The sequence below is a fragment of the Mycobacterium sp. genome, assembly GCF_035623875.1.
Lineage (GTDB): Bacteria > Actinomycetota > Actinomycetes > Mycobacteriales > Mycobacteriaceae > Mycobacterium.
Genome location: NZ_DASPSP010000016.1, coordinates 1 through 57,671, shown reverse-complemented (window position 1 = coordinate 57,671; position 57,671 = coordinate 1). Strand labels below are relative to the sequence as shown.

Genomic DNA, 57,671 nt, shown 5'->3' with positions numbered 1-57,671 from the left:
GCTGCACTTCGCTAAAAAGCTTGCCGCCCTGGCAGTTTAGCCGGTAGCGGCCGTGGCGACGACGACGATTCCGTCGTCGTCGCTGTAGGCGATGTCGCCCGGCACGAATTCCACCCCGCCAAAGCCCACCGTGACGTCGCGCTCACCGTCACCGGTCTTGCTGCTCTTGCGGGGATTGGTGCCGAGCGCCTTGATGCCGAGGTCGATGCCACGCAGAGCGGCGGCATCCCGAACGGCACCATGCACGATCAGCCCGGTCCAGCCGTTGGAGTGGGCCAAATCGGCGATGACGTCACCGACCAGCGCTGTGTGCAACGAGCCTTCGCCGTCGATCACCAGCACACCGCCGTCGCCCGGCGTGGCCAGCACCGACTTCAGCAGTGCATTGTCTTGTAAGCAGCGCACCGTGGTGATCGGACCGGCGAATTGTGTTCGCGCGCCGAACTGACGGAATTGAACGTCACAGCTACGTACGTCGGGCCCGATCTCGTCGACCAGGTCAGCCGTGGGCCGGAAAATCACGCTCACCGGGACATGCTAGCTACCCCGTCTAGCCCCGTCGACGGAGCCGGCGGACCAGCAGCAACGCCAGCACACTGATCGCGATGGCCACCGCCAAGGGCAGCGGTGAGCGGCCGGCCGACGCCAGGCCGGCTTCCCCCGGCACCGGGCTTCTCGCCGCGTCCACAGTTGACTTCGCTTGTGCCGCAGCGTCTTTGGCTGCAGCGGCAAGTTGGCCGTTGGTGTCGATCCGTGGTGGCGTTGCGGGCCGGGTTGGTGGCTTGGCGGCGCCGGACTCAGTGGTTTTGGCGGGCGCCTTCTTTGCCGGCGCTTTCTTGGTGGCTTTCTTAGCGGGTGCCTTCCCGGCGACCTTTTTAGCCGCTGCCTTCTTTGGTGCGGCCTGTTGGCTCTTTTTCGCTGCCTTGGCGGGCGCTTTTTTAGCAGGGGCTTTCTTGGCCGGTTGATCCGGCGCCTTGGCCGGTGGCGTTGACATTTCGGCGGCGTGCTCCGGCGGTTGCGGAGGTGCGGTGTCGGCGGGTGGGGAGGGCGGACTGGGCGGTGTGGGTGCGGCGCCCCACGCGTGTTCAGGTGTGTCGTTCGGTCGATCCTGCGGGTCTGCCATGCGGCTGCTCCTTTGCAGTTGCTCGTCGGGTACACCGGCCACGTACACCAGCAGTTGAATCCATCATGCCAGGGCCGTCGGGCGGGTCGTCCGGGGTTAGCCCGCGACAGCCGAACCGTCAGGGTCGGTTCCGCACCTGCCAGAGCACCGCGCCGCCGACCAGCACCAGCGCGCCGACAATGAACGGCCAGACGGGGATGTCGCCGTTGTCGGTATCCGAGGTGTCCGCCGTCGGCCCGGGTGTGCCGGTGCCGGGTGCCGTCAGCCGAAACGACCATGACCCGGACACCACGTGCCCGTCGGCCGACGTCACGCGGTAGTTCGCCGTGTAATTTCCGGTCGGTCCCAGGGGCCGTAGGCCGACGCTGACGACCGGGCCGCGCACCTGCGGCTGTCCGGAAGACCACAGGTTGCCGTCCGGACCGACAACCGTCATCGCGACGAACGTGGTTTGCAGATCCTCGTTGAAGGTCGCGCTGACGCGGGCCGGACCGGTGCTGATAGCGGCATTCTCGGCGGGGTCGGCCGATACCCGGGCGGCGTGCGCACTGGCGGCCCCCGCGGTCAAGGTGGTGCCGATGGCGACTGCTGCCAGCAGCAGACTCACCGCAACGATACGTGCTCGCCGGGTCATGTCCGTCGACCGACCAGCGCGATACCAATACCCAGGGCGCCGAACAGGAGCGCGGCTCCACCGAGTATCCGGGCGGTGTTGTCGGATGCAGCCCTCGGCTTTTGGGTCGGCGCCGTCTCGACGGCGGTGGGCGCGGCGGTGCTGGTTGGGTGTGGGTGATGCGCGGGCGGCGCCGCCGGCCCTCCGGTGAGTGTCAGCATCGGCGCCGGATTAGACGGCTCGACCCCGCCGGGCTGCGGCGCCTGATCCCACTTGACCGCCGAACCGTCGGCGTAGGTCTGGATAGCCGGGAAGCTGACGGTGTCGGCGTCGGGAAGCTTCGCCGAGATCCTGAACAGCCCGAACTGATTGACCGGGATGCCGCCGTTCGGTGCTGCCGTCCAGGTGACCGAGCGAACGGTGCCGGACGCGGCGTCGCGGTCGAGCTTGGCCGTCCAACCGGGCTGCGATTCGGTCTGCACGGCCGTGACATTGGACAGGTCGATGGTGAGAGCGGTAGTGGATGCGCCTTTGGTGGACTCGTTGGGCACCTGGAAGGTGACCAGCGCCATGCCGCCGCGGACGGCGTCGTCGCTGCTGGCCTGGACATGGGCTGACGCCGGGGCGATGGCGGCGGCCGATCCCAGGTAGAGCGTGGTGGTGGCGGCAGCTGAGATCAGCGCTCGCCAAACCAAACTGTGGTGCCATGACATCCGATTGCTATTCCTTTGTCGAAGGGGCAGGTTCGGGCCGCGTGGGCAGGCGGCCGCGGAATCAGGTCAATCCGAGCCGCGCCATCAGGTCGGCGTCGATCTCGTCGAGTTGTCGGGAGATCGCGGCGTGGGCGGCACGGCGGCGTGCGGCGGGCATGTTCTCGGCGGCGGTGACGGCAGCCGACAGGTCGGTGAGCCGTTCAGAAATAGCGGTGACGAATTGCGTGGTCTCGATGTCCTTGGGCTTCTTCTCCTGCACCGTGCGCAACGATTGCTCGGCGCCGGCGATGCGGGCCGACAACCGGCCACCGTTTCCGGAGAACTGCCCGATCTGGGCCAACGGAACCCCAAGCTGGTCGGCGCGCCGCTGGTCGATCAACCCGCGGGCGGCGATGGCGACCCGATAGGCCAGCGGCACCGCGATCGGCGCGAGCAGCCGAGACACCGTCAGGATCCGGCGAATTCGCGTCGGTGACAGCAACTTGCCCTCACGCATCGCCTTGAGCTCGGTCTCGGCAACCTTCAGCGCCGTGAGGTCGCTGTCGCGCTGCGCCTTCAACTGGTCCTTGAACGCCTTCGATTCGGCACGCTGCGTGGCTTTGAACCGGCGGGCCTCGTTTTTCGCAGACAGCTTTGCCTCAAGTTTGGCCCGGGCTTTGATGGCGCGGGCCTCGGCACGACGCGTCGCGCGGGTTTTTCGTTTGCCGAATAGTCCCATTCGCGGCCGCCTCCCCGGTATCTCGTCGACTATCGGGGTGCATGTGCCCCATCGATGGGCCAACCCTAACCGGGCGGGCCACCAGGCTAGGCGTCCAGGTGTTCTTTGCGGCGCAACTCGTCAACGCGCTCCACGATGTCGTGTTGCGCCTCTGCAGACAAACCGCTGGCGCGAACCGCGATACGCCGAATGCCCTCATCGCGCATGGTTATCAGCCACGACAACTCTTTGTCGAGCTTTTCGTAGTATTCGTCGTCAGTGAAGTAGGCGGGCTTGATGCGGAAGAAGTTCGCCAGCGCGGCCATGGTGGCAGACGACGGGTTTGTGCGGTTGCCGGAGCGTAGCTGCGACAGGTAGGGAGCAGACATCGTGACGCCCTCCGCCTTGAGCGCCGCGATCACCTCAGCGGAGGTATGCGGCCCCCGTCCGGGCGGATAAACCGTGTCGAACAGGCGGTTCAGGCGGGCAGAAAACGTCGTGCTCATCGATATGACCTCCACCAGGCCGGTAGAACAAATAAATCCAACTAGGTATTTGCTGACCATCGTAGCGAGTGTTATCGCCGCAACCAAGTGCAAACTTGGCGCGAATTGCTGCCGATGGCCGTGCCGTTCGTTGGCGACGGCGTCACTGCGCGGCACGCACGGTATTCAGCGAATTCACAAGATGTAGCAAGCGAATTGTGGCATGCTTCGTGGGCTCAGCGCCGAGAGTTCCGCAGCGCGCGGCTTTGTCAGTTGACCGCATCCGACGCTACGGCAACCGGCGCGCGGCGACGACCCCTCGAAAAGCCAATTTGCTGGCCTGTCGCCCGCCGATGCATGAACCGCACGGTTGCCGCCGAGTTCCGCGCGGAGAACCGCATTACGGCCTGGCGCGCGTCGTCGAATTCCGCTCTCGTTCGGTCTGGTCGATGGAGACCCTCAGGCAGCGAGCAGCATCGCCAGGATCGCGGTGTCGGGATGGCTGATCGGGTCGACACCGACGCGACTGACCATCGAGGTGATGGTGCCGTCGGCTTCTGCCTCCACCCAGGCCGCACGGTGCTCGAGCCCCAGATACGGCAGCCCGGGCAGCAGCACGCATCCCGACGCCGCGCCGTTGCATTCGGGTAACGACGGAGTGGTCTCCGAGGGTGGATGTAGCATCAACAGTGCCGGCGGCTGATGGTCGGCGAAATAGCCTGGCCGGATAGCGGATTCGCCAACCACCGGACCCTCTGCCAGCACCAGGCCGACGGTGCCCGGCACGGGAGCGTCCGGCAGTTCCTCGCGAGCACCGAATACCGTTGTGGTATCGAGCAATCCAGGCAACGACGCTACCCTGACCGCAACCATCAACAGTTGAGCCCACTCTTTCGTCGAGTCAGGCCAACGCCCGGAAATGACAAACCCTTTCAGGGCACCACGGGAATGAAATGGGGCCACCTCGATGGCCCGGCCTGACCCGTTTTCCATTTCGCCCTCCGCCATGCTTCGGTTCGGGTACCCAGCGATACGCCGGTGGGTCGATCAGCTCAGCATGCGTCAGCCCGGGAATACCCGCAAGCTGACACGAGCAACCAACGCCCAACTTGGGCAAAAAGAAACACGGCCGAAATAGCAAACGGGGCGTCGCGCGCATCGCGCGACGCCCCGAACAGGCGAATTCATCTGGAATCAGCCGGCGATCAGCCCCTTGGCCTTCGAAGTCGCCGCCGCGTAACGTGATTGCACGTCTTCCCAGTTCACGACGTTCCAGAATGCCTTGGCGAAGTCGGCTTTGACGTTCTTGTACTGCAAATAGAAAGCGTGCTCCCACATGTCGAGCACCAGCAACGGAACGATACCGAGCGGGAAATTGGTCTGGTGGTCGTACACCTGGAATACCAAGAGCTTCTGGCCGAGGCTGTCCCAGCCGAGCGCCGCCCAGCCCGATCCCTGCACGGTGGTGGCAGCCGAGGTGAACTGACCACGGAACTTGTCGAATGATCCGAAGGCGCCATCAATGGCAGCCGCGAGCTCGCCGGTCGGCTTGTCACCACCGTTGGGAGACAGGTTCTTCCACCACAGACTGTGGTTGACGTGGCCGGCCAGGTTGAACGCCAAGTTCTTCTCGTACAGCAGAATGGCCGAGAAATCTTCTTTGGCGCGCGCCTCTTCGAGTTTCGCAAGGGCATCGTTGGCGCCCTTGACGTAGGTGGCGTGGTGCTTGTCGTGGTGAAGCTCGTTGATTTGACCCGAGATATGCGGCTCCAGTGCTCCGTAGTCCCAGTCGAGGTCGGGCAAAGTGTATTCAGCCACGGGATTCCTTCCTTCGATGATCGTTGCCGATCTAATTCTGACGCTCCACTCGCAGGCTGTTAGCGGCGCGGCGGCTTGGGTTGGTCAACCATGTCAACCCTGCTCCATCACCGCGCGCACCGCAAGAACGAGTGCGATGGGTGGATACCCGGCGGCGGGACTTCAGAACCAAACGATGACCGCGAGGACCGCCAGCAAAACCATGGCGATCAGGCCGGCGCGCAAAGCGGCCAGCAAGTAGGAACGGTTGCACGTGGGCGAACTGGTGTACCAGCGCGACGACGATCCCGCCGGCTGCGGTCCGATCGGTTGCGTTGTCATCAGATGACCCCGGTCTCCACGTCCAACTCTCTCCCAGTGAGAAGAGTCACAAACATTCTCAGTGGTCGCGATCATAGCCCCTTATGTAGCAGCCGGAAAATCGAACCGAAAGTGGCCAGCTGATCAGCATCTTTTTGCTGGCCGACAATGGCGGGCACGCGACGATTCGCGCCGTCCGGGTAAGCCGGGCCAGTGGTCGGCCGGGGTGGACTCGATGTGACATCCCCCATACGGGGGTGCAGCGGGTGTGCTCAGCCGTGCTGAGAATTCGCTCAGCGTCGTGCAGGACTGTCGATCGCGACGCGGAATCCGCCAGGTGTTATCCACAGCTGTCGACTCGGCCGGTCTATTGACCCCGCGTCAACGCAGCCGGCGTCGGATCGCCTGTTGTGGATAAACCTGTGGAAACTGTGGATACCTGTTGGTAGCTGGATGGGGCCTCCTGCGCCGCCGGTTTCCGCGTGCCAAGATCAAGGCCATGGATGGTGAACCCGTGGTCGCCCAGGCAGCTGCCGCCGAGCTGCCCGCCGAATTCGGGCCGGGGACGGTGTTGCTAGATGTACGTGAAGACGACGAGTGGCAGCGCGGTCACGCCGCCGACGCCCGGCACATCCCGATGGGTGAGGTGCCGGCCCGGGTCAACGAGATCGATCCGCAGGCGAAGCTGTACGTCATCTGCAAGGCCGGAGGGCGGTCGCTGAAAGTGGCGCAATATCTGGCCGGCAACGGATATGAACCCGTCAACGTCGCTGGCGGGATGCTGGCGTGGGCAAACGCCGGACGCCCGGTGGTCACCGATGATGGCGGCCCGGGCAGCATCTGACCGGGCCGTCGCAAGAGCTCCATCGCCGAGCAGCCGGTTTTGACGGTTAGGCTAATGCGGTGATCCGCGCTGGCGACGAATTGATAGCGAGCGACGAGGTGGGGGCACCACCCGTTCGCGGGGGAGAGCGGCGCCGATGATCCAAGTGTGCTCCCAGTGCGGCACACGCTGGAATGTCCGTGACCGCCAGCGTGAGTGGTGTCCGCGCTGCCGCGGGACGCTGCTGGCGCCGTCGTCGGAAACGGCCGACGTCGATCCGCGCTGGAGTGCCGGTTCACGGACACCGCCGCGGTTACCACCGGGCTACCGGTGGATCGCTGTGCGTCCCGGTCCGCCGCCACCGCCACGACGACGGCGCCGGCCGCTCGGCCCGACGCCGCGATACCCGGTGATACCGCGCTGGGGTCTGCAGGACCGCGTCCTGCTGGATGGTGCCGGGCAGGGTTCGGCGGTGCGACAAGCGCCCCCGGCGAGCCGGGTGCATGCGGCGTTCTTCGCGACCGCGGTAACGCTGGCCGTTGCGGCCCTGGTTCATCTGGTGCGCTATCTGTTGTTGATCATCAACCGCAATATGCTGCTGAATTGGCTAGTCGCTGATGTAGCTGCGCTGCTCAGTGTGTTAGCCAGCCTGGCCGCGATCGCGGCTGTGATCACCTACGCCGTGGTGCTGACACAATGGTTGATCGCGCGCCGTGCCGCGGCTTTCGCGCATTGTGGAAGGTCGGAGACCCGTACGCCGTGGGCGCTGCGGGCCGGCTGTCTGCTTCCGCCGTCGGTCGCGATGGCCCTGGCCATCACCTTCGCCGTGGTCCGGGTCGCTTCCGGTCATTCAGCCAGCTGGGCGTTGATGGCCGGCTGCGTGGTGATGTGTTGTGTACCGCTGCTCGCCGCGGTGTGGTCGCTGGTCTACGTCATCGAGCTGGCGAAAACGGAGGACAACTACGCCCGGCTGCGCGGGCCGATCTGGGGATGGTGGCTGCTCTGGCTGCTCAGCAGCGCGACATCGATCTTCGCATCGGTTACCAGCGGCGCGCTGGACGCCCAGGGCATCGCGAACAACACCGTGGCCATGATCGTCGCCTACTTGCTGGCATTGGCCGCAGCGGTTGCGACCGCGAGGCTCTACGAGGGATTCGAGCGCAAACCGGTGCAGCGGCCTGCGCATCGCTGGGTGGTGGTCGCCGACAATGGAGCCGGCTCGCCGGGATCGGCTCCTGCAGTTGAGTTGTCGGGTGAGGAACCGGCAGCATAGTGGCATGACGCGGGCCGATGAGGTGGTCTCTCGGCACCCGTTCGTGGTGGCCCATCGCGGTGCGTCGGGCGCCCTGCCGGAACACACCTTGGCCGCATACGATCTCGCCCTCAGGGAGGGCGCCGACGGCGTGGAATGCGATGTCCGGCTCACCCGCGACGGCCACCTGGTCTGTGTGCACGATCGCCGGCTCGATCGGACGTCGACCGGCGCCGGTCTGGTCAGCACGATGACGCTGGCTGAGCTACACGAGCTGGAATACGGGGCGTGGCACGGCGGTTGGCGCGCCGACGGCACGCACGGCGACACCGGCCTGTTGACGTTGGACGCCCTTGTCGCGCTGGTGCTGGACTGGAAGCGGCCCGTGAAGATCTTCGTCGAGACCAAGCATCCCGTCCGGTACGGCGCACTGGTGGAAAGCAAGTTGTTGGCGCTGCTGCATCGCTTCGGCATCGCCGCGCCGGCGTCCGCGGACCGGTCCCGCGCGGTGGTGATGTCGTTTTCCGCGTCCGCGCTGTGGCGGGTCCGGCGGGCGGCGCCGCTGCTGCCCACGGTGCTGCTTGGCAGGAGCCATCGATACCTCAGCAGCGGTGCGGCGAGCACCGTAGGGGCCACTGCGGTCGGGCCGGCGCTGGCCACCCTTCGGGAACATCCCGAGCTCGTCGACCGGGCGGCGGCGCAAGGCCGGGCGCTGTACTGCTGGAGCGCCGACGACTACGACGACGTCATCTTCTGCCGCGACGTGGGGGTAGCGTGGCTGGCCACCAACCACCCCGGTCGCGTCAAAGCCTGGCTCGACGGACCTGATCAAGGCCTGACCGGCGCCGACCTCAACTAGTCGTCCGCTAAAGGCGGCCGCCGGCCGCGGCCGGCGCGTCGGGAGTACTCTGCGGCGAGTCGATTTCCCGTGCGACGAAGTTCTCCAGGTCGAACAAGTTCGCTCCGGCGCGGTCGGCGACCCGCACCAGCGAGGACATCAGCGCCATCTCCTCGACCTGCTCCTTGAGGAACCACTGCATGAATTGTTCGCCGAGGTAGTCGCCTTCGTCGCGGGCGACGGCCGCCAGCCGGCTGACCTGTTCGGTGACCGCTCGCTCCTGATCCAGCGCCAGCGCCAGCGCATCCCGTGGGGTGTCGAAATGATTGCGGACCCCATCCACCCCAGGGATCTCGACGTGAACGTCGCGGTCGAGCAGATACTGCACCAGCATCATCGCGTGATTGCGTTCCTCGACGGCCTGAGCGTAAAAATGTTTCGCCAGCTGACGCAGGTCGGCACCGTCGAAGTAAACGGCCATCGCAATATACTGCTGAGCATTGGTGAATTCGCTGTAGATCTGCTCATGCAATAACGCATTGAATTTTGTTTTATGGGCGTCCCGATCATTCATGACAGCCACGCTACCGCAGCCCAAAAGGCCTGTCATCCAAGGCAATACTTACTCAGGCCAGCTTTGCCTAAGTAAAGAAAGGCTAGGCTGAAGTAATTTCGCCAAGAGCATTTCAGGCATTTTTCTCGACGAATCTGACAACTAGCCGGAATGCGGGTAATGGCCCGTGAATCGCTGCGCTACGGCGGGTCGCCGATAACGGCCGACGGTACCGGCTGGTCGGCAGCCAGCGCGTCGAACAGCTGGGCGGCCTTCTTGTGGTCCCACACCACGACCGAGCCGACGTCGCTGCCGGTGAACTCGCCGACCGGGACGGTCAACGCGGTGGTGGATCCGTGCAGCGCCCAGCCCAGCCGGGCCATATCCCAGGCATGGTCGCCCTTGTCGACGGTCAGGGCGCTGGTCGCCGCATGTGCCACCGAATACCACCGCCATGGGTTCAGCCACACCGCCGGGCTTGCGGCGCGGTGCAACACCGCGAACATGAACTGCCGCTGGTCGACCATCCGGTCGAGGTCGGCGCGCGGAGTGTCCCGGGAGCGGACATAGCCAAGCGCGTCGCGGCCGTTCAGTTTCTGGCACCCCGCGGGTAGGTCGATGCCCGCGAGTGGGTCGTTCATCGGCGCCGCCGGACACACGGTGACCCCGCCGAGCGCGTCGACCAGGACGGCGAACCCGCTGAATCCGACCTCGGCGTAGTGGTCGAGGCGGAGTCCGGTGGCTTGTTCGGCCGTCTGCGCCAATAACGGCGCCCCGCCCATCGCGAACGCCGCGTTGATCTTGTCGCGACCGTAGCCGGGAATCGGCACGTAGGAGTCGCGCGGTATGGACACCATCGTCGTCGGCGTGCGTGATCCGAACACCGGCACATGAACCAGCAGCATGGTGTCGGTTCGGCCGTTGCCGGTGTCACCGCCGGTCGCCAGCGCCTGCTGCTGCTCGACGGTGAGGCCTTGCCGACTGTCGGAGCCGACTAGCAGCCAGTTGGTACCCCGCCCGGACGCCGGCCGGCCGGGGTAGTCCGTCAGCACCGGCTGGCGGTGCAGCGCCGTCTCCATCCACAGCGTGCCGCCCAGGATGCCAGCACTGACCAGCAGAACGACGATCACCAAACTCAGCGAAATCAGTTGGCCCCACGCCCGTTTACGTCGCGGCCGCGGCTTGCGTGGTCGCGGGGGTGGCGGGCCGGCCCGACGCTGTCGCACGGTTCGGGCTTCGGGCGGGGCCGGCTTGGGTGGTGGCGACTTGGCCGGCGGCGGGTAGCGGGGGTCGCGCCGGATGACCTGCGACGGCTCCGGTGACTGGGGATCGTTCACGTTCATGTCAGTGCAGCCAGCGCAGATGGCCGGCCAGAAGCGCGTACCCGACAAAAGTCACGGCGTCGATGATCCCGTGTGCGATCACCAGCGGCCAGAGCCGGCCGGTGCGCTGCCAGGCATACCCGAACACCAGGCCCATCGCGGCGTTGCCCAGCCCGGCGCCGAAGCCTTGGTAAAGGTGATACGTCCCGCGCAGCAGGCTCGACCACACCAGCGCCGCCCGCGAGCCGACGCCGAGCTGCTCCAACCGGGTGAGCAGATAACCGACAACGATGATCTCTTCGGCCCAGCCATTGGCGAAGGCGACCAGCAGCAGCATCGGCACCCGCCACCAGGTGTCGCCCAAGCTGGACGGGATGACCGAGGCATTGAGGTGCATTGCCCGCGCCACCAGGTAGAGCGCCAGCCCGGGCACGCCGATCAACGCGGCCAGGCCGATGCCGCCGCCCAGATCGGCACGCCAATCGAAGCGCGCCAGCCCGATCCGGGCGGGGCTTAATCCGCTGCGCCACAACAGGTACAGGCCAAGAGCGCCCCACGCGATCAGTTGCACCACGAAGGTCGCATTCAGCCCGAGGTCGATCAGGTCGAAGTAGGACCGCCGTGGGTTGAGCGGGATCCGCTGAGCGCTGAGGTTGCGCAAGACCGAGTCGGCAAGTTGCAAGGCCGCAGTGACGGCGCTGAGGCCGAACGTCACGGCCAACACGATGACGACCTCGATGCGCAACGCGCGGCGCTGCGTCAGCTCCGAGTCGGCGTCACTGCGGGGCCAGGTCACCTCGACACGGTAACCGGGGCCGGCTGCCGCTCAGTCCCGGCGGGCCCGCAAGCCGTTCACGAACGGGCAGCCCATCAACACCCGGATGGCCTGGCCCAGACCGGTGACGTCGTCGACCGGGCGGCGGAACGGCAGCCGGACGTCGCGGTCGCCATCGGCGCTTTCGACGCGTAACTGGACGCCGTAGCGGTCCACCCCGAGCGGGCGGACGTCGCCGCGCCGCAGTCGCGCGGGCAGCAGGGCCGCCAGTCGGGCGACCACGTCTCGATGGCCGGTGTCCAGATGCCGAATCCAGCACGATTCGAACGCGCAGAACGGGTCGGGACGCGCGGCCAGCAGGGTCGCCGCGTCGACCGCCTCAGCCCCGGTGGAGTCGGTCACCACCACCGACTCGATCTCCAACCGGGCCAACAGGTAGCGGGTGTCGTCGGCCCACTCATCAGCCACCGGGGCGGATCCGGGGGTCTGCACTTGCAGCAGCGCCGGGTTGGGATGTTCGGCGGCGATCCTGTCGAGTACCCAATGCACGGTCGGCGGCGGCACCGAGTGCAGCCGGCCACGGATCCAGACCAGCGAGCGCACCGGTTCGCGCAATGGCAGCGGCGCGTAGTCGGCCAACTCCAGTACGGCCGGTACTCCACCGGCCGGGCAGTCGACCAGATGTGTGGCTACCGCCCCGCCGACCGGAACAGTCACAGCGAACGAACCGTCGGCCAGCAGATGGTGCAGGGGGGTGCTGATCGCCTCGGCGTCGTCGACGGCGAGCAGCGCTCCACCCGCCCGGACGCAGGTGCTGCGGATCCGCTCGGCCGTCGTGGGCGCCGGGTAGTCGGCAAGTGGCATCGTTGACCGTCCTTGAAGTAAGGTAAGGCTAACTTAACTAGAGATGATCAGACGGCGCAAGACGTACGACCCGATAGGGTTTTGGTCGTGGCAAGCATCGCGTATCTCGGTCCGGAGGGGACCTTCACCGAGGCGGCGCTGCTGCAGATGATCGACGCCGGCATGGTTCCGCAGCGCGGCCCGGCGAGCGTGCGGCGGCTGCCGGTCGACAGCACGACCGCTGCTCTTGATGCGGTCCGCGACGGCGCGGCCGGTTACGCCTGTGTGCCGATCGAGAACTCGATCGACGGTTCGATCACGCCCACCCTGGACAGCCTGGCGATCGGGACGCCGCTGCAGGTGTTCGCCGAGCTGACGCTGGATGTGGCGTTCAGCATCGTCGTCAAACCGGGTCGTACCGCCGCCGACGTGCGCACGCTGGCCGCCTTCCCGGTCGCCGCGGCGCAGGTGCGGCGCTGGCTGGCCGCCCAGCTGCCGGCCGCCGAACTGCGGCCGGCCAACTCCAATGCCGACGCCGCGCAGCAAGTCGCCGACGGCCACGTCGACGCCGCGGTGACTTCACCGCTGGCGGGCAGCCAGCGCGGGTTGTCGACGCTGGCCGACGGCGTGGTCGACGAAGCCAATGCGTGCACCCGCTTCGTGCTGGTCGGTCCGCCGGGGCCACCGCCGGCGCGTACCGGTGCCGATCGCACGTCGGTGGTGCTGTGGATCGCCAATGCGCCGAGCGCACTGGTCTCAGCGCTCACGGAGTTCGGCAGCCGCGGTATCGACCTGACCCGTATCGAATCCCGTCCCACCCGAACCGAATTGGGTACCTACGTGTTCTTCATAGACTGCGTCGGCCACATTGACGACGACGCTGTCGCCGAGGCACTCAAGGCGCTGCACCGGCGTTGTACCGATGTGCGCTACCTGGGTTCTTGGCCAACCGGAGTGCTTGCCGGAGCGCCGCCGCCACAGTTGGACGAGGCGTCGCACTGGCTCGCGCGACTACGCGACGGCTCGACCGGCGAAGGGCAGGGGCGATGAGCGGTCGTCTGGTGTTGGTGCGCCACGGCCAATCCTTCGGCAACGTCGACCGCCGGTTGGACACCCGCCCGCCGGGCAGCGAATTGACGCCGTTGGGCCGCGATCAGGCGCGGGCATTCGCGCGAGACGGGTTGAGCCGGCCCGGGCTGTTGCTGCATTCGGTGGCCACCCGCGCAGCGCAGACCGCGGCCGAAATCAGCGGCGAGGTCGACGTCCCGGCCAGCGAGGTGACCGGCATCCACGAAGTGCAGGTCGGCGAGCTGGAAAACCGCAGCGACGACGACGCGGTCGCCGAATTCAACGCCATCTACCAGCGCTGGCACGAAGGCGAGCGGGATGTGCCGCTGCCGGGCGGGGAGACCGCCAACCAGGTGTTGGACCGCTATCTGCCGGTGTTGACCGACCTGCGGATCCGCTACCTCGACGACGACGAGTGGACCAGCGACATCGTCGTCGTCAGCCACGGGGCAGCGATCCGGCTGACGGCCGCCGTGTTGGCCGGCGTCGAAAGCAGCTTCGTACTCGATCATCACCTCAACAACACCGAGGCGGTGGTCTTGGCGCCGGTCACCGACGGCCGCTGGAGCTGCGTGCAGTGGGGGACTTTGATGCCGCCGTTCTACCCGGAGCCAGATGTCACTCCGGTGAGTGACGCGGTGGAGTCGGGCGCCGACCCGATGGGCTGACCGCGTCGCGGGGCAACCAGGTTCAGATCGCCAACGCGGACGGTGCGCCCACCTCAGCGCAGCCGCAGCCGACCGCGTCGCAGTCGACGACAAAGGCGTGCGGCATCAGCTCCGGGCTGGTGCACCCTTCTTCGGTGCACTCCGACCGGCGCAACCAATGGCGAATGATCGTGCCGTGGCAGTGCTCCAACCCTGCCCGGCAGTCGCGACAGTCTGTGCTTACGTTCATGACCCGTTCTTAACACCGATCGCCGACAGATCTGCGACGCCGCGCCCGTCAGGTGTGGGGTTAAGTTACTCAGGCCCAGCCGAGTTCGTGCAACCGGTCATCGTCGATGCCGAAGTGGTGGGCGATCTCGTGAACCACGGTGATCTTCACCTCCTCGACGACCTGGTCCTCACGGTCGCAGGCGTTCAACAACGCGTCGCGGTAGATCGTGATGGTGTCCGGCAACGAACCGGCGTAACTGGAATCACGTTCGGTCAACGCCACGCCCTCATACAGGCCGAGCAGGTCGGCTTCTTGCGCGTTACTGTCGGCGACCAGCACCACCACGTTGTCCATCACGGCGGCCAGCTGCGGCGGGATCAGGTCAAGCGCATCTGACACCAGCTCGTCGAACCGTTGCGGATCCATCCGCACGGCCACCTGGCTATCCCCCCGGAGCGGGCGGTGGTGGCGGGGCCTCCGGCGCGGGCGGCGGAGGTGGCGGTAGAGGTGGCAGTAGAGGTGGCGCTAGAGGTGGCGGTGGTGGCGCCTCGGGAGCCGGCGGTGGCGGTGCTTGGGGCCCCGGCGCGCCGGGGGCCGGCTGAGCCGGCGCGGGCTGCTCCGGCGGGGCCGGTTGCTGCCCGGGAAGGTGTTGGTTGCCCTGCCGTTGGCTGCTCGATCCGTTCGATCCGTTCGATCCGTTCGACGAAGATCCGGCGGACGACGTGGATGGTCCGCTGCCGGTGTCCGGAGTGATCGGGATCGGCGGCAGGTTGAGCCGCTCCTGGGGGATGTCCGGTGGTGGAATCGGGGGCTGACCGTTGATCCGCAGCGGCCCCTTGGCGCTGTTGAGCAACGTCGCCCAGCCACCGTTACCCAGGGTCGCCCCGACGCTGCAGGCTACCTGGCGGCTGCCGGCCGACCAGCTCGGCAACGACAGCGTGCTGTAGATCAGCGTCAGCGTGGTGCTGCGCAACTGAACCGGTGCGAGGTAGGCATCCGTCAGCCGGGTGCAGGAGTCCTTGATGAAGCCGTCCTGTTCGGGCTCGGGAGGCAGCGCGTCGGGGAACTTGGCGAGCAAGTTGACCGTGCCGGTGACCTCCATCGCGTGCGGGGCGGCGCAATCGATCGGAACGTCAGTGGGCTGGTTGGTCGACGGGTCGATACCCAGGCAGGTGCCGTCCGGCCAGACCTTGGACTGGTCGACGTCGGCGACTTTGCCCTTGAAGGCGACCTGTTCGTTCCCCGCGCCCGGCAGCTGCAAGCCGCACAGCATCCGCCGCGCTCCGGATTGCCGCCAGGCTTTGTCGCCTGACCACAACATGCTGATGATGAACTTGCTGTTGGGGTCGAACTTGGCGCCTAAGTAGCGGCGCACCGCCGACTCGCACTGCTCCTGGCTGATCTGCTCGATACGGGTGGCCGACGGCGGTGGGGCGTCGGCGCCGTACTCCGAACCGGGGAACGTGCGCATGTCGATAGACTCGGCGACCTCGAAGCGGTGCTCGTCTTTGCAGTCGACGATGGTCGCGGCTTCGGGCATCCGGTCCGGCCACATCAGGCAGTTGCCGCTGGCGGCGTGGTTGAAAGCGTCGTTACCCTTCGATCCAGTGCTAGGCACCGGGTCGATGTAGCCGGTCAGCCTACCTGGACCACCCCCGATCGGCAGGGCGGTGACGAGCCCGGCGATCAGCAGACCGCCAAGTGCGGTCAGCAGCAGCGCACGCCGGGTGGTCGTGGCCTGCAGAGCATTCAGCCACTCGGCTCGCGGCAGCCGAAGGCCCAGCCGGCCGGCCCTCGACTTGTGCTGCTCGGTTACGTTGGACATCGGCTCCATTCTGACAGGCCCACCGGCCCCCGTGACAGCTGTTGCAGAAGTAGCGTCATGTGGTTGTCGTAGCCGGGTGCGTCACGCGTAGGGTTCTAGGCCGTGATCGACCTGAAGTTGCTCCGCGAAAACCCGGACGCCGTGCGCCAATCCCAGACCAGCCGCGGCGAGGACCCGGCTTTGGTCGACACGCTGCTGGCAGCCGATGCCGCCCGGCGGACCGCGATTTCGACAGCCGATTCGCTGCGCGCCGAACAGAAGGCCGCCAGTAAGCAGGTGGGCGCGGCCTCCGCTGACGAGCGTCCGGCGTTGCTGCAACGGGCCAAGGAGCTCGCCGAGCAGGTCAAGGCGGCGGAGGCCGAGCAGTCCGAAGCCGAGGCGGCATTCATCGCTGCCCACATGGCGATCTCGAACGTCATCATCGACGGTGTGCCTGCCGGCGGGGCGGATGACTACACCATCCTCGATGTCATCGGAGAGCCGGCCGCGATCGACAATCCCAAAGATCACCTGGAACTCGGTGAGGTGTTGGGCCTGATCGACATGGAGCGCGGTGCCAAGGTGTCCGGTTCGCGGTTCTACTTCCTGACCGGTCGGGGGGCATTACTGCAGCTGGGGCTGTTGCAACTGGCGATCCGGCTGGCGGCGGACAACGGTTTCATCCCGGTCATTCCGCCGGTGCTGGTGCGTCCGGAGATGATGTCGGGCACCGGTTTCCTCGGTGCGCACGCCGACGAGGTGTACCGGGTGGAGGCCGACGACCTCTATCTCGTCGGCACCTCCGAGGTGCCGCTGGCCGGCTACCACGCCGACGAGATCCTCGACCTGTCCGGCGGGCCGCTGCGCTACGTCGGCTGGTCGTCGTGCTTCCGCCGCGAAGCCGGCAGTTACGGCAAGGACACCCGCGGCATCATCCGGGTGCACCAGTTCGACAAGGTCGAAGGTTTCGTCTACTGCACGCCGGCCGAGGCCGAGGCCGAGCATCAGCGGCTGCTGGGCTGGCAGCGAGAAATGCTGGCCCGCATCGAGGTGCCCTATCGGGTAATCGACGTGGCCGCAGGCGATCTGGGCTCGTCAGCGGCCCGCAAGTTCGACTGCGAGGCTTGGGTGCCGACGCAGCGCGCCTACCGAGAGCTGACTTCGACGTCGAACTGCACCACTTTCCAGGCCCGCCGGCTGGCCACCCGCTACCGCGATACCGGCGGCAAGCCGCAGATTGCCGCGACGCTCAATGGCACGCTGGCCACCACCCGCTGGCTGGTCGCCATCCTGGAAAACCATCAACGGCCCGACGGCAGTGTGCGGGTTCCCGACGCGCTGGTGCCGTTGGTCGGCACCGAATTGCTGGAGCCGGTGTCGTGAGGCTTAGGCGTCCACCGTCTCGCGGGCTTGTTCGTGACGCCGTTGCCGTTCGATGGTGGCGAAATAGAAGGCGAACGCGAACGCGAAACTGGTGAACAGGCTGGACACGAAGTACAGCCACGGACGCCGCAGCCCACGGCGATAGCCGTCGACAATGGTGAACAGCGGCAACAGAATGACGTTGGCGATCGTGTAGTCCTGGCTCGCCGAGCTGGCGGCCGGGTTGGTGAACATCAGCCGGATGTAATCCGACCAGCTGCCCGGTCCCCAGATCGGGTTCGTAGACCCGTGCGTGTACTGCTGCACGAAGTGGATGTTGAACCACCAGCCAAGTACCACGGACGCGATGCCAACGATGTAGTACACCGCTTCCAGCCGAGAGAACCACGCTCCGCCCGCTGGTTTGGCGTAGATCTTGGGATTCGAGGCGACGATCCAGCCGATGACCGAAAGCCCGAGAACTGCATGCACGAGAAGCGACACCATGGGCGAAGTTTCGCCTTGCCGGTAAGTTTTGTCAATAATGACATAACAAAAACTGAGGTACCTTACTGCCATGGTTCGGCCGGCACAGACAGCGCGCAGCGAGCGCACGCGGGAGGCGCTGCGGCAGGCTGCGCTGGTGCGATTCCTGGCTCAGGGTGTCGAAGAGACCTCCGCCGAGCAGATCGCCGCCGACGCTGGAGTGTCGCTGCGGACGTTCTATCGACACTTCCGGTCCAAACACGATTTGCTGTTCGCCGATTACACCGGGCTGCACTGGTTTCGCGCAGCATTGGACGACCGGCCGACCGATGAACCGATTATCGATTCGGTGCAATCGGCCATCTTCTCGTTCCCCTATGACGTTGACGCAGTGACGAAAATCGCCACGCTGCGAGGTGGCGAGCTAGACCCGGGCCGAATCGTCCGCCACACCCAGGACGTCCAGGCCGACTTCGCCCAGGCCATTCAGGCGCAGCTGCAACGCCGTAGCTGTGCAGCGGACCCGACCCCCGATGCACGGCTGCGAATGGCGGTGACGGCGCGGTGTATCGCGGCGGCGGTTTTCGGCGCGATGGAGGTCTGGATGCTGGGCGACAACCGGTCACTGGGCGAGCTGGCGCGGGTGTGCCATGTGGCGTTGGAATCGCTGCGCGCCGGCATCACCGACGTCTGGGCGACGGACCCAGTTTCGTCATAATTGACAAAACTGCCCATCCGTGCCAGCCTGCGCAGCAGAGCGGAAGGGCGCAGCAGATGAGCGATTACGACACGATCGTCATTGGTGCCGGACACAACGGGCTGGCTGCCGCCGTGCTGCTACAGCGCGCCGGGCTGCACACACTGTGCCTGGAATCGAAGCTCTACGCCGGCGGAATGGCCTCTACCGTGGAGCTTTTCGACGGCTACCAGTTCGAGATCGCGGGCTCGGTGCAGTTCCCCACCGCGCCGGTGGTCCGCCACGAGCTCGGCCTGGACACACTGCCGACCATCGACCTGGACGTGATGTCGGTGGCGCTGCGCGGTGTGGGCGACGACCCGATGATCCAGTACAGCGACCCGATCAAGCTGTTCACCCACCTCAACGAGGTGCACGGGGCGGACGCCGTCAACGGAATGGCCGGGCTGATGGCTTGGGCCCAGGCGCCGACCCGGGCGCTCGGCCGGTTCGAGGCCGGCACGCCGCCCAAGACGTTCGACGAGATGTACGCCTGTGCCACAAACGAATTCGAACGTTCGGCGATCGACGACATGTTGTTCGGCTCGGTCACCGACGTGCTGGATCGCTATCTTCCGGACCACGAGAAGCACGCTGCGTTGCGCGGCTCGATGACTGTGCTGGCCGTCAACACCCTCTACCGCGGGCCGGCCACGCCAGGCAGCGCAGCCGCGCTGGCCTTCGGGCTCGGCATTCCCGACGGCGACACCATGCAGATGAAGAAGCTGCGCGGTGGGATCGGCGCGCTTACCGCACACCTGGCCGACTCGCTGGTCGACAGCGGCGGTGAGGTTCGGCTGCGCACAAAGGTGACCGAGATCCTGGTCAGCGACGCCCATGTGGGCGGGGTGCGCACCGAGGCGGGGGAGACGCTGACCGCCCCGATCGTGATCTCCGCGATCGCGCCCGACCTGACAGTCAACGAGCTGATCGACCCCGCGGTGCTGCCCGCGGGCATCCGCGAACGCTACGCGCGGATCGACCACCGCGGCAGCTACATCCAGATGCACTTCGCGCTGGACGAAGCCCCCGAGTTCGCCGCGCCCTACCAGGCGCTCAACGACCCCAGCATGCAGGCGTCGATCGGCATCTTCAGCACGCCGGAGGAGGTCCAGCAGCAGTGGGAGGACTGCCGGCGCGGGATCGTGCCCGCCGACCCGACGGTCGTCTTCCAGATCCCCTCGCAGAATGATCCCGACCTAGCGCCGGCGGGCAAACACGCCGCATCGGCGTTCGCGCTGTGGTTCCCGATCGAGGGCGAGGTGGACTACGGCGCGGCGAAGGTCGAGATGGGTCAACGGGTGATCGACAAGATCACCCGGTTGGCGCCCAACTTCGAGGGCAGCATCAGCCGGCACACCACCTTCACGCCCAAGCACATGGGGGTGATGTTCGGCGCGCCCGGCGGCGACTACTGCCACGGTCTGTTCCACGCGCAGCAGGTCGGACCGAACCGGCCCGGGCCGAAAGGCTTTATCGGGCAGCCGATTCCGCTCGACGGGCTTTACCTGGCCAGTACTGGATGCCACGGCGGGCCAGGGATCACGTTCATCCCCGGATATAACGCGGCCCATCAAGCGCTGGCCGACGCCGGGCGCTGACCGCCGCGCTGCTAGTCCCGCTCGTCCAATAGCCGGTCCAGCAGCGCGGTGAACTCTTCCGGATCCGCCGGTGTGAACGCCGGGCGAGGCCTGGTCCCCGGCACATCCAGAGTGATCAGCGTCGACCGCAGCGGCCGGCGGACGTCCAGCGGCAGCCAGCGGCGCAGGTCCGAGCTGCCCCAGATACGAAACCGATGCACCAACAGCCCCAGCGGTTCGGCGCGGTAGCCGCGGATCCTATTCAGGGCGATGATCTTCGAGGTGCCGGACGGAAAATGGTAGCGGCGCAACGTGATCGCCTCCCGATCCAGCTGGATCAGGCCATCATCGTAGGAGCTGGATCCAGCCGCGCTCATAGCCGGGAGCTCCGAAGCTCGTGGCCTCGCGCGGTGAGGCACCGGCCGTTCTCCAGGTTCCACTGCCACCCGTGCAGGTTGCAGGTCAGCGTGGTGCCCTCGACCACGCCGAACTTGGACAGGTCGGCTTTCAGATGTGGGCACCGACGCTGAATCTCCCAGCCGTCCATTGTGATCGATGTGGTGTCGTCGTGCGCCTCGCCGAACCACCCGTCGGCGTAGGCGATCCGCTCATCGGTCAGGCATTTGAAAAACGTGTACAGGTATTCGTTGTAGCCACCGACTCGCCACGCCGTGAACCGGGTGGACAGGAAGATGGTGTTGACCCAGTCGGGCTCGTTGTCACGCAGCACGGTGCGCACCAGCTCCGCTGGGATGGCAAACCCGTAGCGGAACTTCTCGTCAGGAATCGCTTCCCGCACGGTGCGTTTGGGAAAGTCGAGCACAATTCTTTCTTGACGTGCCGCGGACCGCATTACTAGTTCGACCGGGTAGCCGATGCCGTCGCAGATCTCGTTGCCGGCCAGCATGATCGGCTCGAACACCGCTCGCAGCGGATCCAGCAGCGACTCACCCGTAGCGGGCTCCCAGCTTGCCTTCTCCGCCGCCAACACCGGTTGCATGCGGGCGGCGTAGTCAGCGATGTAGGCTGCCTTACCGGTGGTGAAGATGGCCTCGACCTGGTCGGCGGGCAGCGGGTGGCATAGCGAGTTCAGTTGTGCGCCGCAGAATTCGGCTGTCGACCGGGGAATCATCAGTAGGCCCCGATCGTGTCCGTGCGCGCGCATCTGGTCGAGGAACACCATCTGGTCGGGGAAGATATTGGCCGGATCGCCGTGGTCGTCGTTAAGGTCGCGCAGCTCGGGGTCCAAAAAGCACGGCGGGCCCGCCGACGGGATCACCCACGTTGCCGCGACCTGTGCGATGTACTGACGGGCGCGGTCCATCTGGCGCTGCCGCTTCTGGACGCCGAACGCCTCCTTGGCCCGCGCCGGCATGTCGTAGACCATCGGGTACCAGATCGCGCCGGAGTACTGCAGCATGTGCACGTCGATGTGGCCGAACTCGGAGGCCAACACGTCCAGATCGACCGGACGAGCGTCGTTCATATTGAAAGCAGTAGTGACGCTATCCGAAATCACCAGCGCGGAATCGCCGATCGGGCCGTCGGCGGGCGCCCGCAGCGCGATGACCATGACGTCCAGGTCGCCTTGGGGGCCGCTGATCCGGTGCTTCACCGAATCGGTGGTCTCGAAGAACCGGTGAAACCCCAGCATCTGCAACGCATTCTTCAAGTCGGGTACCGGAAAGTCCGGTAGTAGCACCATGGCGTCTTTGTTGACGTGCTCGGCCAGCAGCTTGGCGTCGAAGTGGTCCTTGTGCAAGTGCGAGACGTATAAGTAGTCGCAGTTGCCCAGGCTGTCCCAGTCCAGCCCGCTGTTGTCCGGGAAGGGGAACCACGACGCGAAGTAGGCTGGATTGACCCAGGGGTCGCACAGGATGCTGCCCGCCCGGGTCTCGATCCGAAAGCCGGCATGGCCGATGCTGGTGACCTGCACTTATGCCCTTCACAACTAGTTTCGCAACGCTGATGCGCCGCCGACCCGAGCTTAACGGGAGGCCGGACCCGGCGTCCCCGCACCAGCAATTCGCTTTCAGCAGGGTTTACTGCGAAACTCGCCGAACACGCGGAGCGCCGACGTGTCGGTGCGATGAGGGTGACGTCCGCGCGAACGCATTGGCATTCGCCGACGTCGCCGTCGACCCCGCCAGCGTCACAACCGATTTGGGCGGCGTGCGCACGGCACTGAAACAGACGCTCAAGACGCTGCGGGAGACGCCGGATGTGTCGCTGCAGCTTCTTCCGTTGACACCGCTGACACCAAAACGCGCGGTTAGACGACTGGCCGAGGTGGCGTTCGGCTACGACGAACTGCCCGTGGGTTGCTCCAATCTCGGTGACATCGACCCAGCGGTGGCTTGTCCGGACGGATCCGAAGCCGACCAGGTGTTTCTACGGTTGGTGGAGCAACACACCACGCGAGCAAGCCTGCAGCGGACCCGCGGCATCCTCTACGTGCGGTCTGGGCGCATCGTCGGCGAGGTCTTCCTGACTGTCGCCGCCTACCAACCCGACGGGAAAAACTCCAAGTCGGATTTGCGCCAGCGGGTAGCGCGCACGCTGGCCGAATTTGAACTGGTCGGCGCGATCGACTGACCGGCCCGGCCCTAGGTGGCTGCCAGCCCGCACCACTAGGCTGGACGACTGTGGAACCGGTGTACGGGACGATCATCCAACTCGTGCGGCTGGCGTGGCGCGTACAGGGTTTGCGTTTCACGGTTGTCGGGGTGGAGAACGTGCCTACCACCGGCGGTGCCATCATCGCGATCAACCACACCAGTTATTTCGACTTCACCCTCGCGGGGCTACCCACTTACAAGCAGGGCCTCGGGCGCAAAGTGCGGTTCATGGCCAAGCAGGAGGTCTTCGACAACAAGATCACCGGGCCGATCATGCGGGGTTGCCGGCACATCCCCGTGGACCGGGCCAGTGGCGCCGCGTCGTTCGAAGCGGCCGTGCAGCGACTCAAGGCCGGTGAACTGGTCGGTGTCTATCCCGAAGCAACGATCAGCCGCAGTTTCGAAATCAAGGAGTTCAAGTCCGGCGCGGCCCGGATGGCGATCGCGGCCGACGTGCCGATCGTTCCGCACATCGTGTGGGGTGCCCAGCGGATCTGGACCAAGGACCATCCCAAGAAGCTGTTCCGTCCGAAAGTCCCGATCGCGATCGCGGTGGGCGAGCCGATCCTGCCGACCCTGCCCGCGCCCGACCTGACGGCGTTGTTGCATTCCCGAATGCAGCATCTGTTGGAGCGGGTGCAGGACTCGTACGGCCCGCATCCGGCCGGCGAGTTCTGGGTGCCGCACCGGCTGGGAGGTGGCGCCCCTACCCTGGCGGAGGCTGCCCGCTTGGACGCCGAGGAGGCCAGCCAGCGCGCCGCCGCCCGGGCAGCTCGCCAGCGAGCGGATTCAGCGGGCGCGTCGGAGTAGCGGTATGGAGCCGGTTTTTCGAACTCTCGAGATCGCGGCCAAGGCTCTGGTCGCGGCAACCGGCACCAAGATCACCTACCAAAACCTGCAGAACATTCCACGCACCGGCGGTGCGGTGATCGCGATCAACCACACCAGCTACGTGGACTGGCTACCGGCCGCGCTTGCCGTGCATTACCGGGGTCGGCGCATCCGCTACATGATCAAGGCCGAGATGCAGCAGGTGAAGATCGTCAACTTCTTGATCAAGCACACCAAGACGGTCCCGGTCAACCGGGGAGCCGGATCCGAGGCCTACGCCGGGGCTGTCCGCTTGCTACAGGCGGGCGAGGTGGTCGGCCTGATGCCCGAGGCGACGATCAGCCGCAGCTTCGAGCTCAAGGACTTCAAGACCGGGGCGGCCCGGATGGCGCTGGAGGCCGGCGTACCGACGATTCCGCTGATCGTGTGGGGCGCACAACGGATTTGGACGAAAGACCAGCCGCGAAACGTCGGCCGAAAAAGGATCCCGGTCATCGTGGCGGCGGGCCGGCCGCTTGCCCCGAACGCGGATGTCGAGCATCTCGATGCGGCGCTGCGCGACGAAATGACAGCCGTGTTGCACCGCGTGCAAGAGGAATACCCGCACCCGGAGGGCGCGTTCTGGGTACCGCGGCGGCTCGGCGGCAGCGCACCTACGGTGGCGGAGGCAAAGATTCTTGAGGAAACTGAGAAAGCTGAGCGTGCCCGGAAGCGGGCGGAGCACGGTGGGTGAGACGGCGAGCAGCTGACGGCGCTCAGCGCCCGCGTCGGGGACGATAAGGCGGCACCGGATTGCACGAAAGGAGCACCGAGCATGGCAGAGCCGTTTTACCGGTTCGGCGAGTGGATCGTGCCGCCGGTCGTCGCGATGAACGGAACCAAGTTCACCTTCCGCGGCCTGGAGAACATTCCCGAGCAGGGCGGCGCGTTGCTTGCCCAGAACCACACCAGCTACCTGGACTGGCTTCCGCCGTTGTTCGCCGTGCATGAACGGGGCCGGCGGATGTACTTCATGATCAAGGCCGAGATGACGGACGTGAAGGCGGTCAACTACGTCATCAAGCACGCCAGGCTCATTCCGGTGGACCGCAGGAAGGGACACGACGCTTTCGACGTCGCTGTGCAGCGACTGCGCAGCGGCGAGCTCATCGGGATGCATCCCGAGGCGACCATCAGCCGCAGTTTCGAACTCCGGGAGTTCAAGACCGGGGCAGCCAGGATGGCCTTGGAGGCGCAAGTGCCGATCGTCCCGGTGATCGTCTGGGGCGCCCATCGCATCTGGCCTAAAGACCACCCAAAGAAGGTGTTCCGCAACAAGATTCCGATCACCGTGGCGGCGGGCCGGCCGCTGCCGCCGCACGGCACCGCCGAACAACTCAACGTCGCGCTGCGACACGCGATGAACGGGTTGCTGTACCAGGTGCAAGAGGAGTATCCGCACCCGGAGGGCGAGTTCTGGGTGCCGCGGCGGCTGGGTGGCCGCGCGCCGACCCGGGAGGATTCCCAGGCGATCCGGTTGGCCGAATTGCAAGAGCGCCTTGAGCGGTATGGAACCGACGGCGTGACGCGGTCCGGGCAAAGTCAAAGCGGAAAACATTGATCATTCCGGCTGGCTGCGACGGCGGATCGGCCCGGTGACCCTGCCCGCCCTGATCGCCTGCGATGTGGATGGCACCCTGATCGCCGACGACGAGAGGATCACCCCGCGCACGCGCAACGCGGTGCGCGCCGCTGTCGAGGCCGGAGCGCAGTTCGTGCTGGCCACCGGTCGGCCACCACGCTGGGTGCAGCCGGTGGTCGACGACCTCGGCTTCGCGCCGATGGCGGTGTGCGCCAACGGCGCTGTGATCTACGATCCCGCGACCGACCGGGTGGTGTCCGCCCAGACGCTGTCCGTGGCCACTTTGGGCGAACTGGCGGAGATCGCGACGCGTGCCATCCCTGGCGCCGGGTTGGCCGTCGAGCGGGTCGGCGGTAGCGCGCACGACACGGCCACGCCGCAGTTTGTCAGCTCGCCGGGCTACGAGCACGCCTGGCTCAATCCGGACAACACCGAAGTGTCCATCGAGGACCTGTTAAGCGCCCCGGCGATCAAACTGTTGATCCGCAAGGCCGGTGCCCGCAGCGCCGATATGGCCGCCGAGCTCGCCAAGCATGTCGGCATCGAGGGCGACATCACCTACTCCACCAACAACGGGCTGATCGAAATCGTGCCGTTGGGCGTCAACAAGGCCACCGGTATCGCCGAACTCGCCCGGCCGCACGGCATCACCGACGACGACGTGGTCGCGTTCGGGGACATGCCCAACGACGTGCCGATGCTGCTGCGCGCCGGCCATGGGGTGGCGATGGGCAATGCGCATCCCGACGCGATAGCCGCCGCCGACGAGGTGACCGCGCCCAACACCGACGACGGGGTGGCACGGGTACTGGAACGGTGGTGGCTTTAGCCCTGCGGCCTTCAGTCGGCGAGATGCACCGGTGAGAAGCGCTCGAGCTGCCTCGGTGGTCCGGTCGGCGGCGACGGCGGCAATTCCTCGGCCACACCGTCGATCACCCGGCTGACGCGCCCGCTGAGCCGGTCGAAGTCCAGCGTGCCGTGCTGGAAGTTCTGTTTCACCCACTGCGGCTCCTGGAACTCGCCGCTGGTCGGCAATCCCAACGCACCGCGCTCATAGCCGAGCGAGGCCCACGCGTCGTAGATGGCTCCAGTGACCGGTTCGGCACCGGTCTCCGGCGACCAATACATCGCGCCCTTGTCGAAGGTGGCGTAGCGCGCCGAGCCTGTCGCGGTTGCTTCCGGTGACGTCGGCGCGCCCAATACGCTGTTGACGCCACCCATCGACTGCCAACGGTCATAGATCGCCCCGCCTTGCAGCGACATGGCCAAGTCCTCGGGTCGGGGCGGGCTCTTGAAGCGCGCTGCGGTATCGCGGATCTCGTCCAAAAGTGCGTAGGCGACGTTGCCCGGGCAGTCGGTAGCGCCGACGTCGCGGTGGCTGAAGATAGTCGGCAGCGTCGCGGTGGCATCGAGGGGATAGTTAGTGTCGGGCCCGCCGGCCGACGCCAATGTGACTGTGCCTTTGGGGTCGACGTGATCCAGTCCCAGCCGCCAGCCGAGCAGCCGGCCGATGGTGTTGAGTTGGATCGGTGTCGGCGCCACGTCGTCGAAGTTGCCGATCATTGCCACACCCCAGGCTTCACGGTTGAAGCCGCCGGTGTGGTCACCCTGGACTGGCCCGGTGAGTGCTCCTGCCCTGCCCTCGAATACTTGACCGTACTTGTCGACCAGGGCGTTGTAGGCGATGTCGCACCAGCCCAGTATTTGGGTGTGGTAGGCGTAAATCGACTGAACGATCGCCGCTGAGTCCTGCGGCTGGTAGTCGTTGCTCTCCGCCGTGTGGTGGACGACCGCGGCGCGGATGCCTTCATTGAACGGCCGGTTTCCGCAGCGCACCAGTTTGTCCGCGCCCCATTGCGCCCGACCGATGATGTTCGGCGGCTGACCCGCCGCGATGACAGCGGTGGGTGCCGTCCACTGGGTGTCGGCCGGCGCCTGTGGCGGTGAGATAAAGACAGCCGAGATGTTCTGCGCCAACGGCTGTTCCACGGTGGCCGGAAGGTAGCCCAGCCCGGTGGTGGCCGTCGTCGTGCCCTTCGGCCGTGCCGTCGGCGGTGCGCCGGGCGGGCGGCTGACCGCGACCTGCACGGTCGTGGTTTTGCCCACGAATACGGGATCGGTGCCGGATGGACCCGGTGTTGAGCCGTGGCCGCCCGGGGCCCGCAGCGCCTCGGTCTCGTACCACGGGCCCCACGAGCCATCGGCGTGCCGGGCGCGTATCCGCGCTGAGGTGCCGCTGAGGTCTCCGCCGGTCAGTGCAACCATGGAAAACGGTGTGGCTTGGCTGATTTCACGGACTGTGAGGCCGCCACCGAGGCCAACCAACGGCTGTTGGGCGAGGTGAGTATCGCCGGGGCGGGCCGCTTGATGCCGCTGGTCTCGGTGTCCCGTGGCCGGATCAGCCGCCCACGGGAGGATGATCGCTGTCGCGGCGATGGCCGTGAACAGCATCGTCGGTGCGGGACGGCGGCGCGGCACCACCCGATGTTACGTATGCGTCTAGTGTTGCAGATGATTCGACACGCTACGTGAGTGAACTAAGTCGACGAACCCACGGCACGGCACCGCAGAGATCGGGCAGCGCGGTCGCGCTTGATCCCAATTCTGCGGTGCCGATTCGCGTGGCAAGTCCTACCCGCCGGGTTCCCTCAGGGGGTCGGGACCGGCAGCCCCGGCAAGACTGCGGCCGGCGCAGCAGCGGCCGGCGCAGCCGCAGCTGCGGCCGGATTGGCGCCCTGCATAGCCTGCTTCAGCCCCGGCATCACCAGGCCCTTGAGCAGGTCGATGGCCTGGCCGGCGCCCAGTTGGTTGGCCGCGCTCATCATGTCGCTGACCAGTCCGCCGCTACCACCTCCACCCGACGGCGCAGCGCCGAGCGATGGATCGCCGAGGATCGGGTAGGTGCCGCCGGCGCCCGGGTCCAAGCCGATCGGGTCGCTGATCGGAAATTCGCTCGGATTCGCCAGCGCGCCGGGGCTGGCCACCGATGGATCGAAGCCGGCCGGGTTAGTCAGCCCGGGTGTCAGGCCGCCCGGGCTGGTCAGCGAGGGATTGGTCAGGCCTGGAGTTGCGCCCGGGGTCAGGCCTGGAGTTGCGCCCGGGGTCAGGCCCGGCGTCGTGCCCGGGGTCATGCCCGGCGTCAGGCCCGGCGTCGTGCCCGGGGTGAGGCCGGGGCTGGTGAGGCCTGGCGAGGTCAGACCCGGCGAGGTCAGACCCGGCGAGGTGAGACCGGGGCTGGTGAGGCCTGGCGATGTCAGACCCGGCGAGGTCAGACCGGGGCTGGTGAGGCCTGGCGTGGTCAGGTCCGGTGACGTGAGGCCCGGCGAGGTGAGCCCGGGGCTGGTAGTACCGGTCAGGCTCGGCACTGGCGGGAGGTTGACCCCGAATTGCGACAGACCCTGCGACAGCGCGTTCATCAACTCGCCGGGCAAGTCGGTCATCCCCGCGGCCTGGACGAACTCACGGTGTTGGGGCGCGGGTTTGGTGTCGGTCAGCAGGCCGCTGACGGCCACATAAGCAAATGGACTCGCGACCGCCAGAGCGGCGACTGCGCTCGTGGCTGTCGAGAGCCTGCGTCGACGTCGGTTCGGCACGGAAGTCTCCTCAATCTAGACTGTGTCGTCTCGGTGTCATGCGCGCTCAGCACGCGCAAGGTGCCTTGAAGAGTGCTACTTCGGGCACATGATCGATGGTACTGACGTGATTACTGTGACTAGAGTGGCGAGATCGAATCGTGAGCCAATCGCGACCTTCGTCACCAAAATGCGCTCGATCGTCAGCCGCGGCGCTGGTATCCACGCCGCCGGCGAACGCCCCACCCAGAACACCCCGGCCGAACGCCGCCGCCAAGCGGGCTATGGTCGCGCGGTCGGATACCCTAGGCAACCGATGACCACTCGTTTCGACCTTTTTGTCGTCGGCTCCGGATTTTTCGGCCTGACGATTGCCGAACGCGTGGCCAGCCAGCTCGGCAAGCGCGTGCTCGTCGTCGAAAAGCGCCCGCATATCGGCGGAAACGCCTACTCCGAGGCTGAGCCGCAAACCGGCATCGAGGTGCATAAGTACGGCGCGCATCTCTTCCACACCTCGAACCAGCGAGTGTGGGATTACGTGCGGCAGTTCACCGAGTTCACCGGCTACCAGCATCGCGTCTTCGCCATGCACGACGGGCAGGCCTACCAATTCCCGATGGGACTCGGACTGGTGTCCCAGTTCTTTGGCCGCTACTTCAGCCCCGAACAGGCGCGAAAGCTCATTGCCGAGCAGGCCGCCGAGATCGACACCGCCGACGCCCAGAATCTCGAAGAGAAGGCCATCTCGCTGATCGGTCGTCCGCTCTACGAGGCGTTCGTCAAGGGCTACACCGCCAAACAGTGGCAGACCGACCCCAAAGAGTTGCCCGCGGCCAACATCACCCGGCTGCCGGTGCGCTACACCTTCGACAACCGTTACTTCAACGACACTTACGAGGGTCTGCCGGTCAATGGCTACACCGCCTGGCTGCAGAACATGGCCGCCAATGACCGCATCGAGGTCCGGCTGGACACCGACTGGTTCGACGTGCGGGACAGCCTGCGGGCGGAAAGCCCGGACGCGCCGGTCGTCTACACCGGCCCGCTGGACCGCTATTTCAACTACGCGGACGGCCATCTAGGTTGGCGCACTTTGGATTTCGAGGTCGAGGTGCTGCCGATCGGCGATTTCCAGGGCACACCGGTGATGAACTACAACGACATCGACGTGCCGTTTACCCGCATCCACGAGTTTCGCCATTTCCACCCTGAGCGGGAATACCCGACCGACAAGACGGTGATCATGCGGGAGTACTCCCGATTCGCCGAGCATGACGACGAGCCCTATTACCCGATCAACACCGAGGCCGACCGCACCGTGCTGGCCGCCTACCGGGCCAGGGCCAAAGATGAAACCGCCTCGGCGAAGGTGCTTTTCGGCGGGCGCCTCGGCACCTATCAGTATCTCGACATGCACATGGCCATTGCCAGCGCACTGAACATGTACGACAACACCCTGGCGCCGCACCTGCGTGACGGTGCAGCTCTCGAAGATCGGCCGGCTTGCCCCCGCGAGCGGGAGGGATCCCCACGGTCGGGTAGGGGAGTACCCCCACCCCAGGACGCACCGCGGCCTGCATCATCGCCGGCCCAAGACCAGAACAACAGAGGAACCATCCGCGGATGACAAAGACCACCGGCGACGATGCAGCCAGGGCCACGGCCAATGCGGCTGCCCCGCACACAGAAGACGGGCAATCCGGTAAAGCCGTGAGCCTGCTGGCCCGCGTCATCCTGCCGCGTCCCGGCGAGCCACTCGACGTGCGAAAGCTCTACCTGGAGGAGTCGACGACCAACTCCCGTCGCGCCCACGCGATCAACCGCACGTCCCTGCAGATCGGCGCCGAGTCCGAGGTGTCGTTCGCCACCTATTTCAATGCCTTCCCGGCCAGTTACTGGCGACGGTGGACGACGTGCACGTCGGTTGTGCTGCGAGCCGAGGTGACCGGGTCCGGTCGCGTCGACGTCTACCGGACCAAGGCCACCGGCGCGCGGATCTTCGTCGAAGGACGCGAATTCGCCAGCGCCGGCGAGCAGCCGGTAAGGGTCGAGTTCCAGGTGGCACTGGCGCCGTTCGAAGACGGCGGGTGGATCTGGTTCGACATAACCACCGAGAGCAAGGTCACGCTGGGTAGCGCCGGGTGGTACTCCGACAAGCCCGCGCCCGGAGTCGCGAACGTCGCCGTTGGCATCCCGACCTTCAACCGACCGAACGATTGTGTCAACGCGCTGCGTGACCTCACCTTAGATCCATTGGTGGACGGGATAATCGGTGCAGTGATTGTGCCCGACCAGGGCACGTCCAAGGTGCGCGATCACCCCGATTTCGCCGCCGCCGCCGCGCCACTTGGTGATCGGCTTTCCATCCACGACCAGCCCAACCTCGGCGGCTCCGGCGGATACAGCCGGGTGATGTACGAGTCGCTGAAAAACACTGACTGCCAGCAGATCCTGTTCATGGACGACGATATTCAGCTGGAGCCCGACACCATTCTGCGGGTGCTGGCGATGCACCGCTTCGCCAAGACGCCGATGCTGGTGGGTGGCCAGATGCTCAACCTGCAGGAGCCGTCGCACCTGCACATCATGGGCGAGGTGGTCGACCGGTCGAACTTCATGTGGACGGCCGCGCCGTATACCAAATACGACCACGACTTCGCCGAATACCCGTTGAGCGACAACAGCCCTCGCAGCCAACTGCTGCATCGGCGTATCGACGTCGACTACAACGGCTGGTGGACGTGCATGATCCCGCGGCAGGTCGCCGAGGAGCTGGGCCAGCCGTTGCCGCTGTTCATCAAGTGGGACGACGCCGATTACGGGTTACGCGCCGCCGAGCATGGCTATCCCACCGCCACGTTGCCCGGTGCGGCGATCTGGCACATGGCATGGAGCGACAAGGACGACGCAATCGACTGGCAGGCTTATTTCCACCTACGCAACCGGCTGGTGGTCGCGGCCATGCACTGGGACGGTGACGTATCCGGACTGGTCCGCAGCCACCTCAAGGCGACGCTCAAACACCTTTCCTGCCTTGAGTATTCGACAGTAGCCATTCAGAACAGGGCTATCGACGACTTCCTCGCCGGGCCCGAGCACATTTTCTCGATACTGGAAACCGCGCTGCCCGACGTGCACGCGATGCGCAAGGCCTACCCGGACGCGGTGGTGTTGCCGTCGTCCGACGAGTTGCCGGCGCCCTCGGAGCGTAACCGCGAGATGAAGCCGCCGGTGCACCCGCTGGCCGTTGGGTACCGACTGGCCCGCGGGACGCTCCATCAGCTGAAGCGGGTAGACCCGACGCACCATCGGCGCCCCCAGCTCAACGTGCCAACTCAAGACGCCCGGTGGTTCCGGCTGTCCACGCTGGACGGCGCCACCGTCACGACCGCCGACGGCCGTGGCGCCGTCTACCGGCAACGGGACCGAGCCAAGATGTTCACGCTGCTGTGGCAGTCGCTGCGGCGACAACGGCAACTTCTCAGCCGCTTCGACGAGATGCGCCGCATCTACCGCGCGGCGCTGCCGGTGCTGTCCAGCAAGGAGAAATGGGAGACGGTGCTGCTGGCGGTCCCGTCGGCCCACGACAACGTGTCCGGCAATGGCCGACATCGCGGCTGAATCGGCACCGCCACGCGGCGAAGTGGCTGTACTGGTAGCGGTTCAATCCGCGTTGGCCGGGCGTCCGGGGGCGCTGGCGGCGGCGCGGGCCCTCTCCTATTTCGGCGAGCACAGCATCGGCTGGCTCGCGATATCGGCGATTGGTGCGATTCTGCAGCCGGCGCGGCGGCGAGCCTGGCTGGTGGCCGGCGCCGGGGCCGTCGCCGCGCACGCGGCCGCCGTGCTGATCAAGCGAGTGGTGCGGCGTCCGCGGCCGCACCATCCGGCGGTCGCGGTCAACGTCGGCACACCGAGCAGCCTGAGCTTCCCGTCGGCGCACGCCACCTCGACCACAGCGGCGTCCATCCTGCTGGCCCGTGCCACCGGAGCACCGCTGCCTGTCATGCTGGTGCCGCCGATGGCGCTCTCGCGGGTGTTGCTCGGCGTGCACTATCCCAGCGACGTGGCAACCGGCGTGGTCGTCGGCGCCGTCGTCGCGGCCATTGCCGCTCGAATCGGCGGGCCATTGGCACGCTCGGCGACGATGCGGGCCGTCAAGCCGGCACGAGGTGGGGGCACCTCCCGCTTGCGGGGGAGAGACGGGCGATTGACACCAGCGGGTGGAGCGAGCGAATGAGCGAGGACGTCAAAGACGAAGTGTCGGTGACCCGACCGCCGACCAACCTGCTTGTCGGCGTGATTAAGGCGATGCGCCCGCGGCAATGGGTGAAAAACGTCTTGGTGTTGCTCGCGCCGCTGGCCGCCTGGAGCGCCGATGGCCACTACGACTACGTCAAAGTGCTTTTCCAGGTGGCGGTCGCTTTCGTGGTGTTCTGCCTGGCGGCCTCGGCCACATACCTGGTCAACGACGTCCGCGACGTCGAGGCCGACCGCCAGCACCCCACCAAGCAGTTCCGGCCGATTGCCGCCGGTGTGGTGCCCGTGTGGCTGGCCTACACGCTGGCGGCGGTGCTGGCGACAGCTTCGCTGGTGATCGGGTGGTTGCTCACTCCCAATCTGGCGTTGGTGGCGGCGGTATACCTGGCCATCCAACTGGCATATTGCTTCGGCCTCAAACACCAAGCGGTGATTGACATTTGCATCGTCTCGTCGGGGTTTTTGATCCGGGCCATCGCCGGCGGCGCCGCCGCGAGTATCCATCTGTCGCAATGGTTTTTGCTGACGATGGCGTTCGGGTCGCTGTTCATGGCGGCGGGCAAGCGCTACGCCGAGCTGCAACTGGCCGAGCGCACCGGCGCCAGCATCCGCAAGTCGCTGGAGAGCTACACCAGCACCTACCTGCGCTTCGTCTGGACGATGTCGGCCACCGCGGTGGTGGTGTGCTACGGGCTGTGGGCTTTCGAGCGCGACCACGGCAGGGCCGGCTGGTTCGCGGTGTCGATGGTGCCGTTCACGATCGCGATCCTGCGGTATGCGGTGGACGTTGACGGCGGCCTGGCCGGAGAGCCCGAGGACATCGCGCTGCGCGACCGGGTGCTGCAGATACTGTTCTTGGCCTTGATCGGAACCGTGGGTGCTGCGGTTATCCTCGGCTGACGTGGCCGCCAAGATCCCGGCCCCGTCGCGCCGGCCGGCGGCCGCGGCGGTAGGCCGGCCGTCGTTCCCGTACGACACGACAGTCCGGGTCAGTCTCTGGGTGGGTGTGGCCGTGGTCGCCGTGTTGTTCGGGTGGGGTGCCTGGCAGCGGCGCTGGATCTCCGACGACGGCCTGATCGTCTTGCGCACTGTGCGTAACCTGTTGGCCGGCAACGGCCCGGTGTTCAACAAGGGCGAGCGGGTGGAGGCCAACACCTCGGTGGTGTGGACCTATCTGATGTATGCGGGCAGCTGGCTGAACTGGCCGATGCGCATGGAGTATGTGGCCCTGGTGTTGGCTCTGCTGCTCAGCTTGGCGGGGCTGGCGATGCTGATGTTGGGCACCGGCCGACTGTTCGCGCCCGGCCTGCTGGGCCGTCGGGCGGTCATGCTGCCGGCCGGCGCGCTGGTCTACATCGCGGTCCCGCCGGCGCGTGACTTCGCTACCTCAGGCCTGGAGAGCGGGCTGGTAATGGCCTACCTCGGGCTGCTCTGGTGGATGATGGTCTGCTGGTCGCAGGCGATGCGGGTGCGCCCGTCCGGGCGATGGTTCATCGGCGCGCTAGCCTTTGTCGCCGGGTGCAGTGTGTTGGTGCGCCCCGAGCTGGCTCTGGTCGGCGGCCTGGCGCTGATCATGATGCTGATCGCAGCTAAAGGCCGGCGGCGCCGAGTGCTGATCGTGGTGGCCGGCGGGCTGCTTCCGGTGACTTACCAGATCTTCCGGATGGGCTACTACGCGCTGCTGTTCCCCGGGACCGCGCTGGCCAAGGATGCGGCGGGCGACAAATGGTCAAAGGGCGTGATCTATCTGTCGAACTTCAACCGGCCCTACGCGCTGTGGGTGCCGGCGGTGTTGCTGGTGGCGCTGGCTCTGGTGCTGCTGGGCGGCGGGAGCCGGCCCTGGTGGACTCATCACGCACCGCCACGCGGGCACGGGCCGCTGGCCCGGTCGGTGCAGAGCCCTGCCGCCGTCGTGGTATTCATCCTCGTCAGCGGACTGCTGCAAGCGCTGTACTGGATCCGGCAGGGCGGGGATTTCATGCACGGCCGAGTTCTGCTGGCACCGCTGCTGTGTTTGCTCGCGCCGGTGGCGGTGGTGCCGGTGGTGTTTCCCGACGGAACCCGGCTGTCCCGGGAGGCCGGCTACTGGCTGGCCGGTGCCGTCAGCGCGCTGTGGATGGCGGTCGCGGGCTGGTCGCTGTGGGCGGCCAATTCGCCCGGAATGGGCGACGACGCCACCCGGGTCACCTACTCGGGCATCGTCGACGAGCGCCGCTTTTATTCGCAGGCGACGGGTCACGCCCGTCCGCTGACGGCCGCCGACTACCTGGATTACCCGCGGATGCGTGCGGTGCTGGTGGCGCTCAACAACACGCCACAAGGGGCCTTGCTGCTGCCGTCCGGCAATTACGATCAGTGGGACCTAGTCCCGCCCATCCCGCCGGAATCGCGGCCGAACACGCCGCCGCCCCCGCCCGGCCCACCTGGCCCACCCCGCGGGGCTGATAAAGGGCCGCACACAGTGTTTTTCACCAACCTCGGGATGTTGGGCATGAATGTCGGGCTGGATGTCCGGGTGATCGACCAAATCGGATTGGCCAACCCGATAGCCGCTCACACCGCCCGCTTGCAGCACGGCCGGATCGGCCACGACAAGAACCTGTTCCCCGACTGGGTAATCGCCGACGGGCCCTGGGTGAAGTGGTATCCCGGCGTTCCGGGATACCTCGACGCGCAGTGGGTCGCCCAGGCCGAGGCGGCCCTGCGATGTCCGGCGACCCAGTCGATGCTGAATTCGGTGCGTGCTCCGATGGGTTTTCATCGGTTTGTGTCGAACTTCGTGCACTCCTATGAATTCACCAAGTACCGAATCGACCGAGTACCGCGCTACGAACTCATCCGATGCGGCCTGGCCGTGCCGGAGTCCGGCGGTGGCCCGTACACCGGTCTGCCGGCTACCGGGCCCTAGCCGGCTGTGGATTGTCGGCTGCGGCCGCGGATCGGCAGAGAATTTTTTGACGGGTATTCCGTCGGCACGCTGAGACCGCCATGACAACCGCCCCGAGCGGCGGCCAGCAACCCGGCGTATGTATTCTTACCGGCGTGCGACCGCTCGTCGGCACATTCACAGCGTGGTGATCCGCAGCCGAGTTGAGCGGGTCTTTCCGCGGCGTGGGGGCCGGTGAGGGACCCACTCCGAGGAGAAGACAGCCCCGAAGATGTGGTTGACTACTCGGGCACACTGCGCCGTACGCCTATCAACCTGGCGCATGCAGTCCGACCCACAGCTGTGGGCCCGACAAAGAATGAGGAAGCAAGAATGAGGCTTGTTGACAGGTTTCGCGGCGCGGCAAAGAGGATGCCGCGCCGGCTCGTAGTGGGAGCCGCCGCAGCGGCCCTGTTACCGGGGCTGATCGGCGCCGTGGGCCAGTCCGCGACCGCGGGTGCGTTCTCCCGGCCGGGTCTGCCCGTCGAGTACCTGCAGGTGCCGTCGGCGGCGATGGGCCGCAACATCAAGATCCAGTTCCAGAGCGGTGGGGCCAACTCGCCGGCCGTGTACCTGCTTGACGGCCTCCGCGCCCAAGACGACTTCAACGGCTGGGACATCAACACCCCCGCGTTCGAGTGGTACCTGCAGTCCGGTCTGTCGATCGTGATGCCGGTGGGTGGCCAGTCCAGCTGGTACACCGACTGGTACAGCCCGGCTTGCGGTAAGGCCGGTTGCCAGACCTACAAGTGGGAGACCTTCCTGACCAGCGAGCTGCCGCAGTACCTGGCTGCCAACAAGCAGGTCAAGTCCAACGGCAGCGCAGCTGTCGGCCTGTCGATGGCCGGAGCGTCGTCGCTGAACCTGGCGAATTACCACCCCGACCAGTTCATCGAGGTCGGCTCGTTCTCCGGTCTGATGGACCCCTCGCAGGGCATGGGACCGTCGCTGATCGGTCTGGCGATGGGTGACGCCGGCGGCTACAAGACCAAGGACATGTGGGGTCCGAAGGAGGACCCGGCCTGGGCCCGCAACGACCCACTGCTGAACGTCGGCAAGACCGTCGCCAACAACACTCGCGTCTGGATGTACTGCGGTAACGGCAAGCCGTCGGAACTCGGTGGCGACAACCTGCCGGCCAAGTTCCTCGAGGGCTTCGTGCGGACCAGCAACATCAAGTGGCAGAACGCCTACAACGCGGCCGGTGGCCACAACGCGGTGTTCAACTTCGACGCCAACGGCACGCACGACTGGCCGTACTGGGGTTCACAGCTGCACGCCATGTTGCCCGACTTGCAGCGGACGCTCGGTGCGACGCCGGGTGCGGGTCCTGGCCCGGGCGCGGCTCCGGGAGCTCCCGCGGCCTCTCCGACCGGCCAGCACACCTAAGGGTAGGAACAACACGACTAACGGCGACGACCTTGCGGGTCGTCGCCGTTAGTCATTTCCGGCGTCCGGGTTCTCACGGTGTGGTTAGCTACCTTGCGGGACGGAGGGGATCTGCGGGATGGTCTCTGGGTCGGTGGTCGAGCGACGAGTGAGGTCGGTATGAGAGGTCTGTCGATGCTGCTACGCCTACTGTGTGCCGCCGTGCTGACGATCGGGATCGGGGGCCCGGTAAGCATTGCCACCGTCAACGGCGGGTCGGCCCGCGCCGCGGGGTACGAGACGCTGATGGTGCCGTCGGGGGCGATGGGCCGTGACATCCCGGTGGCCTTCCTGGGCGGCGGACCGCACATGGTGGTTCTGCTGGATGCGTTCAATGCCGCGCCCGATGTCAGCAACTGGGTGACGGCCGGTAACGCGATGAACACCCTGGCCGGCAAGGGGATCTCGGTGGCGGCGCCAGCCGGCGGCGCGTTCAGTATGTACACCAACTGGGAGCAGGACGGCAGCAAGCAATGGGAGACGTTCCTGTCGAGCGAGTTGCCGGATTGGCTGGCCGCCAACAAAGGCCTGGCTCCGGGCGGCCACGCCGCGGTGGGCGCATCCCAGGGCGGATACGGCGCGATGGCCCTGGCCACGTTCCACCCCGACCGTTACGGCTACGCGGGTTCGCTGTCGGGCTTCCTATACCCGTCGAACACCACGACGAATGGTGCGATCCTGGCCGGGCTGCAGCAGTTCGGCGGCATCGACGGCAACGGCATGTGGGGCGCTCCACAGCTGGGTCGGTGGAAGTGGCACGATCCCTGGGTGCACGCCGCGTTGCTCGCGCAGAACAATTCCCGGATCTGGGTGTACAGCCCGTTGAACATGGGCGGTGATGCCGCCGCGATGATCGGCCAGGCCGGCGAGGCGATGGGCAACGCGCGGTTTTTCTACCAGCAGTACCGCAACGTCGGTGGGCACAACGGCCACTTCGACTTCCCCGGCGGCGGCAGCAACGACTGGGGCTCATGGAGCGGCCAGCTGGGCGCGATGTCCGGCGACATCGTCGGGGCGATCCGCTAGATCCCCGGAGCCGCCCGCTGTCACGAGCCTGGCGAACCGGGGCCGGGTGGTGCGACCCGGTACCGTACAAGGGTGCGGCAGACGTTACGGCTGTCTACTGTCGATTGAGCCGACTGTGCGACCGACCGACTCTCATAGCAGGAGACCATGGCTGTTAACTCGCGGCGCAATTCCCGGCGGAAGCGCCACCGCACCTTGGCGTTGATCGCCGCCTGCGCAACGGCGCTTGTGGTGGGGCTGGTCATCTACGCAGTGGTCGTCATCCTGCGGCAACCGAAAACCCCGCCGAGCGCCGTGCCGCCCAGCATCGCGCCGCCGACGGGCAGTTCGGCCAACCCGCACAAGCCGCGGCCGGCCTTTCAAGATGCCAGCTGCCCCGACGTACAACTCATCGCGGTTCCCGGCACCTGGGAATCGTCGTCACAGGACAATCCGCTCAACCCGGTCGAGTTCCCGAAGGCGTTGTTACTCAACGTCACTCGGCCGATCAGCGAGCAGTTCAACTCCAACCGGGTCGAGACGTACACCGTGCCCTACACCGCGCAGTTCCACAATCCGTTGAGCGGGGACACCCAAATGTCCTATAACGACAGCCGGGCCGAGGGCACCCGCGCCACGGTCAAGGCAATGACCGACATGAACACCAAGTGCCCGCTGACCAGCTATGTGCTGGTCGGCTTCTCCCAGGGCGCGGTGATCGCCGGCGACATTGCCAGCGATGTCGGCAACGGGCGCGGTCCGGTCGACGACGACCTGGTGGTCGGTGTGACGCTGATCGCCGATGGCCGCCGCCAGCCAGGCGTCGGCCAGGACATCGGACCCAATCCGCCGGGCGAGGGTGCCGAGATCACCCTGTCCGAGGTGCCGGTGCTGTCCGGCCTGGGTTTGACGATGACCGGCGCGCGGCCGGGCGGCTTCGGTGCGCTCAACAGCAAGACCAACGAGATCTGTGGGACCGGCGACCTGATCTGCGCTGCCCCGCCGGACGCGTTCAGCCTGGCCAACCTGCCCAGGACGCTGGATGTCCTGGCCGGCGGCGCCGGCCAGCCGGTTCACGCCCTGTATGCCACCACCCAGTTCTGGAGTCTGGACGGACAGCCGGCCACTGCGTGGGCCTTGAATTGGGCGCACGAGACGATCGGCGACGCGTCACACCCGAAACACGGTTAACAGCCAATACGACACGGCCCGGCTGCAACCAGACCGATGTCACAAGCGGTACCTTCGGATTTGGTTCGTGGCGCACCGCCCACTAACATTAAGAGGAATTTAAGAACAGTTCTGGTCGGCCTATCGAGTCGATGCGTTGCGGATTGCCTGGATGTGCATCGGTACCATCTGTGAGGTTTGCCGTTCGGACGACCTGGACAGGCGGATTGCGCGCAGTCCTGCTGGCCGACCCTGAGCCGGATGTAACCGTCGGCGCAGCCCAGAGGCCCGACCCAGAACTGTACGACAGGAGAGTGGCGTGCCGTACCACAACCCGTTCATCGTGAACGGCAAGATCAGGTTCCCGGAAAACACCGACCTGGTCCGTCACGTCGAGAAATGGACGAAGGTGCGCGGAGAAGGGCTGGCCTACCGTTTCCTGGACTACTCCACCGAACGCGACGGTGTCGCGCGGGACATCTCCTGGGCCGAGTTCGGGACCCGTAACCGGGCGGTCGGCGCCCGGCTGGAGCAGGTCACTCAGCCCGGTGACCGGATCGCGATCCTGTGCCCGCAGAACCTGGACTATCTGGTTGCGTTCTTTGGCGTCTTGTACGCCGGCCGGATCGCGGTGCCGCTGTTCGACCCGGCCGAACCCGGTCACGTCGGCCGTCTGCACGCGGTGCTCGACGACTGCGCCCCATCGGCGATCCTGACCACCAGCGATTCCGCCGAGGGGGTTCGCAAGTTCTTCCGCAGCCGCCCGGCCAAGGAGCGGCCGCGCGTCATCGCCGTTGACGCGGTGCCCGCAGACGTCGGCGCCACGTGGGTGCCCGTGCCGGCCGAGCGCGACACCGTCGCCTACCTGCAGTACACCTCCGGCTCGACCCGCACCCCGACGGGCGTCATGATCACTCATCTGAACCTGCCCACCAACGTGGTCCAGGTGATTAACGCGCTGGAAGGTGAGGAAGGCGATTTTGGCGTCTCGTGGCTGCCGTTCTTCCACGACATGGGCCTGATCACCATCCTCGTGTCCTCGGTGATCGGTTACCCGAACACCTTCATGACGCCGGCCGCCTTCGTGCGCCGGCCCATCCGGTGGATACGCGAGCTCGCCGGCAGGGAGGGCAACACCGGCGGCGCGATCTCCGCCGCGCCGAACTTCGCGTTCGAACACGCCGCGCTGCGGGGGCTGCCCAAGGAGGGTGATCCGCCGCTGGACCTGAGCAAGGTCAGGTGCATCCTCAACGGCAGCGAGCCGGTGTCGGCGTCATCGATACGCAAGTTCAACGAGGCGTTCGGGCCCTACGGTTTCCCGGAGAAGGCGATCAAGCCGTCCTACGGCCTGGCCGAGGCGACCTTGTTCGTGTCGACCACCCCGGCGGCGGAGTTGCCCAAGATCGTTTACGTCGAGCGGGAAGCGCTGAACAACAAGCGGTTCGTCGAGGTGGCCGCCGACGCAGAGAACGGCGTTGCGCAGGCGTCTGCCGGCAAGATCGGTGTGGACGAGTGGGCAGTGATCGTCGATGCCGAGACAGCCAGTGAGCTGCCCGACGGCCAGATCGGCGAGGTCTGGCTGCACGGCAACAACATGGGTGCCGGCTATTGGAACCGGGAAGCAGAAACCTCCGAAGTCTTCAAGAACATCCTGAAGTCGCGCACCAGCCCGTCGCACGCCGAGGGAGCCCCCGACGACGGAATGTGGGTTAGCACTGGCGACTACGGCACTTACCATGAGGGCGACCTGTACATCACCGGCCGAGTGAAGGATCTCGTCATCATCGACGGCCGCAACCACTACCCGCAGGACCTCGAGTACTCAGCGCAGGAATCCAGCCGGGCCTTGCGAGCCGGTTACGTGGCCGCCTTCTCGGTGCCGCTGAACCAGCTGCCCGCCGAGGTGTTCGACAACCCGCACGCCGGCCTGAAATACGATCCGGACAACACCTCCGAGCAGCTGGTGATTGTCAGCGAGCGGGCCACCGGTACGCACAAGCTCGACCATCAGCCCATCGCCGACGACATCCGGACGGCCATCGCCGTCCGGCACGGGGTGACCGTCCGCGACGTGCTGCTGGTGTCATCCGGATCGATTCCGCGGACCTCCAGCGGCAAGATCGGGCGCCGCGCCTGCCGCACCGCCTACCTGGACGGCAGCCTGCGCAGCGGCGTCGCGGCCCCGAATGCCTTCCCCGACGAGGCGGGCTGATCGCGAATATGACTGATACAGATACCGATTCCCAACCATTGGCCGAAGGCGCGGATGTGCCCGCCCGCACCGACATGACCGTCGCCGAGGTGCGGCAATGGCTGCGCAACTGGATCGGCGACGCAGTCGGGCAGTCGCCCGACGCGATTGACGAGGCCACGCCGATGGTGGAACTGGGTCTGTCGTCGCGCGACGCGGTGGCGATGGCCGCCGACATCGAGGACCGCACCGGGGTCACGGTATCGATCGCGGCCGCCTTCGAGCATCCGACCATCGAAAGCCTGGCGACTTGGATCGTCGAGGGCGACCCCTTCGAAGACTCAGCCGGTGCGGACGACATCGACTGGACGCGCAGCGGGCCGGTGGAGCGGGTCGACATTGCCGTGGTGGGCTTGGCCACCCGGTTGCCGGGCGACATGAACAGCCCCGAGGAGACCTGGCAGGCGCTGCTGGAGGGTCGCGACGCCATCACCGATCTGCCCGAGGGCCGCTGGTCGGAGTTCATGGAAGAGCCGCGGCTGGCCGAGCTCATCAAGAAGGCCCGGACTCGCGGCGGCTATCTCAACGACATCAAGGGTTTCGACTCCGAGTTCTTCGCGCTGTCCAAGACCGAAGCCGACAACATCGACCCGCAGCAGCGGATGGCGCTGGAGCTGACCTGGGAGGCGCTCGAGTATGCGCGCATCCCGGCATCGAACCTGCGCGGCGAATCCGTCGGGGTGTATGTCGGCACCTCTGTCATGGACTACAGCTACCTGGCAATGTCCGACCCGACCGTCGCCCACCCCTACGCGATCACAGGCACCGCGAGTTCGATTGTCGCCAATCGGGTTTCGTACTTCTTCGACTTCCACGGCCCGTCGGTCGCGGTCGACACCGCCTGCTCGAGCTCGCTGGTCGCCACCCACCAGGCGGTGCAGGCGCTGCGCAACGGCGAATGTGACGTGGCCGTCGCCGGCGGCGTCAACGCGCTGATCACCCCGGCGGTCACCCTCGGTTTCGACGAGATCGGGCAGGTGCTCGCGCCGGACGGCCGGATCAAGTCGTTTTCGTCGGACGCCGACGGCTACACTCGCTCCGAGGGCGGCGCCATGCTGGTGCTCAAGCGGGTCGACGATGCGCGCCGCGACGGCGATCAGATCCTGGCCGTGATCGCCGGCAGCGCGGTCAACCACGACGGCCGGTCCAACGGCCTGATCGCCCCCAACCCGGACGCGCAGGCCGACGTGCTTCGCCGGGCCTACAAGGACGCCGGCATCAACCCGCGCACGGTCGACTACGTCGAAGCGCACGGCACCGGCACGGTGCTCGGCGACCCGATCGAGGCACAGGCGCTGGGCCGGGTGATCGGTCGTGGCCGCCCGGCCGACAAGCCGGCTCTGCTCGGCGCGGTCAAAACCAATGTCGGACACATGGAGTCGGCGGCCGGTGCCGCCAGCCTGGTCAAGATGGTGCTATCCCTGCAGCACGACAAACTGCCGCCGTCCATCAACTACGCCGGCCCCAGCCCCTACATCGACTTCGACGCAGCGCATTTGCGTGTCCTGGACACCGTTGCCGACTGGCCGCGCTACGGCGGATATGCCGTCGCCGGCGTGTCGAGCTTCGGCTTCGGCGGCGCCAACGCGCACGTGGTGCTGCGTGAGGTGCTGCCGCGCGACGTCCTGGAAAGGCAAGCACGCGAACCCGAGGCAACGCCGGAGGGCGAAGCCAAGACCGCAGAGCAGGGGCCCGCCGCGTACATCGGCGGGGTGCGCTTCGACGAGTACGGCGAGTTCATCGAGGACGAACGCGCGACAGTGCGCGTCGAAGAAGAACCTGAACTTCCCGGCGTCACTGACGAAGCCAAGCGGCTCAAAGAGATCGCACTCGAAGAGCTTGCGGCCGAAGAGATCCCGACGCCGTCGGTACCGCTGGCGGTTTCGGCTTTTTTGACGTCACGCAAGAAGATCGCCGCCGCGGAGCTGGCCGACTGGATGGAAACCCCGGAGGGCCAAGCGTCGTCGCTGGAGTCGATCGGCCGCTCGCTGTCGCGGCGCAACCATGGCCGCTCCCGGGCGGTGGTGCTGGCCCGCGACCACGAGGAAGCTATCAAGGGGCTGCGCGCGATCGCCGACGGCAAGCAGAAGCCGAACGTGTTTAGCACCGACGGGCCGGTGACCAGCGGCCCGGTGTGGGCAATGGCCGGTTTCGGTGCGCAGCACCGCAAGATGGGCAAGAGTCTGTATCTGCGCAATGAGGTCTTCGCCGAGTGGATCGAGAAGGTCGACGCGCTGATTCAGGACGAGCGGGGTTACTCGGTGCTCGAGCTGATTCTCGACGACTCGCACGATTACGGCATCGAGACCAGCAACGTCGTCATCTTCGCGATCCAAATCGCACTGGGCGAGTTGCTCAAACATCACGGCGCCAAACCCGCTGCGGTAGTTGGTCAGTCGCTGGGCGAGCCCGCATCGGCCTACTTCGCCGGCGGCCTGTCGCTGCCGGACGCAACCCGGGTGATCTGCTCACGCTCCCATCTGATGGGTGAAGGCGAGGCGATGCTGTTCGGCGAGTACATCCGACTGATGGCGCTCGTCGAGTACTCCGCCGACGAGCTCAAGACAGTGTTCGCCGACTTCCCCGACCTGGAGGTGTGCGTCTACGCCGCGCCAAGCCAGACCGTGATCGGCGGTCCACCCGAGCAGATCGACGCGATCGTCGCCCGCTGCGAAGCGGAGGGCCGCTTTTCCCGCAAACTTCAGACCAAGGGCGCCGGCCACACCTCGCAGATGGATCCGCTGCTCGGTGAGTTCTCCGCAGAACTGCAGGGCATCACGCCGATGAGCCCGACCGCCGGAATCTTCTCGACGGTGCACGAGGGCACCTACATCAAGCCCGGCGGTGAGCCGATCCACGACGTCGCCTACTGGCTCAAGGGAATGCGGCATTCGGTCTACTTCACTCACGGCGTCCGCAACGCCGTCGACAGCGGCCACACCACATTCCTGGAGCTCGCGCCCAACCCGGTCGCGCTGATGCAGATCGGTTTGACCACTGCAGCCGCGGGATTGCCCGACGCGCAACTGATCCCGACACTAGCCCGCAAGCAGGACGACGTCGATGCGATGACCTCAGCGATGGCACAGCTGTTCGTGTATGGACACGACCTCGACATCCGTACACTCTTCACTCCCGCCGGCGGTCCCGAGGACTACGCGAACATCCCGCCGACCCGCTTCCGCCGCAAGGAGCACTGGCTCAACGCGCACTTCTCCGGTGACGGGTCGGTGCTGATGCCCGGCACCCATGTCGCGATGCCGGACGGCCGGCACGTCTGGGAGTACGCGCCGCGTGATGCCACCGATTTGGGGGCATTGGTGAAAGCCGCTGCGATACAGGTGCTTCCGGATGCCCAGCTGGTTGCTTCCGAGCAACGGGCAGTGCCGGCCGAGAACGCCCGGCTGGTGACGACGTTGACCCGCCACCCCAGCGGAGCGGCCGTTCAAATCCACGCCCGCATCGACGAATCCTTCACGCTGGTCTATGACGCGCTGGTGTCGCGGGCAGGGCAAGCTTCGGTATTGCCGACGGCCGTTGGCGCCGGTGCGGCGATCGCGCAGACGGTCACCGCCGCGCCGGCCGAGGTGGCTGCACCGGCTGCCGAGCCGGCTGCCGACGAGCCGGACGATGCCGGCACCCTGAGCGACAGCCTCACCGCACGGCAGCTGAGCGGCGGATTGCAGCGCTGGTCACCGGATTCCGGTGAGACCGTCCGCGACCGGCTGGCCGCCATCGTGTCGATGGCGATGGGTTATGAGCCCGAGGACCTGCCGTGGGAGGTGCCGCTGATCGAGCTCGGTCTGGACTCGATGATGGCCGTGCGGATCAAGAACCGCGTTGAGTACGACTTCGACCTGCCGCCGATTCAGCTGCAGGCGGTCCGCGACGCCAACCTCTACAACGTCGAAAAGCTGATCGAGTACGCGATCGAGCACCGCGACGAGGTGCAGGACCTGCACGAGCACCAGAAGACTCAGACAGCCGACGAGATCGCCAAGGAGCAGGCGGCGCTGTTGGCCGGCGCGACACCGGAATCGGTGACCCAAGCCGTCGAAACGCAGCCCGAGGCGCCGGCTTCCGACGCACCGATTCCGCCGCCGCCCACCAACCCCGCCGGCCCGGCTAGTCCCACTGGGCAGCCCAACCTGGCGGCTGCCGCGCAGGCACTCAACCAGCAGGCCGTCGCTGAGGCGCTTAATTCTGATGTGCCGCCGCGGGATGCCGCCGAGCGGGTCACATTTGCAACGTGGGCGATCGTCACCGGCAAGTCCCCGGGCGGCATCTTCAACGCGTTGCCGAAGCTGGACGACGCCGCCGCCACCAAGATGGCGCAGCGGCTTTCCGAACGCGCCGAAGGGCCGATCAGCGCCGACGACGTCAAAGCCGCCGCGACTATCGAGGAGCTCGCGACGACGGTGCGCGAATACTTGGAGGGGGGCCAGATCGACGGCTTCGTGCGCATCATCCGCGCCAGGCCCGAGGGTTCCACCAAGCCGCCGGTGTTCGTGTTTCACGCCGCGGGCGGATCGACGGTGGTCTACGAGCCGTTACTCAACCGCCTGCCGCCGGACATCCCGATGTACGGTTTCGAGCGCGTTGAAGGCACCATCGAAGAGCGTGCCGCCCAATACGTTCCGAAGCTGCGTGAGCTGCAGGGCAACGGGCCGTTCATCCTGGTCGGCTGGTCACTGGGCGGGGTGCTGGCCTACGCCTGCGCGATCGGGCTGAAGCAACAGGGCTGCGACGTGGCGTTCGTCGGTCTGATCGACGCGGTGCGCGCCGGTGAGGAGATCCCGCAGACCAAGGAGGAGACCCGCAAGCGCTGGGAGCGTTACGCCCGCTTCGCCGAGCGGACCTTCAACGTCGAGATCCCTGAAATCCCTTACGAGCAGCTCGAAGAACTCGACGACGAGGGACAGGTCAAGTTCGTACTGGAGGCCGTCAAACAGAGCGGTGTGCAGATCCCCGGCGGGATCATCGAACATCAGCGCACGTCGTATCTGGACAACCGGGCGATCGACACCGTCCAGATCCAGCCCTACGACGGTCACGTCACGCTGTACATGGCCGACCGCTACCACGACGACGCGATCGTGTTCGAGCCGCGCTACGCCACCCGCAAGCCCGACGGCGGCTGGGGCGAATACGTCTCCGATTTGGAGATCGTGCCGATCGGCGGCGAACACATCCAGGCCATCGACGAGCCGATCATCGCCAAGGTCGCCGCGCATATGACCCAGGCGCTCAACCAGATTGACGCCCCCCTTGTTGGGAGAAGGAAGTCTAGGTGACCACGAAGACCACCGCCGAGCTGCTGGCCGAACTCCACGAAAAGCTGGAACTTGCCAAGGAACCCGGCGGCGAGAAGGCCGCCGCCAAGCGGGACAAGAAGGGCATCGCCAGCGCCCACGCCCGCGTCCACGCGCTGCTGGATCCGGGCAGCTTCCTCGAAACCGGGGCGCTGGCCCGCACGCCGGGAGATCCAAACGCGCTCTTCGGCGACGGCGTGGTCACCGGCCGCGGCACCATCAACGGCCGGCCGGTCGGGGTGTTTTCGCACGACCAGACGGTTTTCGGTGGCACGGTCGGAGAGATGTTCGGCCGCAAGGTCGCTCAGTTGATGGAGTGGTGCGCGATGGTGGCGTGCCCGATCGTCGGCATCAACGACTCCGGCGGCGCTCGCATCCAGGACGCGGTGACCTCGTTGGCGTGGTATGCCGAGCTGGGCCGCCGCCATGAGGCGCTGTCCGGGCTGGTACCGCAAATCTCCATCATCCTCGGCAAATGCGCTGGGGGAGCGGTGTATTCGCCGATCCAGGACGACCTGCTGGTCGCGGTGCGCGACCAGGGCTACTTCTTCGTCACCGGGCCCGACGTGATTCAGGAAGTCACCGGCGAGGACGTCAGCCTTGACGAGCTCGGCGGTGCCGAAGCGCAGGCCCGCTACGGAAACCTGCATCAGGTCGTCGAATCTGAAGCGGCCGCATTCCAATACGTGCGCGACTTTCTGTCGTTCCTGCCGTCCAACTGCTTCGACCAAGCGCCGACTATCAACCCCGGTCTTGAGCCGGAGATCACCCCGCATGATCTGGAGCTCGACTCGATCGTGCCGGATTCCGACAACATGGCCTACGACATGCACGAGATCCTGCTGCGGATCTTCGACGACGGCGACTTTCTCGACGTCGCCGCACAGTCCGGGCCGGCCATCATCACGGGGTTCGCCCGGGTGGACGGGCGCCCGGTCGGCGTGGTCGCCAACCAGCCCATGCATCTGTCCGGATCGATCGACAACGAGGCCTCCGACAAAGCGGCTCGGTTCATCCGATTCTGCGACGCGTTTCATGTGCCACTGGTGTTCGTCGTGGACACCCCTGGCTTCCTCCCCGGCGTCGAGCAGGAGAAGAACGGCATCATCAAGCGTGGCGGCCGGTTCCTGTACGCGGTCGTCGAGGCTGACGTGCCCAAGGTGACGATCACGGTCCGCAAGTCCTACGGTGGGGCCTACGCCGTGATGGGCTCCCGGCAGCTCACCGCCGATTTCAACTACGCGTGGCCGACTGCGCGCATCGCGGTGATCGGCGCCGAGGGTGCCGCGCAACTGCTGATGAAGCGGTTTCCCGACCCCACCACGCCCGAGGCGCAGGCGATCAAGAAAGACTTCATCGAAGGCTACAACCTCAACATGGCGAACCCGTGGATCGCCGCCGAGCGTGGGTTCATCGACGCGGTCATCGAGCCGCACGACACCCGGCTGCTGCTGCGTAAGTCGCTGCACCTGTTGCGTGACAAGCAGCTATACCGGCGAGTCGGCCGCAAGCACGGGCTGATCCCGATCTAAGTTCACCGCCGAGCCGCTGGCAGGCTAGACCGGCGCGACAAAGTCAGACGTGTAGAACTCGGCTGGGTTCTGTGAAAACTGGATCGGTCGCTGGATGAATACCCACGACGCCCGGACCCCCGGAGTCGCATGGCGAATTCGATGCCCGAGGCACCTGGATCAGTCTGACGTCGTAGTGGGTGCCTGGCGAATTCGGGCTGGCCAAATGCACTTCTGCGGCTACCGTGCCCCCGGTGGCGCGGATAACTGCTGAGGCTGCGGCATCACAGAGCCAATTGTCTCCCTAAAACGCTCCGGTATCTACTCCGAGCACGGCGAAACCTATTGCGCGGCAGCAGCAATCAACGACCGCATAAGCGGAACAAATGCATACTGCGCGCACGCATCCACGGAAGGAGGCGCGGAAACAGTTCGTAAACAGCTCGCAGCAACGCCAGATAAGATTGCCCGGCTCCTCCCCGGCAATAACGTATAGGCCGGGTATACATCCGAGTTTGTCGCGGTGCATCCTAGTTCCAAAGCCGTTGCGGGCCGAGAGGAGAAACCGATGGCCCCAGACCGTCTGAGCAGTGTCGTCGGTTTGTGCGCCGCGCCGCTCACGATCGCCCTGTCGCTTCCCCCAACTGCCTTCGCCGACACTCCCTCCTGGAACGGCGAGTACGCGATCACGTTCATGGTTGGTCCAAAGTCCGGGACTAGCATGGCCGTCGGTGACCCCGAGGTGCAGCACACAGATATCTATGGATTCCGCTCAAGCTGCACAGGCGGAAAGTGCATCGCCACGATCGTCAGCGGCCCTCCGCCGAGCAACCCGACGGTTCCGCAACCGGTGCAATTCACCTGGGACGGGTCGTCTTGGACGCAAGTCAGCGATTTCCAGTGGGACTGCATGATGCCCGACACCACGATCCAATGGAGTCCGGCCCGATCCAATGTGCGCTACACGCCCCAAGCCAACGGAACACTTGCCGGTGTCATGCACACCGACATCTTGAGCGGCCCGTGCCAGGGCTGGATCGAAATGGACATGACGGCCGAGCGCGCATGACGGTATAGGCAAGACCGACATTACGTTCCCCGGGACGCTGCGCGTCCCGCATCGTCGCCGAGCTAGGGCTTGATCCGGATCTGGCCCGGCGACCACAACCCGCTGCGGGTCGCGGTGCCCAGCTCGAGCTGGGCCGGGTGAGCGTCGACGATTGTGTCGAACTTGCGCAGCGATCCCCAGTCGCGGCCCCAGTCATGCGAGAGGTACGTCGACATCACATGGGCTCGCAGCAAAAGGTCGGTGATGCCCAGCAGGCCGCCGTTGACGCCGTCCTGCCAGGTGTCGGTGTCCTGCTTCTTGGCGTTGTAGTCCGGGGTGATGCGGAACTTCGGGATGTCGGTGACGCCGTTGACTTGCAGCATCGGCTGCTGGCAAGGGAACGCCAGCCCGACCGCCCAGTCCAGCAGCACCGGCTGCGTCGAGCCGATGTACTCCTGCAGCGAGCGCAGCACCGGCACCCGCGGCGGGGTCAGCGCGATCCAGTCCTCTGGCGTCAGCGACAGGTCCTCGGCCACCACCCGCACCGCGACCGTGTCCGCGGGCATCGCCGACCGCGCGAAGCGCAGGTTGCGCCACACCTTGGGCTGCTCCCCGTACAGGTCGTAGGGCACCAGGCGCCCGGCCGGCAGCACGTCGCCGCCGGGTCCGGCCCTGCCGAATTCCAGCACCACGGTCTGTCCGTCGGTGTGGTGGTGCAGCACGCTGTTGCCGGCGATCGTGCCCGCGGCGGTTACCACAACCAGGGGATGGCCCGCGTCCGCCTTCGGCAGCTGGTACCACGCCGAGGTGAGCCTGCTCTGCTGTTGCGCGCCAGTGGTGTAGCTGCCGGCCAGCGGAACCCGTTGGGGGTCGAGGCCGTACGGCAGCGGCACCGTCGATCCGTTGATGCCCGGCGCCGTCAGCTTGAGCGGCGCATCCCAATCGTAGTCGGTGCCGGGCTGTGGGACCGCCGTCTCCTTGACCGACTCGGCCAGGGTGCGTTCCGGTACGCCGTTGGGGCTGAACCCTGTTGGGTTGACACCACCCAGCGGGCCCAACGGGCCGAAATTGTCGGGTAGCGGCGGCATAAAGCCGGCGTTGCTGTCCGGCTCGACGAGGATGTCGTCGGCCAGTCCGCAGCCTCCGCTGAACTCCCGGAGGTTGTCCCAGGCGTTGGAGTAGGTCGGGTACTGGCGCACAACTCCGATCACCATCGACGCGACGAAAACCAAGACCATGAACCCGGCTACGATCGGCACCGGTGCCGCGGTCAGGGCATGCACCAGCCGGCCTTCTCCGCGGCCGCGCGGGGCGAAGTGCAACCAGGCGGCATACAGCGCGGTGATCACGAAGAGAATGAAAAAGATTGTGCTGACCGTGATTCCGGCGATTTTCGGCATTGTACTGTTGAACGGCACGCCGTAGCTCGACACATACCACCAGCCGTTGGTGGTGGCGAAGCACAGCGCCATCACGAACATCAAGGCCGCCATGAACGCCATCCGGTTACGCGGAGAACGCAGCACCGCCGGCGACACCAGCACCGTGGTCAGTGCGGCCATCGCCGCCCCCACCGCGGCGAATAGGCCGAAGTGGTGCACCCATTTGGTGGGGGTGAACATCAGGAAGAACATCGTGCCAAAGATGACGCCCATCAGCCGCCACGCCGGCCCACGCGCCACGCCGGAAATTCGCTTGCGCCGCAACATGATGAATACCGCGGTGAAGAGGCACAATGCGGTGATCAGGAAGCCGAACCGGCGGGACAGCGAACCGTCGACGGTGGGCAGGATCAGGTAGTAGTACCGCAGGTTTTCGGTGTACCAGGCTTGGCTGGGCCCGATCGCGGTCCGAATCCTGGTGGCCTCCAACACCGTTGACAGTGTCTGGTCGGCGAAGACGACGGTGAGGATGACGGACCCGGCCGCCAGCATCGGCGCCACCAACGGCCAGGTACCGACGATGCGATGCCGGCGGACCAGGATTCGCAGGATCGGTCGCCCACCGGCGATCAGCGCCGCCACGGCGATCAGCCCAGTGGGCTGGACACCAAGGGTGAACGCCGCGGTGATGACGGCCAGCGCCGCCGGCGTCATCCGGCTGTACCGCATCGACCGCTCGATCAGCACGTAGGTGATCAGCGACCCGACCGCGATGATCGGCTCGGGTCGCAGGCCGTTGTTGAACGGCATCCAGGCCGCCAGCAACACCATGCCCGCCGCCCACATCGCCGGCTTGCTGGACGCCACCGCCGGCCCCAACCGCGGCAGCACCTCCCGCGATAGCAGCAGCCAGCACACCACCCCGGCGACCAAGTCCGGCAACCGCATCCACAAGCTGGCGTCGCTGACTTTGGTCATCAGCGCCAGCAGGTTGTAGTACCAGCCGAACGGGTCTTCCGGGCTGCCGAACCAGCGGAAGTAGTTGGACATGTAGCCGGCGGGACCGGCGACGCGCGCCATGCCCAGTATGTAGCCGTCGTCGGAGGAGTTGGCGCCGATCACATGCCACAGCAAGAAGCCGAATATGACCGTGGCGTCGGCCAGGGTGAAGGTGCGCCAGTTGGCCGGAATGAGCCGGCGCATCCGCCGCCCGTCCGATTGGTCGAGGCGCCACAGCGCGACCAGCGACACGATGGTGGACGCGATCGCCAGCACCATCGCGGCCAGTTTCAGAGTCGTCGGTGTGGTGGAGAACCGGGTGTCGATGGTCGCCGAAAACCGCAGCCCGGGCGGAGCGGGACCGGTCAGATCCGTGAACACCCCGACGATCTGCGGGCGCAGGTTGGGATCGGGGAAACCATCGCGTACCGGCTTGCCCGCCGGATCGGTCAACCCGACGAAGGTGGCGTAGGCGCCGGCTTGGGTGGAGGTGATCTCGATGCGCTGGCATTGCGGGGACACTGCCTGATCCCGCGGCACGCTGGCGATCACCACGTTGCGGTCGGTGACGTCGACACGCTTGCTGTTGGCGACGACGAACAACCCGTTCAGCGCGGCGTCCTTGCCTTTCTTGGGTGCCGTGCTCAGCACGACCCCGCCCTCACGTGGCAGGGCGCGCACCACGGAGCACGGCACGGTTACCGTCACGTCGACCGGTGTCAGCGAAATCAGTGGTGCCGTAACACTGTTCAGCTGACCGCTTTGCGGCCAGTTCAGCGTCGCGGTGGTCTGCACGACCGGCAGCAGCGGCGTCGCGACCGACAAGACGAAACCGATCAACCCGGCGATCGTCGCGACCCAGCGCGTCACACGGATGTCTTGCCGGGGGGCCGCCTCGTCTTCGCGGTTCCTGACGGTGGTGACGCTCATGGTAGGGCTCGAATCGGTCCGTGCCGGCTCCAGCCGTGCATTGTGATCACACCCTGTTCGATAGCGGCATCCGGTGCGTCATCGGCCGGCACCAACGGGTAATACTGCTCAACCGATCCCCAGTCGCGATACCAGTCACCGCGCAGGTACGTCGAAACCGTCGAGGTACGCAGCATCGCCCGAGTGAACAGGAACGGACCCCCGTCCTCGCCGGCCTGCCACCCGTTCGACGACGCCGCCGTCTGTTTGTGATCGGGCAGGATGCGATATTGCGGAAGTTCGGCAACGCCGAGGTGTTCGGAGAACGGCCGCTGGCAGGGGAAGTTAGCGGCGGTCGCAATGTCCATCAGCACGGGTGTGTGCGATCCGATCAGTTGCTGCAGGGTCTGCAGCACCGGCACCCGCGGTGGCGTGAACGCGAACCACTGCTCGGAGCTCAGGTTCGGGTCGTAAGCGACGATACGAGCCACGTTGGCCTCCGGTGGCGCCCAGGTCAGCGGGAACCGCAGATTGCGCCACGCCGGCTCTGGCCCGATGTCGATCGGCTGTACCTCCGTGAGCGGCTGGGTGGTGCCGTCGGGGCGGGCGACGCCCCACTGCAGTTTCAGCAACTGCCCGTACGTGAAGGTGCCGTCCTCTTTGTACGACCAGATAGCACCGGTGGCGGAGACCACCACCAGCGGCCGGTCCGGGCTGCGCGGCGGCAACTGGTACCACGCGGAGGTCGCGGTGGCGGCCAGCGTGTTCTCGCCGTAGCTGCCCATCACCGGTGTGCGGGCCGGGTCGAGGCCGAACGGAAGTGCGGCGTGCGACCCGTTCACCCCGACGGGGCCTTTCCCGCCGGCCGTGCCCGCGGAGTCACTCATGGTGGCGTTGGGTTTGTTGGGTGACCCGGTGGAATTGACCACCCCAGGTTTGGTCACCACCGGGTACGATCTCAGGTCGTCGCCCACCCCGTCGGGTTTGAAGCCGACAGGATTGCTCCCCCCGAGCGGGCCGTCAGGTCCAAAGGTCTGTCCCGGCACCGGATGCAACATGCCGGCATTGGGGTCGGGTTCGGTCAACACGTCGTCCGCCATGGCGCAGCTGCTGGGCGAGAGCCCCGACGCGAGTGCGGCCAGGTCGGCCTTGGCGGTGGTGTAGAGCGGATAGCGGAACACCGCGCCTTTGGCCAGCGAACCCACCTCGCCGAGCACCATGATCGTCGCGACCACCAGCAGTGGGGTCGACGCCAGGACGCGGTTGCGCCGGTTGTCGGTGACTTCGGTGTGCCCGGCATAGTCCATCCGGAAGTGGTACCAACCGGCCAGCAGCCCGGTGATGATCGACAGTGTCAGGAACATCGTCGTCACCGGATGGCTGGCGATGACGGGCGGGATGTCGTACCACGGCACCCCGTAGTTGCCGACGTAGAACCAGCCGTTGATGCCGGACGTGGCCCACGCCAGCACGAACAGCAGCGCCGTCACATACAGCGTCAGGTTGCGGCGATTGTGCAGCCCGATCCGGGCGCAGGCGAACGCGGTGACAGCCCCCAGGGCACCGGCCAACCCGGCGAAGGCGCCAAACTGCACGGCCCACTTCGTCGGCGTAAACGTCAGGAGCAATAGGCCAATCGCGGTGGTGCCGATCAACCGCCAGGCCGGGCCGCTGGCCAACCCGGGCACCCGGCCGCGGCGCAGCAATATGACCAGCATTCCGAACAGGCACAACAGCAGCACTAGCACCGCGAATCGCCGCGCCATCGACCCGTCAGGGTTCGACTCCACGGTAAGGAAGTAGTAGCGCAGCCAGTCCTGGTACCAGGCGATCGTCGGCCCGACCTTGTATTTGATGCGCGCCGACTCGGCGACCGTGGCCAGCGTTTGACTGCGGAACACCACCACCGTGATCAGCGACAACGACGCCGCCAGCACCAATAGAGGCGCCAGTAGCCCGTCGGTGGCCTGGCGCCGCCGGATCGTCTGGGCGATGGCCCGGGCCCCGGTCAGCAGCGCCGCGAGCGCGATCAACCCCTGCGGTGCCAGGGTCACGGTCAGCATCGCGACCACGATCGCGACCGCGGCCGGAGCCAATCGTCGCAACGCGATCGCGCGTTCCACCAACATCCAGGTGGCCACCACACCGAGTGCGATCAACGGTTCAGGGCGCAAGCCGTTGTTGAACGGCAGCCACGCGGCCAAAAACACCGCGCCCGCAGTGACTACCGCCACCCGATTGGCCGCCAGACCGCCAATTCCAGGCCCCAGTCGCCGCAGCACCCAATGGCTGATGATCAGCCAGCACACGATCCCGGCCAGCGTGGCCGGTATCCGCATCCACACACCGGCGGTGCTCACCGCCGCCAACTTGGACAGCACCGCGAGATACCAGTCGAACGGCGCTTCCGTCGTCCCGAAGTACCGGTAGTAGTTGGCCACATACCCGGCCTTCGGCGCGACCCGGGCGATGGTGAGGTTGTAGCCGTCGTCCGACGAGGTGGCGCCGATGACATGCCAAACCAGCAGCGTCGCGATCACCCCGGCGTCGGCGAGCCAGGTGGCGACCCCGGGCCGTAACCAACGACGCCAGTTGCGCGGCATCCGCCGGCCCGACTGCCGGTCCAGGACGGCCAGCGCGACGATCGAGGTCACCACGGCGAGCCCACCCAGGGCCATCACGCCTTTCTTGAGCATGGTGGGGGCGACGATGAACCGGGTATCAACGTCGATGCGAGCCGACAACCCCGGCTGCGCCGGCACTTTCAGGTCGGTGAAAATCCCGCCGACCTGCGGCTTCTTCTCCGGTGCGAGAGTTTTTGCGGCCCCCGGTATACCGACGAAGTCGGCACCCGCCACGCCCGCGTCGGCCCAGATGTGCAACGCACTGCAGGCGCCGGAGCCCACCGCCGAGCGGGCCGCCACCACAGCAACCGAGTCACGGAACGCCACGACGACCGCGTCCTTGTTGGCCCGGACGAACAGCCCGCTTTTACCGGTCTGGAAGCCGTTGACCGGCAGCGTCGAGAGCACCAGGCCGCCGTCGGCGGGCAGGGTGGCGATCGCCGAGCAGGGGATGGAGATATCCAGCGCTCGCGGCGCCCCGGATACCAGCGGCGCGGTGATATCGGTCACATGCCCGTCGCCGGTGAGGCCCTGCGGCCAAAGGATTGTCGCGGTCGTCTGTTTCACCGGAAGCAGCGGAACAACTGCGCAGAGCAGCGCCCCGGCAATCCCGGCGACGACGGCGATCCAACGCGCGAGCTGGCGCGTCGATCGCTCACTTTCGTCGTGGGGCACGAGGGACGATGGTAGGCGACTGCGTTCGTCCGGCGACGATCCAGCCCGCGTGGCGGGCTGGGGAGCGTCTGGATAACCGGATTAAGCCGATCTGTGATGCAAATCCGAACAGCCCGGCAACACCCGATGACCGTGCAGGTCCACGCGCCGAACCCGCAGATGTGGTCCGGTGAGGACGCCGGACGCACCTTCCAGCGGGGTTCGACTCCTTCGCTCAAACATGGTTTAGTGGTCGCTCGGTGGTGGATTTAGCGGAGCAACAAGCAATCACCACCGGCCACTGGCGTGAGTTGTGGAGCACCCAGTATCTGCGAACGTCGGCTGTGGTCGCCGGGGGCGTGGTCCTTTATTCGACCAATGAGTTCCTGACGATCAGCATGCTGCCTAGCACGATCAACGAGATCGGCGGCGAGCGGATCTATTCATGGGTGACGACGCTGTACCTCGTCGGGTCGGTGGTCGCGGCGGCGACCGTGAATTCTTTACTTCACCGCGTCGGCTCATGCGTGTCCTATCTCCTGGGCTTCGCGGTGTTGGGCGCCGGCAGTGTGGTCTGCGCGGCGGCACCGAACATGGAGGTCTTGCTGGCGGGCCGCTTTCTGCAGGGGCTGGCTGGCGGCCTGCTGTGCGGCCTGAGTTTCGCGGTGATCAACTCCGTGCTGCCGCGCTACCTGTGGAGCCGCGGTGCGGCGATGGCGTCCGCGATGTGGGGCGTCGGTGCGCTGGTCGGACCTGCGCTGGGCGGTGTCTTCGCGCAATTCGGCGCGTGGCGGTGGGCGTTCGGCTTGCTGGCCATGCTCAGCGTGGCGATGTCGGTGCTGGCACCGGGCGTGCTGTCGGCAGACAAGCAGGATCGCGCCCGCGCCGCGACGCAGATTCCGGTCCCGTCGATAGTCCTGCTGGGCGCCGCCGCACTGGCAGTCAGCGTGGCGTCTCTCCCACATAACACCGTCGCGACGGCCGGTCTGCTTGCTGTTGGCGCCGCGCTGGTGGGGACGTTCCTGGTCGTCGATCGACGGATGACCGCGGCGGTGTTGCCCGCCAGCGTCTTCGGATTTGGTCCGTTGAAGTGGGTCTACTTAACCCTGGGTCTCCTGGTTGCCGCGACCAAGGTCGACCTTTATGTCCCGTTGTTCGGCCAGCGACTCGCGCACTTGGGGCCGATAGTGGCCGGGCTGTTGGGCGCGGCGCTATCGATCGGCTGGACGATCAGCGGGCTGGGCAGCGGTTCACTGAACAAGGCCCGCTCGATCGTCGGTGTGGTGATAGCGGCACCGGTGGTGATGGCGATCGGGCTGGCGCTGGCCGGAGTTACCCACGTCCAAGGCGCACCGGTCGGCGTGATCATCTTGTGCGCGACGGCGCTGCTGGCCGTCGGGATCGGTATCGGCGCCGCGTATCCGCACCTGTCGGCGTGGGCGATGGGCGATGTCGACGACCCCGCTGAGGGCAGCGCCGCTGC

The 57,671-nt window shown here is 66.4% G+C and carries 49 protein-coding genes and 2 pseudogenes (1 of these 51 running past the window's edge); 28 read left to right on the top strand and 23 right to left on the bottom strand.

What is annotated here, in order from left to right; genetic code table 11:
* Nucleotides 1-40: the final stretch of an NAD(P)/FAD-dependent oxidoreductase gene (locus VEI45_RS01600; RefSeq protein WP_324849462.1), read on the top strand. Its footprint begins 1,430 nt before the window's first position; the window shows 40 of its 1,470 coding nt (coding positions 1,431-1,470); the start codon falls outside the window, past its left edge; it ends in the stop codon at nucleotides 38-40.
* Here the strand turns inward: VEI45_RS01600 and rraA are convergent.
* From rraA to VEI45_RS01555, 9 genes are all read right to left on the bottom strand, one after another.
* A complete protein-coding gene (gene rraA, locus VEI45_RS01595; protein WP_324849460.1) occupies nucleotides 37-528 on the bottom strand; it encodes a ribonuclease E activity regulator RraA in 492 nt (163 codons plus the stop codon). The two genes, VEI45_RS01600 and rraA, sit on opposite strands and share 4 nt — an antisense overlap.
* Before the next feature lie 22 nt (nucleotides 529-550).
* Nucleotides 551-1,123 (bottom strand): nucleoid-structuring protein H-NS, encoded by a 573-nt coding sequence (locus tag VEI45_RS01590; protein ID WP_414687377.1) that lies wholly within the window; start codon nucleotides 1,121-1,123, stop codon nucleotides 551-553.
* Between the two features lie 118 nt (nucleotides 1,124-1,241).
* Nucleotides 1,242-1,757, bottom strand: coding sequence for a copper resistance CopC family protein (locus VEI45_RS01585; protein WP_324849458.1), 516 nt, complete (start codon nucleotides 1,755-1,757; stop codon nucleotides 1,242-1,244).
* Nucleotides 1,754-2,449, bottom strand: a complete 696-nt coding sequence (locus VEI45_RS01580) for a YcnI family protein (protein WP_324849456.1) — start codon at nucleotides 2,447-2,449, stop codon at nucleotides 1,754-1,756. Before VEI45_RS01580 ends, VEI45_RS01585 begins: the two co-directional genes overlap by 4 nt.
* Nucleotides 2,450-2,510: 61 nt before the next feature.
* The gene (locus VEI45_RS01575) at nucleotides 2,511-3,167 is read right to left on the bottom strand and encodes a DUF6474 family protein (RefSeq protein WP_324849454.1); all 657 of its coding nucleotides are present in this window, start codon (nucleotides 3,165-3,167) and stop codon (nucleotides 2,511-2,513) included.
* An 86-nt stretch (nucleotides 3,168-3,253) separates the two neighbouring features.
* Complete coding sequence (locus VEI45_RS01570; protein WP_324849483.1) at nucleotides 3,254-3,652, bottom strand: transcriptional regulator; 399 nt, start codon at nucleotides 3,650-3,652, stop codon at nucleotides 3,254-3,256.
* Between the two features lie 438 nt (nucleotides 3,653-4,090).
* A complete protein-coding gene (locus VEI45_RS01565) occupies nucleotides 4,091-4,624 on the bottom strand; it encodes a peptidase (RefSeq protein ID WP_324849452.1) in 534 nt (177 codons plus the stop codon).
* Nucleotides 4,625-4,825: 201 nt separating this feature from the next.
* Nucleotides 4,826-5,449: a superoxide dismutase gene (locus VEI45_RS01560; RefSeq protein ID WP_324849450.1), complete on the bottom strand. Its 624-nt coding sequence runs from the start codon at nucleotides 5,447-5,449 to the stop codon at nucleotides 4,826-4,828.
* Between the two features lie 162 nt (nucleotides 5,450-5,611).
* The gene (locus VEI45_RS01555; RefSeq protein ID WP_324849448.1) at nucleotides 5,612-5,770 is read right to left on the bottom strand and encodes a hypothetical protein; all 159 of its coding nucleotides are present in this window, start codon (nucleotides 5,768-5,770) and stop codon (nucleotides 5,612-5,614) included.
* Nucleotides 5,771-6,248: 478 nt separating this feature from the next.
* Here VEI45_RS01555 and VEI45_RS01550 point away from each other — a divergent pair, with 478 nt between their 5' ends.
* The 4 genes and pseudogenes from VEI45_RS01550 to VEI45_RS01540 all read left to right on the top strand — a co-directional run bounded on the left by VEI45_RS01550 (nucleotide 6,249) and on the right by VEI45_RS01540 (nucleotide 8,683).
* Nucleotides 6,249-6,593, top strand: a complete 345-nt coding sequence (locus VEI45_RS01550; RefSeq protein WP_324849446.1) for a rhodanese-like domain-containing protein — start codon at nucleotides 6,249-6,251, stop codon at nucleotides 6,591-6,593.
* A gap of 271 nt (nucleotides 6,594-6,864) precedes the next feature.
* A pseudogene (locus tag VEI45_RS26380) lies at nucleotides 6,865-7,024 on the top strand (hypothetical protein); the annotation flags it as partial.
* Between the two features lie 140 nt (nucleotides 7,025-7,164).
* A complete protein-coding gene (locus VEI45_RS26375; RefSeq protein ID WP_414687379.1) occupies nucleotides 7,165-7,845 on the top strand; it encodes a DUF4328 domain-containing protein in 681 nt (226 codons plus the stop codon).
* A 4-nt stretch (nucleotides 7,846-7,849) separates the two neighbouring features.
* On the top strand, nucleotides 7,850-8,683 hold the full coding sequence (locus VEI45_RS01540) for a glycerophosphodiester phosphodiesterase (protein WP_324849442.1): 834 nt from the start codon (nucleotides 7,850-7,852) through the stop codon (nucleotides 8,681-8,683).
* Nucleotides 8,684-8,690: 7 nt separating this feature from the next.
* On the opposite strand, the gene VEI45_RS01535 is transcribed toward VEI45_RS01540, so the two are convergent.
* The 4 genes from VEI45_RS01535 to VEI45_RS01520 all read right to left on the bottom strand — a co-directional run bounded on the left by VEI45_RS01535 (nucleotide 8,691) and on the right by VEI45_RS01520 (nucleotide 12,176).
* Entirely contained in the window at nucleotides 8,691-9,236 is a 546-nt protein-coding gene (locus VEI45_RS01535) for a ferritin (protein WP_324849440.1), read from the bottom strand.
* Between the two features lie 179 nt (nucleotides 9,237-9,415).
* Nucleotides 9,416-10,558 (bottom strand): LCP family protein, encoded by a 1,143-nt coding sequence (locus tag VEI45_RS01530; RefSeq protein ID WP_414687376.1) that lies wholly within the window; start codon nucleotides 10,556-10,558, stop codon nucleotides 9,416-9,418.
* Nucleotide 10,559: 1 nt separating this feature from the next.
* Nucleotides 10,560-11,333 carry a type II CAAX endopeptidase family protein gene (locus VEI45_RS01525; protein ID WP_324849436.1) on the bottom strand — a complete coding sequence of 258 codons (774 nt, stop codon included), beginning with the start codon at nucleotides 11,331-11,333 and terminating at the stop codon, nucleotides 10,560-10,562.
* A 30-nt stretch (nucleotides 11,334-11,363) separates the two neighbouring features.
* On the bottom strand, nucleotides 11,364-12,176 hold the full coding sequence (locus tag VEI45_RS01520; RefSeq protein ID WP_324849434.1) for a DUF2470 domain-containing protein: 813 nt from the start codon (nucleotides 12,174-12,176) through the stop codon (nucleotides 11,364-11,366).
* 87 nt (nucleotides 12,177-12,263) lie between these two features.
* Here VEI45_RS01520 and pheA point away from each other — a divergent pair, with 87 nt between their 5' ends.
* Together pheA and VEI45_RS01510 are read left to right on the top strand one after the other, a co-directional pair.
* The gene (gene pheA, locus VEI45_RS01515) at nucleotides 12,264-13,205 is read left to right on the top strand and encodes a prephenate dehydratase (RefSeq protein ID WP_324849432.1); all 942 of its coding nucleotides are present in this window, start codon (nucleotides 12,264-12,266) and stop codon (nucleotides 13,203-13,205) included.
* Entirely contained in the window at nucleotides 13,202-13,891 is a 690-nt protein-coding gene (locus tag VEI45_RS01510) for a histidine phosphatase family protein (RefSeq protein ID WP_324849430.1), read from the top strand. Before pheA ends, VEI45_RS01510 begins: the two co-directional genes overlap by 4 nt.
* A gap of 22 nt (nucleotides 13,892-13,913) precedes the next feature.
* On the opposite strand, the gene VEI45_RS01505 is transcribed toward VEI45_RS01510, so the two are convergent.
* The 3 genes from VEI45_RS01505 to VEI45_RS01495 form a co-directional block, all read right to left on the bottom strand.
* Entirely contained in the window at nucleotides 13,914-14,120 is a 207-nt protein-coding gene (locus tag VEI45_RS01505) for a hypothetical protein (protein ID WP_324849428.1), read from the bottom strand.
* Between the two features lie 69 nt (nucleotides 14,121-14,189).
* Nucleotides 14,190-14,540: a metallopeptidase family protein gene (locus VEI45_RS01500; RefSeq protein ID WP_324849426.1), complete on the bottom strand. Its 351-nt coding sequence runs from the start codon at nucleotides 14,538-14,540 to the stop codon at nucleotides 14,190-14,192.
* A 4-nt stretch (nucleotides 14,541-14,544) separates the two neighbouring features.
* A complete protein-coding gene (locus VEI45_RS01495; protein ID WP_324849424.1) occupies nucleotides 14,545-15,936 on the bottom strand; it encodes a septum formation family protein in 1,392 nt (463 codons plus the stop codon).
* 93 nt (nucleotides 15,937-16,029) lie between these two features.
* Here VEI45_RS01495 and serS point away from each other — a divergent pair, with 93 nt between their 5' ends.
* Complete coding sequence (serS, locus tag VEI45_RS01490) at nucleotides 16,030-17,289, top strand: serine--tRNA ligase (protein WP_324849422.1); 1,260 nt, start codon at nucleotides 16,030-16,032, stop codon at nucleotides 17,287-17,289.
* Nucleotides 17,290-17,292: 3 nt separating this feature from the next.
* Here serS and VEI45_RS01485 read toward each other — a convergent pair whose 3' ends face one another.
* Nucleotides 17,293-17,775 carry a DUF2834 domain-containing protein gene (locus VEI45_RS01485; RefSeq protein WP_324849420.1) on the bottom strand — a complete coding sequence of 161 codons (483 nt, stop codon included), beginning with the start codon at nucleotides 17,773-17,775 and terminating at the stop codon, nucleotides 17,293-17,295.
* A 70-nt stretch (nucleotides 17,776-17,845) separates the two neighbouring features.
* Here VEI45_RS01485 and VEI45_RS01480 point away from each other — a divergent pair, with 70 nt between their 5' ends.
* Together VEI45_RS01480 and VEI45_RS01475 are read left to right on the top strand one after the other, a co-directional pair.
* Nucleotides 17,846-18,472, top strand: coding sequence for a TetR/AcrR family transcriptional regulator (locus tag VEI45_RS01480; protein WP_324849418.1), 627 nt, complete (start codon nucleotides 17,846-17,848; stop codon nucleotides 18,470-18,472).
* 56 nt (nucleotides 18,473-18,528) lie between these two features.
* Nucleotides 18,529-20,091, top strand: a complete 1,563-nt coding sequence (locus tag VEI45_RS01475; protein ID WP_324849416.1) for an NAD(P)/FAD-dependent oxidoreductase — start codon at nucleotides 18,529-18,531, stop codon at nucleotides 20,089-20,091.
* An 11-nt stretch (nucleotides 20,092-20,102) separates the two neighbouring features.
* Here VEI45_RS01475 and VEI45_RS01470 read toward each other — a convergent pair whose 3' ends face one another.
* Nucleotides 20,103-20,447: a hypothetical protein gene (locus tag VEI45_RS01470; RefSeq protein WP_324849414.1), complete on the bottom strand. Its 345-nt coding sequence runs from the start codon at nucleotides 20,445-20,447 to the stop codon at nucleotides 20,103-20,105.
* A complete protein-coding gene (locus VEI45_RS01465) occupies nucleotides 20,444-22,006 on the bottom strand; it encodes an MBL fold metallo-hydrolase (RefSeq protein ID WP_324849412.1) in 1,563 nt (520 codons plus the stop codon). The genes VEI45_RS01470 and VEI45_RS01465 overlap by 4 nt, the downstream gene beginning before the upstream one ends.
* A gap of 179 nt (nucleotides 22,007-22,185) precedes the next feature.
* Between VEI45_RS01465 and VEI45_RS01460 the strand changes: the two genes are divergently transcribed.
* The 5 genes from VEI45_RS01460 (at nucleotide 22,186) to VEI45_RS01440 (ending at nucleotide 25,969) form a co-directional block, all read left to right on the top strand.
* Nucleotides 22,186-22,665, top strand: a complete 480-nt coding sequence (locus VEI45_RS01460) for a hypothetical protein (protein WP_324849410.1) — start codon at nucleotides 22,186-22,188, stop codon at nucleotides 22,663-22,665.
* A 50-nt stretch (nucleotides 22,666-22,715) separates the two neighbouring features.
* A complete protein-coding gene (locus VEI45_RS01455) occupies nucleotides 22,716-23,498 on the top strand; it encodes a 1-acyl-sn-glycerol-3-phosphate acyltransferase (RefSeq protein WP_324849408.1) in 783 nt (260 codons plus the stop codon).
* 4 nt (nucleotides 23,499-23,502) lie between these two features.
* Nucleotides 23,503-24,252: a lysophospholipid acyltransferase family protein gene (locus VEI45_RS01450; protein ID WP_324849406.1), complete on the top strand. Its 750-nt coding sequence runs from the start codon at nucleotides 23,503-23,505 to the stop codon at nucleotides 24,250-24,252.
* A gap of 81 nt (nucleotides 24,253-24,333) precedes the next feature.
* Nucleotides 24,334-25,119 (top strand): lysophospholipid acyltransferase family protein, encoded by a 786-nt coding sequence (locus VEI45_RS01445; protein ID WP_324849404.1) that lies wholly within the window; start codon nucleotides 24,334-24,336, stop codon nucleotides 25,117-25,119.
* Between the two features lie 34 nt (nucleotides 25,120-25,153).
* Entirely contained in the window at nucleotides 25,154-25,969 is an 816-nt protein-coding gene (locus VEI45_RS01440; protein ID WP_414687375.1) for an HAD family hydrolase, read from the top strand.
* A gap of 11 nt (nucleotides 25,970-25,980) precedes the next feature.
* On the opposite strand, the gene VEI45_RS01435 is transcribed toward VEI45_RS01440, so the two are convergent.
* Together VEI45_RS01435 and VEI45_RS01430 are read right to left on the bottom strand one after the other, a co-directional pair.
* Nucleotides 25,981-27,618: an N-acetylmuramoyl-L-alanine amidase gene (locus tag VEI45_RS01435; protein WP_324849402.1), complete on the bottom strand. Its 1,638-nt coding sequence runs from the start codon at nucleotides 27,616-27,618 to the stop codon at nucleotides 25,981-25,983.
* Between the two features lie 170 nt (nucleotides 27,619-27,788).
* The gene (locus VEI45_RS01430; RefSeq protein ID WP_324849400.1) at nucleotides 27,789-28,733 is read right to left on the bottom strand and encodes a hypothetical protein; all 945 of its coding nucleotides are present in this window, start codon (nucleotides 28,731-28,733) and stop codon (nucleotides 27,789-27,791) included.
* Nucleotides 28,734-29,028: 295 nt separating this feature from the next.
* Here VEI45_RS01430 and glf point away from each other — a divergent pair.
* The 12 genes and pseudogenes from glf to VEI45_RS01370 all read left to right on the top strand — a co-directional run.
* Nucleotides 29,029-30,201 (top strand): annotated as a pseudogene (gene glf, locus VEI45_RS01425) (UDP-galactopyranose mutase); the annotation flags it as partial.
* 221 nt (nucleotides 30,202-30,422) lie between these two features.
* Nucleotides 30,423-32,333, top strand: a complete 1,911-nt coding sequence (locus tag VEI45_RS01420) for a glycosyltransferase (protein ID WP_324849479.1) — start codon at nucleotides 30,423-30,425, stop codon at nucleotides 32,331-32,333.
* A complete protein-coding gene (locus VEI45_RS01415) occupies nucleotides 32,314-32,949 on the top strand; it encodes a phosphatase PAP2 family protein (protein WP_324849398.1) in 636 nt (211 codons plus the stop codon). The genes VEI45_RS01420 and VEI45_RS01415 overlap by 20 nt, the downstream gene beginning before the upstream one ends.
* Nucleotides 32,946-33,869: a decaprenyl-phosphate phosphoribosyltransferase gene (locus VEI45_RS01410; RefSeq protein ID WP_324849396.1), complete on the top strand. Its 924-nt coding sequence runs from the start codon at nucleotides 32,946-32,948 to the stop codon at nucleotides 33,867-33,869. Before VEI45_RS01415 ends, VEI45_RS01410 begins: the two co-directional genes overlap by 4 nt.
* 1 nt (nucleotide 33,870) lies before the next feature.
* On the top strand, nucleotides 33,871-35,877 hold the full coding sequence (gene zomB, locus VEI45_RS01405) for a flagellar motor control protein ZomB (protein WP_414687374.1): 2,007 nt from the start codon (nucleotides 33,871-33,873) through the stop codon (nucleotides 35,875-35,877).
* A 351-nt stretch (nucleotides 35,878-36,228) separates the two neighbouring features.
* Nucleotides 36,229-37,284, top strand: a complete 1,056-nt coding sequence (locus tag VEI45_RS01400; RefSeq protein ID WP_324849394.1) for an alpha/beta hydrolase family protein — start codon at nucleotides 36,229-36,231, stop codon at nucleotides 37,282-37,284.
* A gap of 159 nt (nucleotides 37,285-37,443) precedes the next feature.
* Entirely contained in the window at nucleotides 37,444-38,349 is a 906-nt protein-coding gene (locus tag VEI45_RS01395; protein WP_324849392.1) for an alpha/beta hydrolase family protein, read from the top strand.
* A 147-nt stretch (nucleotides 38,350-38,496) separates the two neighbouring features.
* Nucleotides 38,497-39,519, top strand: a complete 1,023-nt coding sequence (locus tag VEI45_RS01390) for a cutinase family protein (protein WP_324849391.1) — start codon at nucleotides 38,497-38,499, stop codon at nucleotides 39,517-39,519.
* 298 nt (nucleotides 39,520-39,817) lie between these two features.
* Complete coding sequence (gene fadD32, locus VEI45_RS01385; protein WP_324849389.1) at nucleotides 39,818-41,710, top strand: long-chain-fatty-acid--AMP ligase FadD32; 1,893 nt, start codon at nucleotides 39,818-39,820, stop codon at nucleotides 41,708-41,710.
* Between the two features lie 8 nt (nucleotides 41,711-41,718).
* On the top strand, nucleotides 41,719-47,043 hold the full coding sequence (gene pks13, locus VEI45_RS01380; RefSeq protein ID WP_414687373.1) for a polyketide synthase Pks13: 5,325 nt from the start codon (nucleotides 41,719-41,721) through the stop codon (nucleotides 47,041-47,043).
* The gene (locus VEI45_RS01375) at nucleotides 47,040-48,593 is read left to right on the top strand and encodes an acyl-CoA carboxylase subunit beta (RefSeq protein WP_324849387.1); all 1,554 of its coding nucleotides are present in this window, start codon (nucleotides 47,040-47,042) and stop codon (nucleotides 48,591-48,593) included. The genes pks13 and VEI45_RS01375 overlap by 4 nt, the downstream gene beginning before the upstream one ends.
* A 547-nt stretch (nucleotides 48,594-49,140) precedes the next feature.
* Nucleotides 49,141-49,641, top strand: a complete 501-nt coding sequence (locus tag VEI45_RS01370; protein ID WP_324849385.1) for a hypothetical protein — start codon at nucleotides 49,141-49,143, stop codon at nucleotides 49,639-49,641.
* 62 nt (nucleotides 49,642-49,703) lie between these two features.
* Here the strand turns inward: VEI45_RS01370 and VEI45_RS01365 are convergent, their stop codons facing one another.
* Both VEI45_RS01365 and VEI45_RS01360 read right to left on the bottom strand, forming a co-directional pair.
* Nucleotides 49,704-52,931 carry an arabinosyltransferase domain-containing protein gene (locus VEI45_RS01365; RefSeq protein ID WP_324849383.1) on the bottom strand — a complete coding sequence of 1,076 codons (3,228 nt, stop codon included), beginning with the start codon at nucleotides 52,929-52,931 and terminating at the stop codon, nucleotides 49,704-49,706.
* Nucleotides 52,928-56,209 (bottom strand): arabinosyltransferase domain-containing protein, encoded by a 3,282-nt coding sequence (locus tag VEI45_RS01360; protein WP_324849380.1) that lies wholly within the window; start codon nucleotides 56,207-56,209, stop codon nucleotides 52,928-52,930. Before VEI45_RS01360 ends, VEI45_RS01365 begins: the two co-directional genes overlap by 4 nt.
* Nucleotides 56,210-56,448: 239 nt before the next feature.
* On the opposite strand from VEI45_RS01360, the gene VEI45_RS01355 reads away from it, so the two are divergent.
* The coding region (locus tag VEI45_RS01355; protein WP_414687372.1) for an MFS transporter at nucleotides 56,449-57,671 on the top strand (1,223 nt) is incomplete at its 3' end.

Bases quoted from the DNA above. Each gene is read 5' to 3' on its own strand.
- VEI45_RS01365 (WP_324849383.1), bottom strand. From the start codon at position 52,931: ATGAGCGTCACCACCGTCAGGAACCGCGAAGACGAGGCGGCCCCCCGG.
- VEI45_RS01495 (WP_324849424.1), bottom strand. From the start codon at position 15,936: ATGGAGCCGATGTCCAACGTAACCGAGCAGCACAAGTCGAGGGCCGGC.
- VEI45_RS01520 (WP_324849434.1), bottom strand. From the start codon at position 12,176: ATGCCACTTGCCGACTACCCGGCGCCCACGACGGCCGAGCGGATCCGC.
- VEI45_RS01550 (WP_324849446.1), top strand. From the start codon at position 6,249: ATGGATGGTGAACCCGTGGTCGCCCAGGCAGCTGCCGCCGAGCTGCCC.
- VEI45_RS01510 (WP_324849430.1), top strand. From the start codon at position 13,202: ATGAGCGGTCGTCTGGTGTTGGTGCGCCACGGCCAATCCTTCGGCAAC.
- VEI45_RS01575 (WP_324849454.1), bottom strand. From the start codon at position 3,167: ATGGGACTATTCGGCAAACGAAAAACCCGCGCGACGCGTCGTGCCGAG.
- VEI45_RS01585 (WP_324849458.1), bottom strand. From the start codon at position 1,757: ATGACCCGGCGAGCACGTATCGTTGCGGTGAGTCTGCTGCTGGCAGCA.
- VEI45_RS01480 (WP_324849418.1), top strand. From the start codon at position 17,846: ATGGTTCGGCCGGCACAGACAGCGCGCAGCGAGCGCACGCGGGAGGCG.
- VEI45_RS01535 (WP_324849440.1), bottom strand. From the start codon at position 9,236: ATGAATGATCGGGACGCCCATAAAACAAAATTCAATGCGTTATTGCAT.
- VEI45_RS01400 (WP_324849394.1), top strand. From the start codon at position 36,229: ATGAGGCTTGTTGACAGGTTTCGCGGCGCGGCAAAGAGGATGCCGCGC.
- VEI45_RS01415 (WP_324849398.1), top strand. From the start codon at position 32,314: ATGGCCGACATCGCGGCTGAATCGGCACCGCCACGCGGCGAAGTGGCT.
- VEI45_RS01580 (WP_324849456.1), bottom strand. From the start codon at position 2,449: ATGTCATGGCACCACAGTTTGGTTTGGCGAGCGCTGATCTCAGCTGCC.
- VEI45_RS01475 (WP_324849416.1), top strand. From the start codon at position 18,529: ATGAGCGATTACGACACGATCGTCATTGGTGCCGGACACAACGGGCTG.
- VEI45_RS01565 (WP_324849452.1), bottom strand. From the start codon at position 4,624: ATGGAAAACGGGTCAGGCCGGGCCATCGAGGTGGCCCCATTTCATTCC.
- VEI45_RS01470 (WP_324849414.1), bottom strand. From the start codon at position 20,447: ATGAGCGCGGCTGGATCCAGCTCCTACGATGATGGCCTGATCCAGCTG.
- VEI45_RS01370 (WP_324849385.1), top strand. From the start codon at position 49,141: ATGGCCCCAGACCGTCTGAGCAGTGTCGTCGGTTTGTGCGCCGCGCCG.
- VEI45_RS01390 (WP_324849391.1), top strand. From the start codon at position 38,497: ATGGCTGTTAACTCGCGGCGCAATTCCCGGCGGAAGCGCCACCGCACC.
- VEI45_RS01445 (WP_324849404.1), top strand. From the start codon at position 24,334: ATGGCAGAGCCGTTTTACCGGTTCGGCGAGTGGATCGTGCCGCCGGTC.
- VEI45_RS01485 (WP_324849420.1), bottom strand. From the start codon at position 17,775: ATGGTGTCGCTTCTCGTGCATGCAGTTCTCGGGCTTTCGGTCATCGGC.
- VEI45_RS26375 (WP_414687379.1), top strand. From the start codon at position 7,165: ATGCTGCTGAATTGGCTAGTCGCTGATGTAGCTGCGCTGCTCAGTGTG.
- VEI45_RS01555 (WP_324849448.1), bottom strand. From the start codon at position 5,770: ATGACAACGCAACCGATCGGACCGCAGCCGGCGGGATCGTCGTCGCGC.
- VEI45_RS01540 (WP_324849442.1), top strand. From the start codon at position 7,850: ATGACGCGGGCCGATGAGGTGGTCTCTCGGCACCCGTTCGTGGTGGCC.
- VEI45_RS01410 (WP_324849396.1), top strand. From the start codon at position 32,946: ATGAGCGAGGACGTCAAAGACGAAGTGTCGGTGACCCGACCGCCGACC.
- VEI45_RS01395 (WP_324849392.1), top strand. From the start codon at position 37,444: ATGAGAGGTCTGTCGATGCTGCTACGCCTACTGTGTGCCGCCGTGCTG.
- VEI45_RS01590 (WP_414687377.1), bottom strand. From the start codon at position 1,123: ATGGCAGACCCGCAGGATCGACCGAACGACACACCTGAACACGCGTGG.
- VEI45_RS01505 (WP_324849428.1), bottom strand. From the start codon at position 14,120: ATGAACGTAAGCACAGACTGTCGCGACTGCCGGGCAGGGTTGGAGCAC.
- VEI45_RS01530 (WP_414687376.1), bottom strand. From the start codon at position 10,558: ATGAACGTGAACGATCCCCAGTCACCGGAGCCGTCGCAGGTCATCCGG.
- VEI45_RS01570 (WP_324849483.1), bottom strand. From the start codon at position 3,652: ATGAGCACGACGTTTTCTGCCCGCCTGAACCGCCTGTTCGACACGGTT.
- pks13 (WP_414687373.1), top strand. From the start codon at position 41,719: ATGACTGATACAGATACCGATTCCCAACCATTGGCCGAAGGCGCGGAT.
- VEI45_RS01450 (WP_324849406.1), top strand. From the start codon at position 23,503: ATGGAGCCGGTTTTTCGAACTCTCGAGATCGCGGCCAAGGCTCTGGTC.